The 54,660-nt window shown below is 67.3% G+C and carries 62 protein-coding genes, 1 tRNA gene and 1 pseudogene (2 of these 64 only partly in view); 51 read left to right on the top strand and 13 right to left on the bottom strand.

What is annotated here, in order from left to right:
• Window positions 1-119 carry the start of a pyridoxal phosphate-dependent aminotransferase gene (locus tag ACWD35_RS21800; RefSeq protein ID WP_451352947.1) on the bottom strand. The gene continues 1,108 nt to the left of window position 1, outside the view, so 119 of the gene's 1,227 nt are visible here — the first part of the coding sequence; the start codon lies at window positions 117-119; its stop codon lies beyond the left edge, outside the window.
• Between the two features lie 504 nt (window positions 120-623).
• Here ACWD35_RS21800 and ACWD35_RS21805 point away from each other — a divergent pair.
• From ACWD35_RS21805 to ACWD35_RS21855, 11 genes are all read left to right on the top strand, one after another.
• Window positions 624-696 (top strand) — tRNA-Trp (locus ACWD35_RS21805).
• Window positions 697-803: 107 nt separating this feature from the next.
• Window positions 804-1,091: a preprotein translocase subunit SecE gene (gene secE / locus ACWD35_RS21810; protein WP_451352948.1), complete on the top strand. Its 288-nt coding sequence runs from the start codon at window positions 804-806 to the stop codon at window positions 1,089-1,091.
• Window positions 1,092-1,171: 80 nt separating this feature from the next.
• Window positions 1,172-2,050, top strand: coding sequence for a transcription termination/antitermination protein NusG (nusG, locus tag ACWD35_RS21815; protein WP_451352949.1), 879 nt, complete (start codon window positions 1,172-1,174; stop codon window positions 2,048-2,050).
• Window positions 2,051-2,218: 168 nt separating this feature from the next.
• Window positions 2,219-2,653 (top strand): 50S ribosomal protein L11, encoded by a 435-nt coding sequence (rplK, locus tag ACWD35_RS21820; RefSeq protein WP_031167035.1) that lies wholly within the window; start codon window positions 2,219-2,221, stop codon window positions 2,651-2,653.
• Between the two features lie 81 nt (window positions 2,654-2,734).
• A complete protein-coding gene (gene rplA / locus ACWD35_RS21825; protein WP_023547414.1) occupies window positions 2,735-3,460 on the top strand; it encodes a 50S ribosomal protein L1 in 726 nt (241 codons plus the stop codon).
• A 158-nt stretch (window positions 3,461-3,618) separates the two neighbouring features.
• On the top strand, window positions 3,619-4,557 hold the full coding sequence (locus ACWD35_RS21830) for a hypothetical protein (protein WP_451352950.1): 939 nt from the start codon (window positions 3,619-3,621) through the stop codon (window positions 4,555-4,557).
• 107 nt (window positions 4,558-4,664) lie between these two features.
• On the top strand, window positions 4,665-5,546 hold the full coding sequence (locus ACWD35_RS21835; protein ID WP_451352951.1) for a hypothetical protein: 882 nt from the start codon (window positions 4,665-4,667) through the stop codon (window positions 5,544-5,546).
• Between the two features lie 302 nt (window positions 5,547-5,848).
• A complete protein-coding gene (rplJ, locus tag ACWD35_RS21840) occupies window positions 5,849-6,379 on the top strand; it encodes a 50S ribosomal protein L10 (protein ID WP_451352952.1) in 531 nt (176 codons plus the stop codon).
• Window positions 6,380-6,488: 109 nt separating this feature from the next.
• Complete coding sequence (rplL, locus tag ACWD35_RS21845) at window positions 6,489-6,869, top strand: 50S ribosomal protein L7/L12 (RefSeq protein ID WP_451352953.1); 381 nt, start codon at window positions 6,489-6,491, stop codon at window positions 6,867-6,869.
• A gap of 558 nt (window positions 6,870-7,427) precedes the next feature.
• The gene (gene rpoB / locus ACWD35_RS21850) at window positions 7,428-10,913 is read left to right on the top strand and encodes a DNA-directed RNA polymerase subunit beta (RefSeq protein WP_451352954.1); all 3,486 of its coding nucleotides are present in this window, start codon (window positions 7,428-7,430) and stop codon (window positions 10,911-10,913) included.
• A 99-nt stretch (window positions 10,914-11,012) separates the two neighbouring features.
• Window positions 11,013-14,909, top strand: a complete 3,897-nt coding sequence (locus tag ACWD35_RS21855) for a DNA-directed RNA polymerase subunit beta' (RefSeq protein WP_451352955.1) — start codon at window positions 11,013-11,015, stop codon at window positions 14,907-14,909.
• 64 nt (window positions 14,910-14,973) lie between these two features.
• Here the strand turns inward: ACWD35_RS21855 and ACWD35_RS21860 are convergent, their stop codons facing one another.
• The 6 genes from ACWD35_RS21860 to ACWD35_RS21885 all read right to left on the bottom strand — a co-directional run bounded on the left by ACWD35_RS21860 (window position 14,974) and on the right by ACWD35_RS21885 (window position 22,320).
• Window positions 14,974-16,230: a M48 family metalloprotease gene (locus ACWD35_RS21860; RefSeq protein WP_451352956.1), complete on the bottom strand. Its 1,257-nt coding sequence runs from the start codon at window positions 16,228-16,230 to the stop codon at window positions 14,974-14,976.
• 31 nt (window positions 16,231-16,261) lie between these two features.
• Complete coding sequence (locus ACWD35_RS21865; RefSeq protein ID WP_451352957.1) at window positions 16,262-16,810, bottom strand: Pycsar system effector family protein; 549 nt, start codon at window positions 16,808-16,810, stop codon at window positions 16,262-16,264.
• A complete protein-coding gene (locus tag ACWD35_RS21870) occupies window positions 16,807-18,288 on the bottom strand; it encodes a hypothetical protein (RefSeq protein WP_451352958.1) in 1,482 nt (493 codons plus the stop codon). The genes ACWD35_RS21865 and ACWD35_RS21870 overlap by 4 nt, the downstream gene beginning before the upstream one ends.
• 67 nt (window positions 18,289-18,355) lie before the next feature.
• Window positions 18,356-20,554, bottom strand: coding sequence for a hypothetical protein (locus tag ACWD35_RS21875; RefSeq protein WP_451352959.1), 2,199 nt, complete (start codon window positions 20,552-20,554; stop codon window positions 18,356-18,358).
• A complete protein-coding gene (locus tag ACWD35_RS21880) occupies window positions 20,551-21,414 on the bottom strand; it encodes a hypothetical protein (RefSeq protein ID WP_451352960.1) in 864 nt (287 codons plus the stop codon). Before ACWD35_RS21880 ends, ACWD35_RS21875 begins: the two co-directional genes overlap by 4 nt.
• Window positions 21,415-21,567: 153 nt before the next feature.
• On the bottom strand, window positions 21,568-22,320 hold the full coding sequence (locus ACWD35_RS21885) for a Crp/Fnr family transcriptional regulator (protein WP_451352961.1): 753 nt from the start codon (window positions 22,318-22,320) through the stop codon (window positions 21,568-21,570).
• A gap of 452 nt (window positions 22,321-22,772) precedes the next feature.
• Between ACWD35_RS21885 and rpsL the strand changes: the two genes are divergently transcribed.
• The 4 genes from rpsL to tuf all read left to right on the top strand — a co-directional run bounded on the left by rpsL (window position 22,773) and on the right by tuf (window position 27,133).
• Window positions 22,773-23,144, top strand: a complete 372-nt coding sequence (rpsL, locus tag ACWD35_RS21890) for a 30S ribosomal protein S12 (protein WP_003948652.1) — start codon at window positions 22,773-22,775, stop codon at window positions 23,142-23,144.
• A gap of 2 nt (window positions 23,145-23,146) precedes the next feature.
• On the top strand, window positions 23,147-23,617 hold the full coding sequence (gene rpsG / locus ACWD35_RS21895; RefSeq protein WP_005481264.1) for a 30S ribosomal protein S7: 471 nt from the start codon (window positions 23,147-23,149) through the stop codon (window positions 23,615-23,617).
• A gap of 39 nt (window positions 23,618-23,656) precedes the next feature.
• A complete protein-coding gene (gene fusA, locus ACWD35_RS21900) occupies window positions 23,657-25,783 on the top strand; it encodes an elongation factor G (protein ID WP_451352962.1) in 2,127 nt (708 codons plus the stop codon).
• 156 nt (window positions 25,784-25,939) lie between these two features.
• Window positions 25,940-27,133 carry an elongation factor Tu gene (gene tuf, locus ACWD35_RS21905; protein ID WP_451352963.1) on the top strand — a complete coding sequence of 398 codons (1,194 nt, stop codon included), beginning with the start codon at window positions 25,940-25,942 and terminating at the stop codon, window positions 27,131-27,133.
• Window positions 27,134-27,258: 125 nt separating this feature from the next.
• On the opposite strand, the gene ACWD35_RS21910 is transcribed toward tuf, so the two are convergent.
• Window positions 27,259-28,692, bottom strand: a complete 1,434-nt coding sequence (locus ACWD35_RS21910) for a cellulose binding domain-containing protein (RefSeq protein ID WP_451352964.1) — start codon at window positions 28,690-28,692, stop codon at window positions 27,259-27,261.
• Window positions 28,693-29,040: 348 nt separating this feature from the next.
• On the opposite strand from ACWD35_RS21910, the gene ACWD35_RS21915 reads away from it, so the two are divergent.
• Together ACWD35_RS21915 and ACWD35_RS21920 are read left to right on the top strand one after the other, a co-directional pair.
• Complete coding sequence (locus ACWD35_RS21915) at window positions 29,041-30,237, top strand: glycosyltransferase family 2 protein (RefSeq protein ID WP_451352965.1); 1,197 nt, start codon at window positions 29,041-29,043, stop codon at window positions 30,235-30,237.
• A 25-nt stretch (window positions 30,238-30,262) separates the two neighbouring features.
• Window positions 30,263-30,478, top strand: coding sequence for a hypothetical protein (locus tag ACWD35_RS21920; protein WP_451352966.1), 216 nt, complete (start codon window positions 30,263-30,265; stop codon window positions 30,476-30,478).
• A gap of 2 nt (window positions 30,479-30,480) precedes the next feature.
• Here ACWD35_RS21920 and ACWD35_RS21925 read toward each other — a convergent pair whose 3' ends face one another.
• The 5 genes from ACWD35_RS21925 to ACWD35_RS21945 all read right to left on the bottom strand — a co-directional run bounded on the left by ACWD35_RS21925 (window position 30,481) and on the right by ACWD35_RS21945 (window position 35,301).
• Window positions 30,481-31,497 (bottom strand): hypothetical protein, encoded by a 1,017-nt coding sequence (locus ACWD35_RS21925; protein WP_451352967.1) that lies wholly within the window; start codon window positions 31,495-31,497, stop codon window positions 30,481-30,483.
• Window positions 31,498-31,724: 227 nt separating this feature from the next.
• Complete coding sequence (locus ACWD35_RS21930) at window positions 31,725-32,600, bottom strand: hypothetical protein (RefSeq protein ID WP_451352968.1); 876 nt, start codon at window positions 32,598-32,600, stop codon at window positions 31,725-31,727.
• Window positions 32,601-32,645: 45 nt separating this feature from the next.
• Window positions 32,646-33,428, bottom strand: coding sequence for a hypothetical protein (locus ACWD35_RS21935; RefSeq protein WP_451352969.1), 783 nt, complete (start codon window positions 33,426-33,428; stop codon window positions 32,646-32,648).
• 165 nt (window positions 33,429-33,593) lie between these two features.
• Window positions 33,594-34,499 carry a helix-turn-helix domain-containing protein gene (locus ACWD35_RS21940; RefSeq protein WP_451352970.1) on the bottom strand — a complete coding sequence of 302 codons (906 nt, stop codon included), beginning with the start codon at window positions 34,497-34,499 and terminating at the stop codon, window positions 33,594-33,596.
• A gap of 367 nt (window positions 34,500-34,866) precedes the next feature.
• Window positions 34,867-35,301: an ATP-binding protein gene (locus tag ACWD35_RS21945; protein WP_451352971.1), complete on the bottom strand. Its 435-nt coding sequence runs from the start codon at window positions 35,299-35,301 to the stop codon at window positions 34,867-34,869.
• A gap of 140 nt (window positions 35,302-35,441) precedes the next feature.
• On the opposite strand from ACWD35_RS21945, the gene ACWD35_RS21950 reads away from it, so the two are divergent.
• From ACWD35_RS21950 to ACWD35_RS22115, 34 genes and pseudogenes are all read left to right on the top strand, one after another.
• The gene (locus ACWD35_RS21950) at window positions 35,442-36,290 is read left to right on the top strand and encodes a helix-turn-helix domain-containing protein (RefSeq protein ID WP_451352972.1); all 849 of its coding nucleotides are present in this window, start codon (window positions 35,442-35,444) and stop codon (window positions 36,288-36,290) included.
• The gene (locus tag ACWD35_RS21955; protein WP_451352973.1) at window positions 36,287-36,487 is read left to right on the top strand and encodes a DUF397 domain-containing protein; all 201 of its coding nucleotides are present in this window, start codon (window positions 36,287-36,289) and stop codon (window positions 36,485-36,487) included. The genes ACWD35_RS21950 and ACWD35_RS21955 overlap by 4 nt, the downstream gene beginning before the upstream one ends.
• A gap of 260 nt (window positions 36,488-36,747) precedes the next feature.
• On the top strand, window positions 36,748-37,191 hold the full coding sequence (locus ACWD35_RS21960) for a hypothetical protein (protein WP_451352974.1): 444 nt from the start codon (window positions 36,748-36,750) through the stop codon (window positions 37,189-37,191).
• A 100-nt stretch (window positions 37,192-37,291) separates the two neighbouring features.
• Window positions 37,292-38,596: a hypothetical protein gene (locus tag ACWD35_RS21965; protein WP_451352975.1), complete on the top strand. Its 1,305-nt coding sequence runs from the start codon at window positions 37,292-37,294 to the stop codon at window positions 38,594-38,596.
• A 28-nt stretch (window positions 38,597-38,624) separates the two neighbouring features.
• The gene (locus ACWD35_RS21970) at window positions 38,625-39,167 is read left to right on the top strand and encodes a hypothetical protein (RefSeq protein ID WP_451352976.1); all 543 of its coding nucleotides are present in this window, start codon (window positions 38,625-38,627) and stop codon (window positions 39,165-39,167) included.
• Window positions 39,121-39,636: a hypothetical protein gene (locus ACWD35_RS21975; RefSeq protein WP_451352977.1), complete on the top strand. Its 516-nt coding sequence runs from the start codon at window positions 39,121-39,123 to the stop codon at window positions 39,634-39,636. The genes ACWD35_RS21970 and ACWD35_RS21975 overlap by 47 nt, the downstream gene beginning before the upstream one ends.
• A gap of 123 nt (window positions 39,637-39,759) precedes the next feature.
• Window positions 39,760-40,562 (top strand): annotated as a pseudogene (locus ACWD35_RS21980) (transposase family protein).
• A gap of 134 nt (window positions 40,563-40,696) precedes the next feature.
• Entirely contained in the window at window positions 40,697-40,888 is a 192-nt protein-coding gene (locus ACWD35_RS21985; RefSeq protein ID WP_451352978.1) for a hypothetical protein, read from the top strand.
• A gap of 12 nt (window positions 40,889-40,900) precedes the next feature.
• Complete coding sequence (locus ACWD35_RS21990) at window positions 40,901-41,185, top strand: hypothetical protein (RefSeq protein WP_451352979.1); 285 nt, start codon at window positions 40,901-40,903, stop codon at window positions 41,183-41,185.
• Window positions 41,186-41,301: 116 nt separating this feature from the next.
• Window positions 41,302-41,976, top strand: a complete 675-nt coding sequence (locus ACWD35_RS21995) for a serine/arginine repetitive matrix protein 2 (protein ID WP_451352980.1) — start codon at window positions 41,302-41,304, stop codon at window positions 41,974-41,976.
• Window positions 41,977-42,153: 177 nt separating this feature from the next.
• Window positions 42,154-42,441 carry a hypothetical protein gene (locus ACWD35_RS22000; protein ID WP_451352981.1) on the top strand — a complete coding sequence of 96 codons (288 nt, stop codon included), beginning with the start codon at window positions 42,154-42,156 and terminating at the stop codon, window positions 42,439-42,441.
• A gap of 451 nt (window positions 42,442-42,892) precedes the next feature.
• Entirely contained in the window at window positions 42,893-43,201 is a 309-nt protein-coding gene (gene rpsJ, locus ACWD35_RS22005) for a 30S ribosomal protein S10 (RefSeq protein ID WP_003948644.1), read from the top strand.
• Between the two features lie 18 nt (window positions 43,202-43,219).
• A complete protein-coding gene (gene rplC, locus ACWD35_RS22010) occupies window positions 43,220-43,864 on the top strand; it encodes a 50S ribosomal protein L3 (protein ID WP_062706771.1) in 645 nt (214 codons plus the stop codon).
• 8 nt (window positions 43,865-43,872) lie between these two features.
• Window positions 43,873-44,529: a 50S ribosomal protein L4 gene (rplD, locus tag ACWD35_RS22015; protein WP_451352982.1), complete on the top strand. Its 657-nt coding sequence runs from the start codon at window positions 43,873-43,875 to the stop codon at window positions 44,527-44,529.
• Window positions 44,529-44,948, top strand: coding sequence for a 50S ribosomal protein L23 (gene rplW, locus ACWD35_RS22020; RefSeq protein ID WP_132857209.1), 420 nt, complete (start codon window positions 44,529-44,531; stop codon window positions 44,946-44,948). Before rplD ends, rplW begins: the two co-directional genes overlap by 1 nt.
• A gap of 40 nt (window positions 44,949-44,988) precedes the next feature.
• Window positions 44,989-45,825: a 50S ribosomal protein L2 gene (gene rplB, locus ACWD35_RS22025; protein WP_094215513.1), complete on the top strand. Its 837-nt coding sequence runs from the start codon at window positions 44,989-44,991 to the stop codon at window positions 45,823-45,825.
• Between the two features lie 12 nt (window positions 45,826-45,837).
• Window positions 45,838-46,119, top strand: a complete 282-nt coding sequence (rpsS, locus tag ACWD35_RS22030; RefSeq protein ID WP_003948639.1) for a 30S ribosomal protein S19 — start codon at window positions 45,838-45,840, stop codon at window positions 46,117-46,119.
• A gap of 44 nt (window positions 46,120-46,163) precedes the next feature.
• Window positions 46,164-46,511, top strand: coding sequence for a 50S ribosomal protein L22 (rplV, locus tag ACWD35_RS22035; protein WP_019329637.1), 348 nt, complete (start codon window positions 46,164-46,166; stop codon window positions 46,509-46,511).
• On the top strand, window positions 46,511-47,329 hold the full coding sequence (rpsC, locus tag ACWD35_RS22040; RefSeq protein WP_399178220.1) for a 30S ribosomal protein S3: 819 nt from the start codon (window positions 46,511-46,513) through the stop codon (window positions 47,327-47,329). Before rplV ends, rpsC begins: the two co-directional genes overlap by 1 nt.
• Window positions 47,330-47,334: 5 nt before the next feature.
• The gene (rplP, locus tag ACWD35_RS22045) at window positions 47,335-47,754 is read left to right on the top strand and encodes a 50S ribosomal protein L16 (protein ID WP_004927269.1); all 420 of its coding nucleotides are present in this window, start codon (window positions 47,335-47,337) and stop codon (window positions 47,752-47,754) included.
• A complete protein-coding gene (rpmC, locus tag ACWD35_RS22050) occupies window positions 47,754-47,978 on the top strand; it encodes a 50S ribosomal protein L29 (RefSeq protein ID WP_030174543.1) in 225 nt (74 codons plus the stop codon). Before rplP ends, rpmC begins: the two co-directional genes overlap by 1 nt.
• Window positions 47,978-48,262, top strand: coding sequence for a 30S ribosomal protein S17 (gene rpsQ, locus ACWD35_RS22055; protein ID WP_014674375.1), 285 nt, complete (start codon window positions 47,978-47,980; stop codon window positions 48,260-48,262). Before rpmC ends, rpsQ begins: the two co-directional genes overlap by 1 nt.
• A 100-nt stretch (window positions 48,263-48,362) precedes the next feature.
• Entirely contained in the window at window positions 48,363-48,731 is a 369-nt protein-coding gene (gene rplN, locus ACWD35_RS22060) for a 50S ribosomal protein L14 (RefSeq protein ID WP_003998823.1), read from the top strand.
• Between the two features lie 2 nt (window positions 48,732-48,733).
• Window positions 48,734-49,057, top strand: coding sequence for a 50S ribosomal protein L24 (gene rplX, locus ACWD35_RS22065; protein WP_402631495.1), 324 nt, complete (start codon window positions 48,734-48,736; stop codon window positions 49,055-49,057).
• Window positions 49,057-49,614, top strand: a complete 558-nt coding sequence (rplE, locus tag ACWD35_RS22070) for a 50S ribosomal protein L5 (RefSeq protein ID WP_152888007.1) — start codon at window positions 49,057-49,059, stop codon at window positions 49,612-49,614. The genes rplX and rplE overlap by 1 nt, the downstream gene beginning before the upstream one ends.
• A gap of 5 nt (window positions 49,615-49,619) precedes the next feature.
• Window positions 49,620-49,805 carry a type Z 30S ribosomal protein S14 gene (locus ACWD35_RS22075; protein WP_003948630.1) on the top strand — a complete coding sequence of 62 codons (186 nt, stop codon included), beginning with the start codon at window positions 49,620-49,622 and terminating at the stop codon, window positions 49,803-49,805.
• Window positions 49,806-50,017: 212 nt separating this feature from the next.
• Entirely contained in the window at window positions 50,018-50,416 is a 399-nt protein-coding gene (rpsH, locus tag ACWD35_RS22080; RefSeq protein ID WP_007384075.1) for a 30S ribosomal protein S8, read from the top strand.
• A gap of 24 nt (window positions 50,417-50,440) precedes the next feature.
• Entirely contained in the window at window positions 50,441-50,980 is a 540-nt protein-coding gene (gene rplF, locus ACWD35_RS22085) for a 50S ribosomal protein L6 (protein ID WP_451352983.1), read from the top strand.
• Between the two features lie 3 nt (window positions 50,981-50,983).
• Window positions 50,984-51,367, top strand: a complete 384-nt coding sequence (gene rplR / locus ACWD35_RS22090) for a 50S ribosomal protein L18 (protein ID WP_020941679.1) — start codon at window positions 50,984-50,986, stop codon at window positions 51,365-51,367.
• Window positions 51,368-51,408: 41 nt separating this feature from the next.
• Window positions 51,409-52,014 (top strand): 30S ribosomal protein S5, encoded by a 606-nt coding sequence (gene rpsE / locus ACWD35_RS22095; RefSeq protein WP_007494753.1) that lies wholly within the window; start codon window positions 51,409-51,411, stop codon window positions 52,012-52,014.
• Window positions 52,014-52,193 (top strand): 50S ribosomal protein L30, encoded by a 180-nt coding sequence (gene rpmD, locus ACWD35_RS22100; protein WP_052580766.1) that lies wholly within the window; start codon window positions 52,014-52,016, stop codon window positions 52,191-52,193. The genes rpsE and rpmD overlap by 1 nt, the downstream gene beginning before the upstream one ends.
• Window positions 52,194-52,195: 2 nt before the next feature.
• Window positions 52,196-52,651, top strand: coding sequence for a 50S ribosomal protein L15 (gene rplO / locus ACWD35_RS22105; RefSeq protein ID WP_451352984.1), 456 nt, complete (start codon window positions 52,196-52,198; stop codon window positions 52,649-52,651).
• Between the two features lie 203 nt (window positions 52,652-52,854).
• Window positions 52,855-54,168, top strand: coding sequence for a preprotein translocase subunit SecY (gene secY, locus ACWD35_RS22110; protein WP_451352985.1), 1,314 nt, complete (start codon window positions 52,855-52,857; stop codon window positions 54,166-54,168).
• Window positions 54,168-54,660, top strand: partial view of an adenylate kinase gene (locus ACWD35_RS22115; RefSeq protein WP_451352986.1) — the 5' portion only. 170 nt of this gene lie beyond the right edge of the window; the window shows 493 of its 663 coding nt (coding positions 1-493); its start codon is at window positions 54,168-54,170; its stop codon lies off the right edge, out of view. The genes secY and ACWD35_RS22115 overlap by 1 nt, the downstream gene beginning before the upstream one ends.

Raw genomic sequence — 54,660 nt, forward strand, 5'->3', positions numbered from 1 at the left:
GGACGCCCGGCGGCCTTGAGGGCCTTGGCCTTGGCGTCCACGGCGAGGGTGGCGGACTCGGAGATCGCGCCGATTCGGGCGGAGACCCGGCGCTCGGTGGGAGGGGTTGCAGCGCTCATGGGGCCCATCGTTTCAGACCGGAAACCCCCACGGCACGCCCGTTTCACTTGTTGGCCGATGTAGCCGGTCCGGGAGCCCTTGAAGGCACGAACCCGCTCGCCCGGGGACACGGTCGTGGTCGGCGCCGAGCAGGCCGGCGTCACCGGGTTTTCCGGTGTCGGGCCTGGCCTTCGGTCCCGCGCCCATCAGGGCGGATGCGACCTCGACGCCGCAGCCGGCAGTGGCGCGGAGCGCGACGAAGTGTGATCTGCCGAGCGTGCTGCTCGGTCGTTCACGGCTGAGAAGGCGGCAGACCGAACAGCAGGGGTTGGGGCGTGAACAGGGATCCGAATCCGGCCCCCGGCCAGGACGATCTTCGGTCTGGCGACTCCGGACAGGCACTTTCTGTTCGACGCCGGGCCGCGGACCACGTACACTCTCACCTCGTTGGCCTTCAGCAGCCGCAACCGCAACCGGTGCACTCCGAGCATCCGGCCGGATGCGGTACGTTGGGGGACACGCAAAGGGTCGTAGCTCAATTGGTAGAGCACCGGTCTCCAAAACCGGCGGTTGGGGGTTCAAGTCCCTCCGGCCCTGCTACACACACCGCCAGGATGTGTGCGCATGTACGTACAGCAATGCACCGCCGTGCGGCTCCAGAACCGGGCGCGGCACGGCCACGACCCGGGATCAGGTGAGGAAGAATGACGGACGCCGTGGGCTCCATCGACACGCCTGATGCGCAGGACGAGGTGCAGGAGTCCAAGAAGAAGGCCCGCAAGGGCGGCAAGCGCGCCAAGAAGGGCCCGCTGAAGCGCCTCGCCATCTTCTACCGCCAGGTCATCGCGGAACTCCGCAAGGTCGTCTGGCCGACGCGCAACCAGATGACGTCGTACACCACCGTGGTGATCTTCTTCGTTGCGATCATGATCGGCCTGGTGACCGTGATTGACTATGGGCTCAACCACGCGGCCAAGTACGTCTTCGGCTGAGCCAAGAGCGAAGGGCGCCGTGGTACCGGCGCCCGTTTTCGCATGTTCCACCCCTATGTATCCAGGAAGAAGCAGCCATCGTGTCTGACCCGAACCTGAACGACGCCATCGAGCCGGAAAAGTCGGTGGATGACGAGCTCGACATCGTCGAGGGCGCGGACGAGACGGACGAGTTCGAGGCTGCCGAGGCCGAGGCGGGGGAGGCGGCCGAGGAAGCCGCTCTGCACGTTGAGGACGAGGACGCCGAAGAGGCCCCTGTCGCCGAGGCCGAGGAAGCCACCGAGGCCGAGGAAGCCACCGAGGTCGAGGAAGTCGCCGAGGCCGAGGAGGAGGCCGCGCCGGTCGACCCGGTCCAGGCCCTGCGCGAGGAACTGCGCACCCTCCCCGGCGAGTGGTACGTCATCCACACCTACGCCGGTTACGAGAACCGCGTGAAGACCAACCTGGAGCAGCGCGCCGTCTCGCTGAACGTCGAGGACTACATCTTCCAGGCCGAGGTGCCGCAGGAAGAGGTCGTCCAGATCAAGAACGGCGACCGCAAGACGATCAAGCAGAACAAGCTGCCGGGTTACGTCCTGGTCCGCATGGACCTGACCAACGAGTCCTGGGGCGTCGTCCGCAACACCCCGGGCGTCACCGGCTTCGTCGGCAACGCCTACGACCCGTACCCGCTGACCCTGGACGAGATCGTCAAGATGCTCGCCCCGGAGGCCGAGGAGAAGGCCGCCCGCGAGGCCGCCGAGGCCGAGGGCAAGCCCGCTCCGCAGCGCAAGGTCGAGGTCCAGGTGCTCGACTTCGAGGTCGGCGACTCGGTCACCGTCACGGACGGCCCGTTCGCCACGCTCCAGGCGACCATCAACGAGATCAACCCCGACTCGAAGAAGGTCAAGGGCCTGGTCGAGATCTTCGGCCGCGAGACCCCGGTCGAGCTGTCCTTCGACCAGATCCAGAAGAACTGACGCCTTCGGCGACTTAAGCCACCGGACAGGTCAGGCGGGCTATCGCAGCCCGTCTGACCTGCTCGGTTTTTGGCCGCGCATCCATACCCGTTATCGTTGTGCGGTATGCCTGTGTCCGGGTGGTCCCGGAAGCGGGCATAGGACCCGAATGAAAGGACCCGGAGAGTAATGCCTCCCAAGAAGAAGAAGGTCACGGGGCTCATCAAGCTCCAGATCAACGCCGGTGCGGCGAACCCGGCCCCGCCGGTCGGCCCCGCGCTGGGTCAGCACGGCGTCAACATCATGGAGTTCTGCAAGGCGTACAACGCCGCGACCGAGTCGCAGCGTGGCTGGGTGATCCCGGTGGAGATCACGGTCTACGAGGACCGTTCCTTCACCTTCGTCACCAAGACGCCGCCGGCCGCGAAGATGATCCTCAAGGCCGCTGGTGTCGAGAAGGGCTCCGGCGAGCCGCACAAGACCAAGGTCGCCAAGATCACCGAGGCGCAGGTCCGCGAGATCGCCCAGACCAAGATGCCCGACCTCAACGCCAACGACCTGGACGCCGCGTCGAAGATCATCGCCGGCACCGCCCGTTCCATGGGCATCACGGTCGAGGGCTGAACCCCACCTTCGTAGAACCACCGTGGTAGGGCCTGCTCGGCCCGTACACCACGACTCCTCTCAGAACACACAGGAGCAGTTGTGAGCAAGCGCAGCAAGGCTCTCCGCGCTGCGGACGCCAAGGTCGACCGGGAGAAGCTGTACGCCCCGCTCGAGGCCGTCCGTCTCGCCAAGGAGACCTCCACGACCAAGTTCGACGGCACCGTCGAGGTCGCCTTCCGCCTGGGTGTCGACCCGCGCAAGGCCGACCAGATGGTCCGTGGCACCGTGAACCTTCCGCACGGCACCGGTAAGACCGCCCGGGTCCTGGTCTTCGCGACCGGTGACCGTGCCGAGGCCGCGCGTGCCGCGGGCGCCGACATCGTCGGTGCCGACGAGCTGATCGACGAGGTGGCGAAGGGCCGTCTGGACTTCGACGCCGTCGTCGCCACCCCGGACCTCATGGGCAAGGTCGGCCGCCTCGGCCGCGTCCTCGGCCCGCGTGGTCTGATGCCGAACCCGAAGACCGGCACCGTGACCCCGGACACCGCCAAGGCTGTGACCGAGATCAAGGGCGGCAAGATCGAGTTCCGCGTCGACAAGCACTCGAACCTGCACTTCATCATCGGCAAGGCGTCCTTCGACGACGCCAAGCTGGTGGAGAACTACGGCGCCGCGCTGGAGGAGATCCTCCGTCTGAAGCCGTCCGCCGCCAAGGGTCGCTACATCAAGAAGGCCGCCATCACCACCACGATGGGCCCCGGCATCCCGGTCGACCCGAACCGCACCCGCAACCTCCTCGTCGAGGAGGACCCGGCCGCCGTCTGAGCCCCGCGCTCACCCGGTAGCCGCGTCACGGACGCGTAAGCAAAGGGCGGGCCCTGCAACCTTCGAGGTGCGGGGCCCGTCCTTCTTTTTGACGTACGACTGTCAGAGGCCTGGGTTACCGTGCAGGCACAGGACTCGCATTAGGGGTGGGACGAGAAATGAAGAGCACGACCGTGCGCCGGACGGCCCTTTCCATCGCCATGGTGGCCGCGCTGACCGGAGTGGCCGCCTGCGGCGGTTCCGACTCCGGCAAGGGTGACAAGGGCGACAAGGCCGCCGGCGGGACCCCGATCCACGTCGACCCCATCGCCGCCCTGCGCTCCGCCGAGAAGTCCACCCAGAACGCCGACTCGGCGAAGGTCCAGGGCACCACCTCCATCGGCACGATGATGACGATGGACGCCTCCGGCGCCCTCACCTGGGGCCACGGCCTCAAGGGCAGCCTCACCATGACGTACACCGGCGGCCAGATGGGCGAGGCCATGCGCAAGGCCGGCTCCGCGTCGATGGAGGCGCGCTACCTGCCGGACGCCTACTACGTGAAGATGAGCGACAAGTTCGCCCAGCGCATGGGCGGCAAGCACTGGCTCCGGTACGGCTACGACGACCTCGCCAAGCTCGGCGGCGGCTCTGGTGCCTACGTGAAGGACCAGATGCAGAACTCCTCGCCGAACCAGTCGGTGAAGATGCTGCTGGCCTCCGGCGACGTGAAGAAGGCCGGCGAGGAGACCGTTGCCGGCCAGCACACCACGCACTACGCGGGCACGGTGAACATCGCCGACCTCGCCGACCGGTCGAACCACAACCTCACCGCCTCCCAGCTGGCGGACATGAAGGCGCAGCTCACCAAGGCGGGCATCACCACGGAGCACGTGGACCTCTGGATCAACGACCAGAACCTCCTGGTCAAGAAGATCGAGAAGGCCGACATGAAGAACGGCCCCATGGTCAGCACCGCCACCTACAGCGACTACGGCGTGAAGGTCACGGCAGTGGCGCCGCCGACCAGTGACACCAAGGACTTCGGGGACCTGCTGAAGTCCGGCGGCGCCGCGTCGGGCAGCAGCACCGGCAGCGGCACGGGCACCATGTCCTGACTCCGGGAGAACCGAATCCGGGGGAACTCCGGGAACCCCTGAGGTACGCTCGCGATCTTGCTGCGCGCCGACCACGCGCAGGCTGAGCGTTCCTCGGGGGTTTTTCCATGAAGTCGCCGCTGTCGTCGCTGCCGTCGAAGTCGTCGAAGTCGTCCATACGCGTGCCGCTCGTCGCCCTGGCCGCCCTCCTCACCGCAGGCCTGGCCGGCTGCACGACGGCGGCCGACGGCGAGAAGGCCTCCGGCGGGCCGGAGGCGACGGCCGTCGACAAGGCCGTACGCAGGACCGAGGCCGCCAGCTCGCTGCACTACCGCACCACCGGCCGGATACCCGGACAGCGGCTGGCCGTCGAGGCCGCGACCGGCACCAGGCCCGCCGCCGCCCAGGTGAGGATCAGCTACCTCGACGGCGCCGACGCGAGCATGCTCGTCGAGTTCCGCCTGGTCGACGACCACCTCTACGAGAGCATGAGCGAGCACGGCGTCGTCAAGAAGATCCAGGGCAAGCACTGGGCCGACTTCGGCACCACCCCCCACTTCCGCGCTGGCGGCGGCCTGCGGATGGACATGAGCGGAATGCGCGACACGGCCGCGCAGAACCCCGTCCGCGAGGCCGCCTTCCTCACCGCCGCCGAGGACATCCGCCGTACCGGCACCGAGACCGTCGACAAGGCCCGCACCAGCCACTACACGGGCACGGTCACCGTCCACGACCTGCGCAGCTGGCTGAAGGGCCAGGAGGGCCCCGCCCGCGCCGGACAGAAGCGGAGCCTGGACACGTACGCGCAGCTGGGCGTCGACGAGCTGACCCTGGACGTGTGGATCGACGGCCAGGACCACGTGCGCCGCCAGCGCGTCCGCGGCTTCGGCCGGCACGGCGAACTCGACCTGACCGTCACCTTCCGCGACTACGGCAAGCGGGTGAGCGTGGCGAAGCCCCCCGCCGGGGACACCGTGGTCGTCCCCGCGCGTGCGAAGAAGGCCCACTGAGCGTCGTACACCCCGGTCAGGGCCCGATTTGCTTGACGGCGACCGGGTCCCGTACTCTCTTGCAGAAGCCAAAGACCGCTGGTCGTTGCCGTGCGCTCGTGTGAGGGTGCGGTGGCCGAAGGATCCGCTGCAAAGTGGACGACCCGCGCAGGTGTCAGTGGAAGAACTCCCGGAGGATACGCGCTCAAGGCGTGTGCAGCCGGTCGAGTCCGCCCCGTGCGCCTGCGCCGGGGCGTTTCGTTTTCCCCAGTCCTCCTTCGGGTCCGCGCGGTCCGAATCACCCGGAAGGAGGCCGAGGCTCTATGGCGAGGCCCGACAAGGCTGCCGCGGTTGCGGAGCTGACGGACAAGTTCCGCAGCTCCAATGCCGCCGTGCTGACCGAGTACCGCGGTCTCACCGTGGCGCAGCTCAAGACGCTGCGCCGGTCGCTCGGTGAGAACGCCCAGTACGCCGTGGTGAAGAACACGCTGACCAAGATTGCGGCCGACGAGGCCGGGATCACGCTGCCGGGCGAGCTTTTCGCTGGCCCGACGGCTGTTGCCTTCGTCACCGGTGACCCGGTGGAGTCGGCGAAGGGTCTCCGTGACTTCGCCAAGGAAAACCCGAATCTCATCATCAAGGGCGGTGTCCTTGAAGGTAAGGCGCTGACCGCCGATGAGATCAAGAAGCTTGCGGACCTCGAGTCCCGCGAGGTTCTGCTCGCCAAGCTGGCGGGCGCCATGAAGGGCAAGCAGTCCCAGGCTGCCTCGCTCTTCCAGGCGCTCCCGTCGAAGCTCGTCCGCACCGTGGACGCGCTTCGCGCCAAGCAGGCCGAGCAGGGCGGTGCCGAGTAATTCGGCTCGCATCATGACCGCCGCCTGAGGCAGCGGTCGTAGCGGGCCAACGTACGCCCGCCAGTCATGTACATCCGGCACCAGCCGATTTAGTGGAAGGAAAGCCATCATGGCTCTCACCCAGGACGAACTGCTCGCCGAGTTCGAGTCGATGACCCTCATCCAGCTCTCCGAGTTCGTGAAGGCGTTCGAGGAGAAGTTCGACGTCACCGCCGCCGCCGCCGCTCCGGTCATGATGGCCGGCCCGGGCGCCCCGGCCGCCGAGGCCGAGGAGGAGAAGGACGAGTTCGACGTCATCCTCACCGGCGCCGGCGAGAAGAAGATCCAGGTCATCAAGGTCGTGCGCGAGCTCACCTCCCTGGGCCTGAAGGAGGCCAAGGACCTGGTCGACGGCACCCCGAAGCCGGTTCTCGAGAAGGTCAACAAGGAAGCCGCCGACAAGGCCGCCGAGGCCCTCAAGGGTGCCGGCGCCTCCGTCGAGGTCAAGTAAGACCTTCCGGGGTTCCTCGAACCTCACTGCACGCTGACTACAGCCCCGTAGGGCTGTAACGCGGACGCACCGAAGAGCGATCATCCATCCGGGTGGTCGCTCTTCGGCATGTTCGGAGGCCTGACCACGGTTACCTTGCACTCGGGTCGGCGAGGGGTATGGTGATCTTCGTTGTGTCTCCGGACGGCCCCGTTCGGGCTGGGGGGCCTTGACGAACCGCACGCAGCGCGCAATTCTCAGGACGCGTCGTCACAAGGATCCGAATCCGAGGCATGGATCGACGACGAAGAGGGCAGTATCAACGTGCGTTGAGGGCAGGCAGGCCGAAGGCGTTGAGAACAACGAGGGTCTCGCAAAACCCGCACTGGACATCAGTGTGCCAAGTGGCTACACTGACCCTTTGCGCTGCCTGTTAGCTGTCCCCTGCCCGTCACCAGGGGTCTGCCCTCACTCGAGCACCGATGACAAAAGCTCCCCTGACCTGGGGTTTCTGTCTCTGTGTATGGGAGAGGGACCGGTACGCGCGTAGTGAGTCCGAGCCCTCGGAAGGACCCCCTCTTGGCCGCCTCGCGCACTGCCTCGAACGCGAATACGAACAACGGCGCCAGCACCGCCCCGCTGCGCATCTCCTTTGCAAAGATCAAGGAGCCCCTCGAGGTTCCGAACCTGCTCGCGCTGCAGACCGAGAGCTTCGACTGGCTGCTCGGCAACACCGCCTGGCAGAGTCGGGTCGAGGAGGCTCTTGAGAACGGTCAGGACGTCCCCACCAAGTCCGGTCTGGAGGAGATCTTCGAGGAGATCTCCCCGATCGAGGACTTCTCCGGGTCGATGTCCCTGACGTTCCGGGACCACCGCTTCGAGCCGCCGAAGAACTCCATCGACGAGTGCAAGGAGCGCGACTTCACGTACGCTGCCCCGCTCTTCGTCACGGCTGAGTTCACCAACAACGAGACCGGCGAGATCAAGTCCCAGACGGTCTTCATGGGCGACTTCCCGCTCATGACGAACAAGGGCACCTTCGTCATCAACGGCACCGAGCGTGTCGTGGTGTCTCAGCTGGTCCGTTCCCCTGGTGTCTACTTCGACTCCAGCATCGACAAGACGTCCGACAAGGACATCTTCTCCGCCAAGATCATCCCGTCCCGGGGTGCCTGGCTGGAGATGGAGATCGACAAGCGCGACATGGTCGGTGTCCGTATCGACCGCAAGCGCAAGCAGTCGGTCACCGTGCTGCTCAAGGCTCTCGGCTGGACGACCGAGCAGATCCTCGAGGAGTTCGGCGACTACGAGTCGATGCGCGCCACCCTGGAGAAGGACCACACCCAGGGCCAGGACGACGCGCTGCTCGACATCTACCGCAAGCTGCGTCCGGGCGAGCCCCCCACGCGTGAGGCCGCGCAGACGCTGCTGGAGAACCTGTACTTCAACCCGAAGCGCTACGACCTCGCCAAGGTCGGCCGCTACAAGGTCAACAAGAAGCTGGGTGCGGACGCTCCGCTCGACGCGGGCATCCTGACCGTCGAGGACATCATCTCGACGATCAAGTACCTGGTGCAGCTGCACGCCGGCGAGACCGAGACCACCGGTGACAACGGCGGCACGATCGTTGTCGAGACGGACGACATCGACCACTTCGGCAACCGTCGTCTGCGCAGCGTCGGCGAGCTGATCCAGAACCAGGTCCGTACGGGTCTCGCCCGTATGGAGCGTGTCGTGCGCGAGCGCATGACCACTCAGGACGTCGAGGCGATCACGCCGCAGACCCTGATCAACATCCGGCCGGTCGTCGCCTCCATCAAGGAGTTCTTCGGCACCAGCCAGCTGTCCCAGTTCATGGACCAGAACAACCCGCTGTCCGGTCTTACGCACAAGCGTCGTCTCTCGGCGCTCGGCCCCGGTGGTCTGTCCCGTGAGCGGGCCGGCTTCGAGGTCCGTGACGTGCACCCCTCGCACTACGGCCGCATGTGCCCGATCGAGACCCCTGAAGGCCCGAACATCGGTCTGATCGGCTCGCTCGCCTCCTACGGCCGGGTCAACGCGTTCGGTTTCGTCGAGACCCCGTACCGCAAGGTGAACGACGGCCAGGTCACCGACGAGGTCGACTACCTGACCGCCGACGAGGAGGACCGCTTCGTCATCGCGCAGGCCAACGCCACGCTGAACGACGACCTCCGGTTCGCCGAGGCGCGTGTCCTGGTCCGCCGCCGTGGCGGTGAGGTCGACTACGTCAGCCCCGAGGACGTCGACTACATGGACGTCTCGCCGCGCCAGATGGTGTCGGTCGCGACGGCCATGATCCCGTTCCTCGAGCACGACGACGCCAACCGTGCCCTCATGGGCGCGAACATGATGCGCCAGGCCGTTCCGCTGATTAAGTCGGAGGCCCCGCTCGTCGGCACCGGCATGGAGTACCGCTCCGCCGTCGACGCCGGCGACGTGGTCAAGGCCGAGAAGGCGGGTGTGGTCCAGGAGGTCTCCGCGGACTACATCACCACCGCCAACGACGACGGCACGTACATCACGTACCGCCTGCACAAGTTCGCCCGGTCCAACCAGGGCACCTCGGTGAACCAGAAGGTCGTCGTCAACGAGGGCGACCGGATCATCGAGGGCCAGGTCCTCGCCGACGGTCCGGCCACCGAGAACGGTGAGATGGCCCTCGGCAAGAACCTGCTCGTGGCGTTCATGCCGTGGGAGGGTCACAACTACGAGGACGCGATCATCCTGTCGCAGCGCCTCGTGCAGGACGACGTCCTCTCCTCGATCCACATCGAGGAGCACGAGGTCGACGCCCGTGACACCAAGCTCGGCCCCGAGGAGATCACCCGGGACATCCCGAACGTCTCCGAGGAGGTCCTCGCGGACCTCGACGAGCGCGGCATCATCCGTATCGGTGCCGAGGTCATCGCCGGCGACATCCTCGTCGGCAAGGTGACCCCGAAGGGTGAGACCGAGCTGACCCCCGAGGAGCGCCTGCTCCGCGCGATCTTCGGTGAGAAGGCCCGTGAGGTCCGTGACACCTCGCTGAAGGTGCCGCACGGTGAGACCGGCAAGGTCATCGGCGTGCGCGTCTTCGACCGCGAGGAGGGCGACGAGCTGCCGCCGGGCGTGAACCAGCTGGTCCGCGTCTACGTCGCGCAGAAGCGCAAGATCACCGACGGTGACAAGCTGGCCGGCCGTCACGGCAACAAGGGTGTCATCTCGAAGATCCTGCCCATCGAGGACATGCCGTTCCTCGAGGACGGAACTCCGGTCGACATCATCCTCAACCCGCTGGGTGTCCCGTCCCGAATGAACCCGGGACAGGTCCTGGAGATCCACCTCGGCTGGCTCGCCAGCCGCGGCTGGGACGTCTCCGGCCTCGCGGACGAGTGGGCGCAGCGCCTGCAGGCCATCGGCGCCGACCAGGTCGCCCCCGGCACCAACGTCGCCACCCCGGTGTTCGACGGTGCCCGTGAGGACGAGCTGGCGGGTCTGCTGCAGCACACCATCCCGAACCGCGACGGCGAGCGCATGGTGCTCCCGACCGGTAAGGCGCGGCTGTTCGACGGCCGTAGCGGTGAGCCGTTCCCGGACCCGATCTCGGTCGGCTACATGTACATCCTGAAGCTGCACCACCTGGTCGACGACAAGCTGCACGCCCGTTCGACCGGTCCGTACTCGATGATCACCCAGCAGCCGCTGGGTGGTAAGGCGCAGTTCGGTGGCCAGCGCTTCGGTGAGATGGAGGTGTGGGCCCTCGAGGCCTACGGCGCCGCGTACGCCCTCCAGGAGCTGCTGACCATCAAGTCCGACGACGTCACCGGCCGCGTGAAGGTCTACGAGGCCATCGTCAAGGGCGAGAACATCCCCGAGCCCGGCATCCCCGAGTCCTTCAAGGTGCTCATCAAGGAGATGCAGTCGCTCTGCCTGAACGTGGAGGTGCTGTCCAGCGACGGTATGTCCATCGAGATGCGTGACACCGACGAGGATGTCTTCCGCGCTGCGGAGGAGCTCGGCATCGACCTGTCCCGGCGCGAGCCGAGCAGCGTCGAAGAGGTCTGACGGGAGTCCGGCGGGGCCCTCACCCTTAAAGGGCCCCGCCGACCCCCAGGCCCCCGTTTCAGACCACAGACTTACGACCCTGAGAGGGATTGACGCATAGTGCTCGACGTCAACTTCTTCGACGAGCTCCGGATCGGCCTGGCCACCGCTGACGACATCCGTCAGTGGAGCCACGGCGAGGTCAAGAAGCCCGAGACCATCAACTACCGCACCCTCAAGCCCGAAAAGGACGGACTCTTCTGCGAGAAGATCTTCGGTCCGACCCGGGACTGGGAGTGCTACTGCGGTAAGTACAAGCGCGTCCGCTTCAAGGGCATCATCTGCGAGCGCTGTGGCGTCGAGGTCACGCGCGCGAAGGTTCGTCGTGAGCGGATGGGCCACATCGAGCTGGCCGCTCCCGTCACGCACATCTGGTACTTCAAGGGTGTTCCGTCGCGGCTGGGCTACCTGCTCGACCTCGCCCCGAAGGACCTGGAGAAGGTCATCTACTTCGCGGCGTACATGATCACGTACGTCGACGAGGAGCGCCGCACGCGCGACCTGCCCTCCCTGGAGGCGCACGTCTCCGTGGAGCGCCAGCAGATCGAGAACCGTCGCGACGCCGACCTTGAGGCCCGCGCCAAGAAGCTCGAGACCGACCTGGCCGAGCTCGAGGCCGAGGGTGCCAAGGCCGACGTGCGCCGCAAGGTGCGCGAGGGTGCCGAGCGCGAGATGAAGCAGCTGCGCGACCGTGCGCAGCGCGAGATCGACCGCCTCGACGAGGTGTGGAACCGCTTCAAGAACCTCAAGGTCCAGGACCTGGAGGGCGACGAGCTGCTCTACCGCGAGCTGCGTGACCGCTTCGGCACGTACTTCGACGGCTCGATGGGTGCCGCGGCGCTGCAGAAGCGCCTGGAGTCCTTCGACCTCGAGGAGGAGGCCGAGAGGCTCCGCGAGATCATCCGCACCGGCAAGGGCCAGAAGAAGACCCGCGCCCTCAAGCGCCTGAAGGTCGTCTCCGCGTTCCTGCAGACGTCCAACAGCCCCAAGGGCATGGTCCTGGACTGCGTCCCGGTCATCCCGCCGGACCTGCGTCCGATGGTGCAGCTGGACGGTGGCCGCTTCGCGACCTCCGACCTGAACGACCTGTACCGCCGTGTGATCAACCGCAACAACCGCCTGAAGCGCCTTCTCGACCTCGGTGCGCCCGAGATCATCGTGAACAACGAGAAGCGCATGCTCCAGGAGGCCGTCGACGCGCTCTTCGACAACGGCCGTCGTGGTCGCCCGGTCACGGGCCCCGGCAACCGCCCGCTGAAGTCCCTCAGCGACATGCTGAAGGGTAAGCAGGGTCGATTCCGTCAGAACCTGCTCGGTAAGCGTGTGGACTACTCCGCGCGTTCCGTGATCGTCGTCGGCCCGCAGCTGAAGCTTCACCAGTGCGGTCTGCCGAAGGCGATGGCGCTGGAGCTGTTCAAGCCGTTCGTGATGAAGCGCCTGGTCGACCTGAACCACGCGCAGAACATCAAGTCGGCCAAGCGCATGGTCGAGCGCGGTCGCACCGTGGTGTACGACGTCCTCGAAGAGGTCATCGCCGAGCACCCGGTGCTGCTGAACCGTGCGCCCACCCTGCACCGCCTCGGCATCCAGGCCTTCGAGCCGCAGCTGGTCGAGGGCAAGGCCATCCAGATCCACCCGCTCGTCTGCACCGCGTTCAACGCGGACTTCGACGGTGACCAGATGGCCGTGCACCTGCCGCTGTCCGCGGAGGCGCAGGCCGAGGCCCGCATCCTGATGCTGTCCTCGAACAACATCCTCAAGCCGGCCGACGGCCGTCCGGTGACGATGCCGACCCAGGACATGGTCCTCGGTCTGTTCTTCCTCACCACCGACGGCGAGCTGCGTGACACCAAGGGCGAGGGCCGCGCGTTCGGCTCCACGGCCGAGGCGATCATGGCGTTCGACGCCGGCGAGCTCGCGCTGCAGTCGTCGATCGACATCCGCTTCCCGGTGGGCACCATCCCGCCGCGCGGCTGGATGCCGCCGGCGCGCGAGGAGGGCGAGCCCGAGTGGCAGCAGGGTGACTCGTTCCGCCTGCGCACGACCCTGGGCCGCGCGCTCTTCAACGAGCTGCTGCCCGAGGACTACCCGTTCGTCGACTACTCGGTGGGCAAGAAGCAGCTCTCCGAGATCGTCAACGACCTGGCCGAGCGCTACCCCAAGGTCATCGTGGCGGCGACGCTCGACAACCTGAAGGCGTCCGGCTTCTACTGGGCGACCCGTTCCGGTGTCACCGTGGCCATCTCCGACGTCGTCGTTCCCGAGGCGAAGAAGGAGATCGTCCGCGGCTACGAGGCGCAGGACGAGAAGGTCCAGAAGCAGTACGAGCGCGGTCTGATCACCAAGGAAGAGCGCACTCAGGAGCTCATCGCGATCTGGACCAAGGCGACCAACGAGGTTGCCGAGGCGATGAACGAGAACTTCCCCAAGACGAACCCCATCTTCATGATGGTTGACTCGGGTGCCCGAGGAAACATGATGCAGATGCGGCAGATCGCCGGTATGCGTGGTCTGGTGTCGAACGCGAAGAACGAGACCATCCCGCGTCCGATCAAGGCGTCCTTCCGTGAGGGCCTGTCCGTGCTGGAGTACTTCATCTCCACGCACGGTGCCCGTAAGGGTCTGGCGGACACCGCTCTGCGTACCGCCGACTCGGGTTACCTCACCCGTCGTCTGGTCGACGTCTCCCAGGACGTCATCATCCGCGAGGAGGACTGCGGCACCGAGCGTGGCCTCAAGCTGGCGATCGCCGAGCGCGAGGACGGTGTCCTGCGCAAGACGGGCAACGTCGAGACGTCCGTGTACGCGCGCTGCCTCGCCGAGGACATCGTGGTCGACGGCCAGGTGCTGGCCCCGGCCGGCACCGACCTGGGCGACGTCCTCATCGAGGAGCTCGTGGCCCGCGGCATCGAGGAGGTCAAGACCCGCTCGGTCCTGACCTGCGAGTCCGCCGTCGGTACCTGCGCGATGTGCTACGGCCGTTCGCTGGCCACCGGCAAGCTGGTCGACATCGGTGAGGCGGTCGGCATCATCGCCGCCCAGTCCATCGGTGAGCCCGGTACCCAGCTGACGATGCGTACCTTCCACACCGGTGGTGTGGCCGGTGACGACATCACCCAGGGTCTGCCCCGTGTCGTCGAGCTTTTCGAAGCCCGTACGCCGAAGGGTGTCGCCCCGATCTCCGAGGCCAACGGCCGCATCCGGATCGAGGAGACCGAGAAGACCAAGAAGATCGTCGTCACCCCGGACGACGGCAGCGACGAGACGGCGTTCCCGATCTCGAAGCGTGCCAAGGTCCTGGTCCGCGAGGGCGACCACGTCGAGGTGGGCCAGCAGCTCACCGTGGGTGCCACCAACCCGCACGACGTGCTGCGCATCCTGGGTCAGCGTGCCGTTCAGGTCCACCTGGTCGGCGAGGTCCAGAAGGTCTACAACTCGCAGGGTGTGTCGATCCACGACAAGCACATCGAGATCATCATCCGGCAGATGCTCCGCCGCGTGACGATCATCGAGTCCGGCGACGCCGAGCTGCTGCCCGGCGAGCTGGTCGAGCGCTCGAAGTTCGAGACCGAGAACCGTCGTGTGGTCCAGGAGGGCGGTCACCCCGCCTCCGGTCGTCCGCAGCTGATGGGTATCACCAAGGCCTCGCTGGCGACGGAGTCCTGGCTGTCGGCCGCCTCCTTCCAGGAGACGACCCGAGTCCTGACGGATGCGGCGATCAACGCCAAGTCCGACAGCCTCATCGGCCTCAAGGAGAACGTCATCATCGGTAAGCTCATCCCGGCCGGTACGGGCCTGTCCCGCTACCGCAACATCCGGGTCGAGCCGACCGAGGAGGCCAAGGCCGCGATGTACTCGGCCGTCGGCTACGACGACATCGACTACTCGCCGTTCGGCACGGGCTCCGGCCAGGCCGTTCCGCTGGAGGACTACGACTACGGTCCGTACAACCAGTAAGCGAGCTGCATGAAGGGCGGCCACTCCCGTTGGGGGTGGCCGCCCTTCGGCATGTCCGCACGGCTCAGTGCGGCTGCTGCGGCGGGAGGTACGGCTGCAGGTGGTGCAGCCGGGTGTAGTAGTCAGGGTGGGAGGAGAGCAGCTTCGTCAGGGCGCTCTCCGGGACGGGCACCCCGCCGTTCTGAGCGGTGAGCGCGGCCTGCTGGTACTGCTCCTGCTGGTGCAGTTTGTGGAGTACGGCAGCGAGCATCGGCGCGAAACCGAGCGCCGCCGCGTGCTCGTCGGCGCGCAGCTCGGCGCGGCGGCCGACGGCGGCGAGCGCGTACGGCACGCCCAGGACCAGCAGGGGCAGGCCGTAGAGCGAGCTGACGGTCGCCAGGGCGAGCCCGCCGACGGCCAGGACGACGAAGCCGATGCCGAAGCAGCCGAAGGCACGCGAGACCCTGTACGCGACGCCGGCGACGCTCCTCAGGACCCGCCAGGCGATCCGGCCGGGGAGCGCGTACCAGTAGCCGAGCAGTCCGGACCAGGCGTGACCGCCGACGTGGTGGCCCAGCTCGTGGGCCATGACGGCGGCCAGCTCGCCGTTGGGGAGCTGGTTCATGGCGAAGCTGGTGACGCCGACGATGTGTCCGGCCGCGGCGACGGCGTTCAGGCCGTCGCTGTCCTCGACCCACAGCTCGTAGTTGCGGCCCTCGATGCCCGCCCGGGCGGTGACCTCGCGCCACACCGGTTCGAGTTTGGCGAGTTCTGGCGGCGTGGGGTAGCGCAGACGGAGCAGATGGCGCGCGAGGGCGCGTTCGGCCGGCCGGTAGAAGACGAGTGCGCCGCTGGCGAGCCAGGCCAGGACCACCACGAAGCCGAGGGCGCCGAAGAAGGCGGAGACCAGGCCGACGACGAAGAGGCTGCACAGGAAGTTCGGCAGGTGGAGGAGCAGGTTGCCGACGGCGGTGGCGTCGGTGCGGCGCTGGTCCTTGGAGATGTGCACGCGACGGGCGCCGGTGCTGATGTGGTGGGGGTGCGCCGGGTCGTCGGGGGAGAGGGGCGCGGTGGGCGGCGGCGCCGGTGCCTGCGGCGGCTGCGGGTACGGGTACGGGGGCGGGACCGTGCCGCTGTGCGGGTACGGCGGTGCGGTCGGGGGCTGGGGGGACTGCGGGTAGGCGGGAGGCTGCTGGGGGTACTGCGGCGGCTGCTGGGGATGGTGCGGGGATTGCTGGGGGTACTGCGGCGGCTGTCCGGGGTACTGCGGAGGTTGCTCGGGGTACTGAGGCGGCTGTTGCGGGTATTGGGGTGGCTGCTGAGGGTGGGCGGGATGGGTCATCGGTGGTTCGTTCCTTCATGAGCGGGTGTGGTCAGCCGAGGAACAGGGACGCGGGCAGCAGGACCGTGCCGGTGCAGAAGGCGACGAGGCCGGCGCGGATCCACTGGTGCTTGCGCGCGGCGATCCGGCTCGTCTCGCCCAGGGCCCTGATCAGACCGGCCGTACGGTGGGTCTCCGTATCGGTGAGCGCGGCCTCCAGGTGCCCCTGCCGGACGGCCTGGTGGATGTCGCCGAAGTACGACAGCGGCTGGCCCGGGGACCAGGTCCCCGGGCGGTAGCGGGGGAGTACGGCGAGCAGCAGCGCGAACAGCGAGAACGCCAGCGAGGCGGTCCCCGCCCACCACAGCACCGTGCCGGTCCCGGACAGCTCGGCCGGACTCCAGTCCCGCCCGGCGAGCAGCCCGCTGATGACCCCCGCGCTCAGACCGAGCGCGGCAACCAGTACGGCGGCCTTGCTGTCGGCCCGCGCGATCTCGCCGCGCAACTCACGGAGGAGCTGCTCGCAGAGCTGGGCGCGTGTGTCGGGGGCGGCAGGGGGACCGGCGTTGAGGGGTGCGGGCGCCGGGCCGATGGCCGTCATGGGGCGTTCCCCTGGTCACCGTCGGCCGCGCCGCCGTCTTCGGCCTTCTTGCCGGTGGGTTCGGAGGGTGCCGCCGGGCCGGCGTGCTGGTCGGGCAGGGTTGGCGTGGTGCCGTAGCCCGGCGGGGGCTGCCAGGACGGGGGCGGCGGGACCGTTGGCGGGGCGGTCGGCGGGAGCGGTGCCTGCCAGCCGGGGAGCGCGAGTCCCGGCGGGGCGGCGGGAGGCGGCGGCGTCGGCGCGCTCGCGGGCATCGGCGGGTGGGCGTACGCGGTGCCGCCTCCGTACGCGTCGCCGGCGCCGTTCTGATCGGGTCCGGTGGGCAAGGGCTCTGCCGGGGGCGTCGGTTGAGGCGCCGTCGGATAGGCCGGGCCGGGTGGGGTGGGGAGTTGGGGTGGGGTCGAGGGGACGCCCGGGAGGCGTTGGTTGAGTATGTCGCTGACGGTGCGCAGGGCCAGTTGCTTGGGGCCCTCCAGTTCGTAGTTCTCCGCCGTGTCGCCGCTCAGCAGCTGCTTCACCAGATCCATCTGCGCCTGGATCATCCGGAGTTGGTCCTCGCGCATGCTGGTCATGACGAGCTGGGAGTCCTCCGGATGCTGGGCGAGGTGGAGCGCCCAGGCGTGCACGCCGCCCTGCTGGAGGTGCCACTGGTAGAACTCGGTCTTCTGCGCCTCGAGCTGCTGCAGTTCCAGGTCCTGCTGCCCCCGCAGCATGGCCTGCGCGTGCTGCCACTGCTGCTGTCGCAGGAGCAGTTCGTGCTGTTGGGTGCCGTACGCCAGCGCCCGGTCGACCTGCAGGGAGTCCTGCTGCCGCAGCCGGCGGTCCACCTCGACGTCGACCTCCATGCCCCGCTGGGCCGCGTGCACCTGCTCGGCGGCGGAGTGCTCGATGGCCTGCAGCCGCTGCTGGTGCTCGATGTTCGCCTGGTCGCGCTTGAGCCGCAGCGTCCAGGTGACCTGGAGCCCCGCGGGCGCGCCGAGCGGCCCCAGCACGGTGACGGCCTGCAGCAGTTCCCGCTCGGCCGCCGCGCTGTCGGCGATGGCGAAGCGGCGGGTCACCGGCCGGGCCGCCTGCTGGAGTTCACCGATCAGCATCCCCGGCACGTCCCGGTGCCCGCCGGCCACGAACCGGGCCGGGTCGAGGACCTGCCAGGCCAGCTCTATCTGGGCCGTGAACTCGAACGCGTCGTTGTTGCTGGGCAGGGTGAGGTCGGCGGTGTACGGGTGCACGCCCATGTCCACCTCGTACACGGCGGTGTACCGCCTGGCCACGACCTCCGGACGCGTGGGGCGCCGCGGCGGCAGGTACGGCTCGTAGGTGCCGTCCGGGGTGGAGAAGACGAGCGCGTGGTCGATGCGGAGGAACCACTTGAGGTTGAAGTCGAAGCGTGACAGCTGCCGGACGGTGAGGACCGGGTCGATCAGCTGCGTGTGCCGGTCCGCCGGTTGCTGCCACTCGGGCTGGCGGTAGAAGCGGGACATCGTGCGTGGGTCTCCTTGGGACGACGTGCGAACGACGTGCGAACGACGTACGGGCGTGCCGTACGGGTCAGCGGGTGGGAAGCGTGGTCAGCAGGCGGGCCGCGACCGGCGGCGGGGGAGCGCCGTCCTCGCCGGACATGGTCCGCAGCAGATGGCTCAGCCGCTGGTGCTCGGCGGGCGTGGTGACGAGCGTGGGCAGCAGCGCGGCCAGCGCCCATTCGGCGGCCGTGGACCGGGCGGCGATCAGCACCCAGTCGCGCAGCGCGTCGAGCGCGTGCCGGGTGGTGCGCGGATCGCCGAGCGCGGCCCGCCACAGGAACGGGATGCCCTGGGCGGCCGGGCCGCTCTCGCCGACGGCACGGGCGTACCAGCCGAGGACGAGCGGGGTGCCGTACCGCTCGTCGTCCTCGGTGCGCGTGCAGGCGGCGACGAAACCGCCGAGCGCGAGGTCGCTCACCGCCCGGTCGTCGTCCAGGTGCGCGCGCAGCTCGGCGAGGACCGGGTCGCTCGCGGAGGAGAGCAGCAGCAGTTCCACGGCCTGGGCGAGTTCAGCCGCCAGCTCGCCGCCGGTGTCGTCGGGCGCCTCCTCGTACAGGCGGCGTACGGCAGCGCGGAGCGCGGCCAGGGCCTGTTCCGGACGCTCCGGCCCGATCAGTCCGTACGCCCGCACCGCCGCCCAGCGCAGCTTCCGGTCCTCGCCCGTGCACCAGGTGTCGAGGATGCGCGGGATGTTGGGCGTGTCGACGAGGTGGGCGAGGGTGAGCGCGTTGACGGCGACGAGCCGCTGCCGGAACCGGTTCGAGGTCGCCCACGGCTCGATGACGAGCGCCATCGCGGACGGCAGGTCGGTGCGGGCGAGGACGGCGACGGTGGCGGCGGCCCGGGTGCGGACCAGGGGGCGGCCGTCCTCGGCGAGCCCGCGCAGCCAGCCGATCAGGGCGGGCCGGGCGGACGGATGGCCCGTCCACACCTCGCGCAGCAGAACGAGGGAGGCCCGCTCGTCGCGGAACGCGGCCTTCTGCTGGGTGACGGGGCCCCACTCGGTGTGCTCGTCCTCCAAGTAGGTGTGGGCGCGAGCCAGTTGGAGCCGCTTGCCGACGTGTGTGCCGAAGACGGGCACCTCGGGGACGCGGGCCGGGTTCTCGGTCTCCTGGAGGAAGCGGTAGAGCAGGTCGCTGAGTTCGGCGGTGAGGGCGTAGGGGCCGCCGTCGAAGGCGGCGAGGGCGACGAGGAACGCCTTGTCCCGCAGGTGGAGGGTGGCCTCGTCCTCCTCGAACCACTCCTGGACCTGGTTCTCCAGGGACACCAGCGAGAACCGCGCGAGGGTGTCCTCGTCGGCCTCCCCGGCGGCGTACCGGCCGAGCAGCCGCGCGAACGCCGCGACCTCGCGCAGCTGGTGGCCGCGGCTCAGGAATTCGGTCACGGCCGGGAGTTGGAGCAGCCGGTCGGCGGTCTCTTCGTCGGTGCCGGTGCGCAGGTGCGCGGCCAGCACCCGGGCCGCCGCCGGTGGCCGCCACTCCTCTACGGCCACGTCCTCCAGTACGGCGGTGGGGCCGACGGTGACGACCAGATAGGCGTCCTGTTCGGCGAGGCGGTCGCGGGCGGCCAGCAGATGGGGTTCGCGCAGCGGGCTGTCGCGGCGGGTGGACAGGTCGCACAGGACGTGCCCGCGGGCCTGGTTCTCGCCGGTCACCTGCTCGGCGAGGGCGCTCGGGCCGGTGTCGCGGTCCAGGGTGCGGACCGGGAGGGCGCCGAGCCGGTGCAGGAGCATCAGGGCGGCCGTACGGCGCCCGGTGAACCGTCCGCCGGACAGGACGAGCACCCGGTCGCGGCTCAGCCGGTCCAGCAGGCGGGCCATGAGGTCCTCGTCGGCGACGAAGTGACCGGCCAGCCGCTCCAGGGTGGTGTGCGGGACCTCGCCGGAGGCGGCAGCGGCCCCACCGAGGCCCGGGACGGCGAGCTGGTAGATCTCCGTCTTGCTGCCCAGGAAGACGTCGCCGGAGAAGTGCCCGCCGCTGATGCCGCCGTGCTGGTCGCCGCCGAGAAGGCCGCCGCTGAAGCGGGCCCGGGCACCGACGTTCATGGTCCGCGGGCTGTGGTCGACCAGGTCGCGCCGGGCCGACCAGGCGTTCTGCGGCTGGTCCCGTTCCTCGGCGGCGCCGTCCTCGCCGTGTCCGGTGTCCTCCGCGCTCTGCGCGTCGGCCGGCGGCTGCTCCGGCCCGGGACCGGCGGGCTGTACGGGCGCCTCCGCCTCGGGCGTACTCATGAGCGCTCACCCCGCCCGCGGTCACCGAAGCTCACGTCGCCGGAGAAGTGCCCGCCGCTGATGCCACCGTGCTGGTCACCACCGATCACACCACCGCTGAACGTGCCGCCGTGGATGGTGATCACAGAGCCTGACGCCTGGGCTCCCGGTGATCCGCCCGGTGCCGGGCTGCCCTCGGGGCGGTCGGCGCTCGGGGGTGCGGCCGGTGCCGGGCGGTCCCCCAGACCGCCCGGCACCTCCCCTTCCCCCGTGCCACGGTGGTTCTCATGGGTGCCCCCGGCCTGGCCGCCGGGCACCGGCCCGTGCAGCCATGCCGTCAAGGGACCGTTCTTGCTCTCCAGGGTCACCGGGTGAAAGTCGGCGGCCGGGATGCCGACGTGGTCGTGGCGGACGACGCCGCCGTACAGGGCCTCGGACACGCACAGCGCGAAGTCGTCGGCCCGCTCCCGCAGGGCCTCGCGCAGCAGGCGGGCGTCGAGCAGCCGGCAGGCGTGGTTGAGGTCGGAGCCGACCCAGCCGCCCTGCTCGTCGACGGCGACGTAACCGGTGGCGACGACGCCGCGCAGCCGGATCTGCGCCGAGCGGGACGCCATGCGGTTGACCGCCCGCAGCTGTGCCGGCACCTCCGTGAGCAGGGCCCGCAGCAGTGCCGTGACGGGGGCGCCGGCGTCGATCAGTTCCATCACGGAGTCACCGCGGTCGGCCCGCAGCCGCCGGGTCTCGTCGATGCCGGCGCGCTCCAGGGTGCGGTCGGTGATGTCGTAGAGCATGCGGCGCAGATACGCCTGCTCCACGTCGTCCCGGTCGCTGTACCGCTCGATGTCCAGCAACAGGATGGTCCGGCTCACGGGGTCGCTCATGGTCGCCTTCCGATGGGTCCGCAGTGCCGGGCAGCAGCGTGGCCCTGCGGGGCCTTGGGCGGTGAGGACGGATGACCCACTCGGAGTGTGACCGTGTACACAGAGCGGTGCACGGGGCGGCGGGGGTGGGGGCGCCGCATGGTGCGGCGACCGTCAGCCTTCCATCGGACCGTCAGCCTTCCACTGCTCCCGCCCGCTCGACGCGATCCTGCGCAGGATGTCCGGCCGCCGGATCAGCAGCGTGCGGCGGCCCGTGACGACCGCCTCCTTGTCGCGCAGTTCCTTCAGGAGGCGCTGCACCATCTCGCGGGAGGCGCCCACGGAGCCCGCCAGTTCCTGTTTGCTCAGCGGGACGGACAGCTCGATGCCCTCGGGGGTGCGGCGGCCGTGGGTGCGGGCGAGGTCGAGGAGCAGGACGGCGAAGCGCTCCCGGACGCTCAGGGAGGCGAACTCCAGCCGGCGCCGGTCGGCCGCCCGGGTGCGGTCCGCGGTCAGACCCAGCAGGGCGAAGGAGACGGCGGGGGAGCCGCCCAGCAGGTCCCTGAACCGCTCGTGCTCGACGGCCACCGCCCGCACCGGCTCCAGCGCGGTCACCGTCGCCGAGCGGGGTCGCCCGGTGAGGGCCGCCGACTCGCCCACGACGTCACCGGGGCCGCGCAGCGCGAGCAGTGCTTCGTAGCCGTTGGCCGCGGAGGCGGTGACCTTGGTCCAGCCGTGCACCAGGAAGAGGACGTGGGAGGAGGGCTCATGCTGGTGGATCAGGACCATCCGGGGAGTGAAGGTCAGCTCACGGCCGAGTGACAGAAGCGCCGCGCGGTCCTCGGTCTCCAGCCGGGCCAGGAACGGAACCCGGTCGTCCAGCCCACCGTCGTCGGCCGCGTACGGCACCGTTCCTGTCGCTGTCATGCGCACCCCGATCTCCGTGCCCTCCCGCGGGCGGATCAACGTACTGAATGCGCAAGACCGCCGGTTGTGAAACGCTGGGATCCGGCCATGGTCCCCCCGCGCCCCGCGGGCACGCCCCCGACCTGGTGCTTTGCCGAGCGTTCCGACCGTACGGGCGGTCCCCGGGGCGGGAGGCGTAATGCAGGTGAGCAGGGGAGAAGTCCGGCGTGTCGGGCCGCGCTCCATTTGTTTTGACCGAACTCGGTGAGGTAGGTACGCTCAGACCTTGTGCCTGGGGTGTGCCCTGGCTCTCGTGCGTGCCTTCAAACCGCATGGCGAGCCGCGACTGGCCACCGTAATCTGCGCCCTTTTCGCCTTGCGGCGAAGGTCTGCGGGATTCGACACACCCGACCGCGTGGGTCGGCGAAGTTCCAGGTTAGCTTTACGTTCGGCACACAGAAACCGGAGAAGTAGTGCCTACGATCCAGCAGCTGGTCCGGAAGGGCCGGCAGGACAAGGTCGAGAAGAACAAGACGCCCGCACTCGAGGGTTCCCCTCAGCGTCGTGGCGTCTGCACGCGTGTGTTCACGACCACCCCGAAGAAGCCGAACTCGGCCCTGCGTAAGGTCGCGCGTGTGCGTCTGACCAGCGGGATCGAGGTCACCGCTTACATTCCGGGTGAGGGACACAACCTGCAGGAGCACTCCATCGTGCTCGTGCGCGGCGGCCGTGTGAAGGACCTGCCCGGTGTTCGCTACAAGATCATCCGCGGTTCGCTCGACACCCAGGGTGTCAAGAACCGCAAGCAGGCCCGCAGCCGCTACGGCGCCAAGAAGGAGAAGTAAGAATGCCTCGTAAGGGCCCCGCCCCGAAGCGCCCGGTCATCATCGACCCGGTCTACGGTTCTCCTCTGGTCACCTCCCTCATCAACAAGGTGCTGCTGAACGGCAAGCGCTCCACCGCCGAGCGCATCGTGTACGGCGCCATGGAGGGCCTGCGCGAGAAGACCAGCAACGACCCGGTCATCACGCTGAAGCGCGCGCTGGAGAACATCAAGCCGACCCTCGAGGTCAAGTCCCGCCGTGTCGGTGGTGCGACGTACCAGGTTCCGATCGAGGTCAAGCCCGGTCGCGCCAACACGCTCGCGCTGCGCTGGCTGGTCGGTTACTCCCGCGCCCGTCGCGAGAAGACCATGACCGAGCGTCTGCTCAACGAGCTTCTCGACGCTTCGAACGGCCTCGGTGCGGCCGTCAAGAAGCGCGAGGACACGCACAAGATGGCCGAGTCCAACAAGGCCTTCGCGCACTACCGCTGGTAGTCGCTACCCACATCGAGACCGAGAGAAGACTGAAGCCTTATGGCTACCACTTCACTTGACCTGGCCAAGGTCCGCAACATTGGGATCATGGCCCACATCGACGCGGGCAAGACGACCACCACCGAGCGGATCCTGTTCTACACCGGTGTGTCTTACAAGATCGGTGAGGTCCACGACGGCGCTGCCACCATGGACTGGATGGAGCAGGAGCAGGAGCGTGGCATCACGATCACCTCTGCTGCCACCACCTGCCACTGGCCGCTGGAAGACGTCGACCACACCATCAACATCATCGACACCCCGGGCCACGTCGACTTCACCGTCGAGGTGGAGCGCTCCCTGCGCGTGCTCGACGGTGCCGTGACGGTGTTCGACGGCGTCGCCGGTGTTGAGCCCCAGTCCGAGACGGTGTGGCGTCAGGCGGACCGCTACGGCGTTCCGCGTATCTGCTTCGTCAACAAGCTCGACCGGACCGGTGCCGAGTTCCACCGCTGCGTCGACATGATCTCTGACCGCCTGGGCGCTCAGCCGATCGTCATGCAGCTGCCGATCGGTGCCGAGGCCGACTTCAAGGGCGTCGTCGACCTGGTCACGATGAGGGCGTTCGTGTGGTCCGCCGAGGCCACCAAGGGCGAGATGTACGACGTCGTCGACATCCCGGCCACGCACACCGAGGCTGCCGAGGAGTACCGCGGCAAGCTGATCGAGGCCGTCGCCGAGAACGACGAAGAGATCATGGAGCTGTACCTGGAGGGCGAAGAGCCTTCCGTGGAGCAGCTGTACGCCGCGATCCGTCGTATCACCATCGCGTCCGGCAAGAGCAAGGGCACCACGGTCACCCCGGTGTTCTGTGGCACCGCGTTCAAGAACAAGGGCGTCCAGCCCCTGCTCGACGCGGTCGTGCGCTACCTGCCTTCCCCGGTTGACATCGAGGCCATCGAGGGCCACGACGTCAAGGACCCGGAGACGGTCGTCAAGCGCAAGCCGTCCGACGACGAGCCGCTGTCCGCGCTGGCGTTCAAGATCATGAGCGACCCGCACCTCGGCAAGCTCACCTTCGTCCGGGTTTACTCGGGCCGCCTGGAGTCCGGCACGGCCGTGCTGAACTCCGTCAAGGGCCGCAAGGAGCGCATCGGCAAGATCTACCGTATGCACGCGAACAAGCGTGAGGAGATCGAGTCGGTGGGCGCCGGCGACATCGTCGCCGTGATGGGTCTGAAGCAGACCACGACCGGTGAGACGCTGTGCGACGACAAGGCCCCGGTCATCCTGGAGTCCATGGACTTCCCGGCGCCGGTCATCCAGGTCGCCATCGAGCCCAAGTCGAAGGGCGACCAGGAGAAGCTGGGCATCGCGATCCAGCGCCTGGCCGAGGAGGACCCGTCCTTCCAGGTCCACTCGGACGAGGAGACCGGCCAGACCATCATCGGTGGTATGGGCGAGCTGCACCTCGAGGTGCTGGTCGACCGTATGCGCCGTGAGTTCAAGGTCGAGGCCAACGTCGGCAAGCCGCAGGTGGCCTACCGCGAGACGATCCGCAAGGCCGTCGAGCGCGTCGACTACACCCACAAGAAGCAGACCGGTGGTACCGGTCAGTTCGCCAAGGTGCAGATCGCGATCGAGCCGATCGAGGGCGGCGACGCCTCGTACGAGTTCGTGAACAAGGTCACCGGTGGTCGTATCCCGAAGGAGTACATCCCTTCGGTCGACGCCGGTGCGCAGGAAGCCATGCAGTTCGGCATCCTCGCCGGCTACGAGATGACCGGTGTCCGCGTCATCCTCATCGACGGTGGCTACCACGAGGTCGACTCCTCCGAGCTCGCCTTCAAGATCGCCGGTTCGCAGGCCTTCAAGGAGGCCGCGCGCAAGGCCAGCCCCGTGCTGCTCGAGCCGATGATGGCCGTTGAGGTCACCACGCCCGAGGACTACATGGGTGAGGTCATCGGCGACATCAACTCCCGCCGTGGCCAGATCCAGGCCATGGAGGAGCGGGCCGGTGCCCGCGTCGTCAAGGGCCTCGTGCCCCTGTCGGAGATGTTCGGCTACGTCGGCGACCTCCGCAGCAAGACGTCGGGTCGCGCAAGCTACTCGATGCAGTTCGACTCCTACGCCGAGGTTCCGCGGAACGTCGCCGAGGAGATCATCGCGAAGGCCAAGGGCGAGTAACGCACCGCGTTCACACGCTTTAGGCTTGACTCCGGAGCCTCGTGGGGCAAACAACCGCAAACACGGATGTTTGCCCCGGGTTCCGGGCTTTAACAGCAAAGATCACCTGGCGCCGATGAAGTAAGGCGTACAGAACCACTCCACAGGAGGACCCCAGTGGCGAAGGCGAAGTTCGAGCGGACTAAGCCGCACGTCAACATCGGCACCATCGGTCACATCGACCACGGTAAGACGACCCTCACGGCCGCCATTACCAAGGTGCTGCACGACGCGTACCCGGACCTGAACGAGGCCACCCCGTTCGACAACATCGACAAGGCGCCCGAAGAGCGTCAGCGTGGTATCACCATCTCCATCGCGCACGTCGAGTACCAGACCGAGGCGCGTCACTACGCCCACGTCGACTGCCCGGGTCACGCGGACTACATCAAGAACATGATCACCGGTGCCGCGCAGATGGACGGCGCGATCCTCGTGGTCGCCGCCACCGACGGCCCGATGCCGCAGACCAAGGAGCACGTGCTCCTGGCCCGCCAGGTCGGCGTTCCGTACATCGTCGTCGCCCTGAACAAGGCCGACATGGTGGACGACGAGGAGATCCTGGAGCTCGTCGAGCTCGAGGTCCGTGAGCTCCTCTCCGAGTACGAGTTCCCGGGCGACGACGTTCCGGTCGTCAAGGTCTCCGCTCTGAAGGCCCTTGAGGGCGAGAAGGAGTGGGTGGACTCCGTCCTCAACCTGATGAACGCCGTCGACGAGGCCATCCCGCAGCCGGAGCGCGAGGTCGACAAGCCGTTCCTGATGCCGATCGAGGACGTCTTCACGATCACCGGTCGTGGCACCGTCGTCACCGGTCGTATCGAGCGCGGTATGCTCAAGGTCAACGAGACCGTCGACATCATCGGCATCAAGCCGGAGAAGACCACCACCACGGTCACCGGCATCGAGATGTTCCGCAAGCTGCTCGACGAGGGCCAGGCCGGTGAGAACGTCGGTCTGCTGCTCCGCGGCATCAAGCGCGAGGACGTCGAGCGCGGCCAGGTCATCATCAAGCCGGGCTCGGTCACCCCGCACACCGAGTTCGAGGCGCAGGCCTACATCCTGTCCAAGGACGAGGGTGGCCGCCACACGCCGTTCTTCAACAACTACCGTCCGCAGTTCTACTTCCGTACGACTGACGTGACCGGTGTTGTGACCCTCCCCGAGGGCACCGAGATGGTCATGCCGGGTGACAACACCGAGATGTCGGTGCAGCTCATCCAGCCCATCGCCATGGAAGAGGGCCTGAAGTTCGCCATCCGTGAGGGTGGCCGCACCGTGGGCGCCGGCCAGGTCGTCAAGATCGTCAAGTAAGTTCCGCTTGCTTGAGGGTCATCTGACCTGAGGTCTCCGACCTGAGGTATCTGACCTGAGGAGAGGCCCGTACGACTTCGGTCGTACGGGCCTCTTCGGCGTTCGGCGGCTGTCCTGCGCGCCGCTCAGGACTTGGGCAGGGTGTTGACGTAGCCGGTGCCGGCGGCGGCAAGAGCGGACGCGGCCTGCTCGGCCGTCTTCGTGGAGACGGCCTTTTCGGACTGGTAGTAGACCCAGTCGACCTGCATGTCCCAGGTGCGAGGTGCACCCTGGAAGGGGAGGTCGATGAGCCACGCGCTGAAGTTGATGCTCATGCGCTCGCGCGGCACGTAGCCGCTGCCGTTGGTGAACAGCTTCTGGCCGTCGACGGAGTAGCTGGTCGCGCCGTCCGCCGAGGTGATCGCCAGGGTGTGCCAGCCGCCGAGCTTCGTCGCGCGGGAACTCGTGACCCGGTCTCCCAGGACGCTGCTGCGCCAGCTCGTGGTGTCCAGACGGGGGCCGAACCTGCCCCATCCGCCGTTCGGCATGTACTCGTAGTCGAGTTCGCTGTACTTCTTCGACGCGTGGTCGGGGGAGATGGTGAAGAAGGACTCGGCGATGTGGCCGCCGTCGCCGCCGCTCGTCGGCTCGTCGCTGAAGCGCACCCGGGCGACGAGCGTGCCGCTGAGCACAGTGCCCTCGGTACGGCGGAACTCGGACTGCTGGGTGCCCCCCGCGGTTCCGTCCGTACGGGCGCGCAGCTGAAGGGCCTGGCCGCCCGCGCGGTCCTGCCCGGCGGGGAAGCTGATCCCGGCCCGCGACCAGGAGTCCTTGACGCCGGGTCCGCCTTCGCCGCTGCGGGCCTCCCAGCCGTTGGCGGCGAGCGCGGGGTCCTCGGGGCCGGTGTAGTCGAAGTCGTCGAAGAGGACCCCGGGGCCGGTCCCCGGCGCCCTGGACGAGACAGAGGAGCCGTCCCGCACGGGGACCGGAGTGCTGCTCTCGTACGGCTCCTCGCCCCAGACGCGGGTGCCGCGGACGTACGCGGTCACGAGCTTCGACGGCGTGTACGTGGTGTCCCCGGCGTCGTACGAGCGGTCGTTCGCCTGGTCCAGCTTCCCGTGGTCGACGCGGTAGAGCTGAAGGCCGATGCCCTGGCTGCTCCTGCCCGGCGCCAGGCTGCCCGCTGCCGCGGTGAAGCCGACCTGGAGGTAGTGGTCCGCATTCCGGGCAGGGCTGCCGGTCTTCCCCGTCTTCAGGGTGAGGTTCGAGCAGCGGAGTGAGGTCTGGACGCAGTTGGCGCCGTAGGCGGTGGCGCCGTCGGCCGTGTAGTAGTACCTCAGCGTCACACCGCTCAGGTCCACCGTCTTCCCCGACGTGTTGACGACCTCCAGCCACGGCTTGGCCACGGCACCCTTCACCGGAGCGCCGGCGCGGTAGCGCACGGTCAGAACCGGGTCCTCGTGATCGGCCGACTTCCACAGGTACGCAGCGGCGCCGCCGGCGGCCAGGATGCCCACGGAGAGCAGAGGTACGAGTGCTTGACGAGTGCGGCGGGCGGGTTCGTGGCGACGTCGGCTCACGAGGCGTCCCGGAATCTATGGCTGATCATTGTCAAGCAGGGTAGTCACACACCCCCGGACGCTCCATGGCCGGGATCGGTTCGACCTCAACCGTGTGATTTTCCTCACGCATGTCACTGTCGCCCCACGGGGCCTATTGCCCCCAGTGTCCATGTTTGTCGCTCCTTTATCGGGCAAACGGGATCTCGGCGTTGGTCTGCAGTTCAACTGCACGCTCACCGGGGCAGCCGTGGGCGCGGACTGGGCGTGAGTGGACGCCGTGCGGGTGCGCTAATTTTCCGCCGGGGTTGTCTTTCAATCATGTGGGCGCGGCTGTTGGGGCGTTGCGCCAGGGGTGGGGATCGTTCAGTGAGCGGTACGACGGCGCGCGGTGCGCGCGTTGAATCGCGGCGCGCGCCGCGCAGCAGCAGACACAGACGGGGCCGCACCTCGTACGCCCCGGACGTCGCGTCGCCGAGCGGTGTCGTCTACGACAACGTCGTCCTCGTACCGGCCCGGAACGAGGAGGTCGGCGTCCTCACCTCGCTGGACTCCCTTGCCGCGCAGACCCTACGGCCGGACCTCATCGTCGTGGTCGTCAACAACTCGACCGACCGCACCGAGGAGTACGCGCGTCAGTTCGCCGACGACCCGAACACGCCACTGACCGTCGTCCTGACCTTCGACAACAACCCGCACAAGAAGGCGGGTGCCCTCAACTACGGCCTCCGCTGGCTGCGGGAGGCCGTCGGCGGGCGGTTGAACAACCGGGTCGGGCACGTCCTCGTCATGGACGCCGACACCGAACTGCACACGAGGTTCATCGAACGGGCGCGTAACGTCATCGCGTCCGACCCGGAACTCGGCGGCGTCAGTGCCGCCTGCCTCGGCCGCACCGACCTGTGGCGCAATCCCTGGCAGCGCTTCCTGCTCGGCATGCAGATCATCGAGTACGGCCGGGCCGCCAACGCGCGCTACCGCCGCGACGTCCACACCATGTCGGGCGCCGGCTCCTACTACCGGGCCGAGGCCCTCCAGGGGCTGATCGACTGGCGGGGCGAGGTCTTCTGGGAGGACCACCGGAACCTGGTCGAGGACTACGAGACCACGCTGGCCCTCAAGGAGTCCGGCTGGAAGGTCACGGCCAACCAGCTCTGCATCGCCTACACGGACCTCATGCCCACCCTGCGCGAGCTGATCCAGCAGCGCGAACGGTGGAGCCGCGGCACCGTGGACACGCTGCGCCGACGCGGCTGGACGAAGTTCACCTGGCACTCCATCACCACCATGATCATGGGCCTGGCCGGCTTCGTCTACATCATGGGGTGGGGAGCCCGGCAGCTCGCACTCGTCGCGGAACACGGCCTCCACCAGGCGCCGTTCCTCTGGGCGCTCTTCGGGTTCTGGATCGTCTATCCCGCGCTCCGCGTACGCAACCTCGGCTGGAAGGCGATGCTCGTCGAGGCGCTGCTGATCCCCGAGCTGGTCTACACGGTGGTGCGCGCCTACTGGCTCGTCTCGTCCATCGTGAAGTCCTACGTGACCCGCGTCTCCGCGTGGAAGTAAGTACCGGAACCAGAGCAGGAGAGAGATGAACACGCTCAGAGGCCTGGGCGCGTGCGCGCTGCTGGCGGGCATCGCCTATGCCGTGACCAGGGTGGCGACCGTCGATCAGATGGTGCTCGGCATCACCGTGTCGATCGTCGCCGTCTCCATCGCCACGTACGTCGCCTCCATACGCCGCCGCCGCATGGACCGCCGCGCGGCGGGTGGCCGCGTCCGGTCCGGCCGTGCCGCCAACGGCTGACGTCACTGCATGTTCTGCACCGGCGGATGCGCGTACGACGCCTCGCACACGTACACCTGGAGGCTGTAGCTGCGCCCGATGGTGATCTGGGTGTCGAGCGCCGGCCCGAGGAAGTGGTACCCGCTGTACCCGGCATCCTCCACCGGCCGCCAGCTGCGGCTGCCGCCGTCCCACTCGGTGCCGTCGATGGTGATGAGCGGCCGTACGCCACTGCCGCACTCGGCGCAGGCCATGGGGAAGGGGTCGGAGAAGCTCCAGGGGGCGTGTCCGCCGAGCTTCCACCCAGGGGCGACGGCGAGGTCGAGCTGATAGCAGATCGCCGACTCCCCGTCCTCCTCCTCCCTCGCCTCATCCCACTCCTCGATCCGGTCCGCCAGCTCCTCCGGCAGCTCGTGCGGGGCCGGGTACTCGATGACGGTCTCGGGGTGCAGCACGCACGGCGCGGGCAGGTAGTCGTCACTGCCGATCACCGCGGGCCGCGGGGGAGTGGCGAGCGGGTCGACGACATCGGCAGCCCTGCGCCAGCGCAGCGCGACCCTGGGCACGTAGTGGTCCTCGGGATGGTCGAAGGCGCACCACAGCACCTGGAGCAGGTCCATGCCCTCGGGCCAGGGCAGGTCCGGCACATCGGCGGCGCGTATCTGCGCCACCGGCACCATCGGCACGGGTCCGTCCTGCGCTATCCGGCGGTCCTTCGTGCCGAGGTCGACCAGCCTGCGTTCCTCCTCGGTCAGCAGGTCGGCCCCTTCGGCACGGGGCCGGGCCCAGGCCTCGCGCAGCACGCGCCGCCCGACATGGACGTCGTCGGGCGCGACCCCCCGATGCCATGGCCCGGCATGCTCCGGGCAGGTGGGCCACGGCTCGTCGGCCGGCCACAGCAGCGACCCCCCGACAGAACTGTCCGCCACGCCCGGCACCCCGGCGCGCGGATGCAGCCGCACGGCGGACCGGGCGAGGGGCGCCAACTCGGGGAAGTGGGCTGTGATGTCAAGGGGGCGAGGTGGTGTGGTGCGGGTCATGCGGGGAGGGTACTGGGCGCCACTGACGGTCCCGGTGGCTAGTCGTCTTCGAAGATCTCTTCGGCGGACGTGACCGGCGTGGTGTCCCTCCCCGAGGGCACCGAGATGGTCATGCCGGGTGACAACACCGAGGGTGGCCGCACCGTGGTCTCCGGCGTTCGGCTGGGCTGGGCTTCGAAAGTATTCGCCGCCTTGGCCACCGGCCCCTGTATCAGGCGGTCACTCGGTCACTCGGTCTCGGCGAAGACCTCCGAGGCTGAAGTGGCCTTGATCGCCCGGTCGAACCAGACACCGAGAAGATCCAGGTCGCGGCACGTCATGACGCGTTCGCGAGTCTCGTCGGGGACTTCTACGCCATTCGTGTCGAGGATGCGCAGTACGTCTTCCGCCTTGCCCTGGGCTCGGCCTTCCGCTCGGCCTTCCTGGTAGACGGGCGTCTCCTTGATTTTCAGGTCCGAGACCACCAGTTCCCTCCAGATCTCTGCTGCGGGCAGCGTGTCAAGTCCTTCGAAGATGAGATTGACGCTGTTGATCTTGTCGGCCTCCGACACATCCTGGAGTGCCGCCGCCATCGTCTTCAGTATGCCTTCGATGTCCGGGCTCTTGCCGTGGACGATCGTGGACAGGATGGCCAGGGGGCGGTCTTCGAGGACCTTGGCCGGGTCGGTGATCACCGGGATGCTGTCCGGTCCGACGACGATGGGCCGTACGGTCAGCGCGGGCCATGAGCCGTACCCGATGGGGTCGGGCCGGGCCGCCCACTTGGCGGTGGCGCGGTCCTGGCAGACCACGAAGAGCAGCGTCGGGAGGCGGTACTTGCAGCGCAGGTACGCGAGGTAGTAGGCCCAGCTGGCCGCTTTCTCCGGGTCCTTCCTCTTCTGAGCCTCGATCGCCAGCAGAAAGGGCTTGTCGTCCTCGGTTTCGATGCGCAGCAGGGTGTCGATCCGCCGCTCGACAGGCTTGGTCTCGGTGACGTCGGTGGGCCCCGGTTTGACCGAGACGGACGGCGGTAACCGGATGCCGAGCACTTCAGAGACGCTGGAGAAGAGCGTCGGGTGATCCTGGAAGATCTGGTGCATCACCTCGTGAGACGCGGTGACCATCTGTGTCCTTTCGTTGTGCGGGGGTGTTGTGCGGCCCTGTGCCCGTCACTCGTCCTCGAAGATCTCCTCGGCGCAGGACGCGGTGGCGACGCGGGCGAGCCAGTCCAAGATGATCTCGGGGTCGTTGCAGCGCATGACGCGTGCGCGCATGTCCGGGGAGAGGAGAAGCCCCCGCGTCCCCAGAACGCGCAGGAGGCCTTCCCTGAGAGACTCCGCACGGGCTTTCGTCTGTTCCCTCTCCCTGATGGCCGGCTTCATCAGTTCACGCCAGACGCGCTGGGCCGGGTGGGGGTCGAGACCGTGGTCGGTGAGGGCAGCGATCGGGTAGACGTCCACGTTCGGGAGGTCCCGCAAAGCAGTGGACAACGCTTTCAGCGTGCCGCCGATGCCCCGATCGGCCGGATGCATGATGGCCGACAGCGCGGCCAGCGCCGGTTGGGCGTGGATCTCGTCCGGGTCAGTGACCAGCGGCAGGTTGTGCGGCCCCGCCACGAATGGATGGAGGGTGAGGGCGGGTGGTTGGACGGGTCCACTGGACACCGGCTGCTCGGCCCACCGAGCCGTGTCCTGGTTGCGGCACATGATCAGCAAGGCGGTGGGCAGCTGGCGCTCGGCCCACAGGTACGAGACGTGGCGTGCCCAGTGCGTCGACCTGACGGGGTCCCTTCGGTCCTGCGCCTCGATCAACAACTGGAAGGTCTCTCCCTCGGCTGTTTCCAGGCACAGCTGTGTGTTCGATCGACATCCGGCGATTCCGGGCGTGTCGATCGAGAGCAGCGTCGTGGCCTCGACGAGCGCGGGAACGGCGATCCCGAGTATCGGTGCCACGCGGAGGAAAAGTCCGGGATGGTACCAGAAAATTCGGTACATCGCGTCGCAGGGTGGGTTGTTCTCGGTGAGCATGGTGTTCCTCGGAAAGGTGTGACTTCGGGTTTTCCGTGGTTTCAGGCGGGTGTGGCGACTGCTCGGCAGCCGGCGCGGAGACCTGGTGACTCAGGCCGCCGTGGCGGTATCCAGGCCTGCCTCGCGGCAGTCGCGGCAGTAGGCGACGGGCGCGGGTGTTCGGATGGCGCGCTCGCAGCCCTCGCAGCTGTGGAGCGGGAGCCGGGGAGGGGGAGTGTGGGTCCCGCCGGTCGGTGGTGCTGCGGGCGGTGCCTGGGGCGGTAGCGACTCGGCGAGGCGGTAGGCGATCAGGCTCGCGGTGGAGTGGGGCTTGCTCGGGAGGTTCGACGTCAGGGTGTGGCGTACGGCATCGGGGTACACACCGCGTTCGAGCCAGGCGGCCACGGCGGGGGCGAGGCGGTGTACATCGCGTTCGGAGAGGACGAGGCGGCGGTCGTGGTGGTGGAGCGTGGCGAGGAGGGCGATGGCCGTGCGGTGGCGTTCGAGGTCGGGGGTTTGGGGTTCGGGGAGTGGGGGCTTGGGGGTGGGGGCGGGATTGGCTTTTTCGGGCTCGGGTTCGGGCTCGGGTTCGGGCTCGGCCGGCTGCGGCGGGGGTGCGTCTCGCGGGAGCCGTGAGGGAGCGGCGGGCGGCTTCGGCTCGGTCGCGGCCAAGGGCTGGTTGTACGACACCGTGTGCGTGACGATCCGGCCACTGGGGAGGCGTTCGCGGATGCGCGCCAGGTAGCCGTGCTCCTCCAGTTCGCGCAGGGTGGCGGCGATACGGGTCTCGCCCTCGGGGAAGCGGGAGGCGAGGGTCTTGATGTCGACGCGGGCGCCGGAGGGCAGCGACTGGATGTGGCAGGCCAGGCCGATCGCTGTGAGGGACAGCTCGCGGTGCTGGGTGAGGTGATTGCCGACGACGGTGAAGCGGGTCGTGTGCTTGGTGTTGATGTGGGTGATGCCGCGCGGATTCAGCGGCTGGGCGCACGAAGGCGCGCTAGAGTGCTGGGTATCCATCGGGAAGCCCTTTACTTCCTCGGTGGTCAGGCCCTCGATCGGGATCGTGACTCCCGGCCGGGGGCCGTCGCATGTCTGCGGTTGGTCGCCGCGAGCATATGCCAGCGAACTGGGCGTAAATCCAGCCGAGTTGGGAAATGCCACTCTTCCGGGTGATGGGTGCCGTGGGGAGGTAGGTGGGGTTGGTTGGTCCGGTATTTACCCCCGGTCATGGAAAAGCTTTGACCACGCGTCGGGCCGGGCTGTCGGTCGCCGGGACGGGACGGGCCGCGATCCGGTGGGGCCGGTCTTCACCTCTGCCCGGACGGCCTTACGCGGAGTCTGGCCCGGCGAGGAACGGACGATGGCGTGACGAGATTGCCTTCTTTCAGCCTGGCGCCGGGACGGTGATCTCGGCCCACACGGTCTTGCGCGGAGTCCGGCCCGGCGAGACACCCCAGCGGTCGGCCAGCGCCTCCACCAGGACCAGTCCCCGGCCCGAGTCGCTCTCGGCAGAAGGGTGTTGGATCCGGGGAAGTCGGTCACCGTGCGTGTCGGTCACCTCGATGCGGAGCTTGTCGCCGACGACGTAGAGCGTGAGGCGGAAGTTCCTCCCGGGCACCCTGTCGTGGGTCGCGGCGTTGGCCGCCAGCTCGGCCACGATGTGCGGGGCCGACTCCAACGGGAGCCCCCAGTTGCGGAGTTGTTCGGTGGCGAGCAGGCGGGCGAGGCGGGCTCCGCGAGGCGTGGGGGACAGCAGCACGGTGAAGTTGGGGATGGGGCTGGTGAGTTCGGCCGGGGGCTCGGCGGTTTCTTGATTCATGTCACTCAGCGTGGCCGAGCGTGCTTGTGTTGAGGTGCCATGACGCCTGTGCGTATGGGGACTGTCCCGTCGTTGTCCCGTTCTGTCTCGGCTGTCCGGGGTGCCGTACGGGTACGGCTGCGCGTTGGAGGTGGGTGACCGTGAGCGAAGAGGGTGTGGACGAGGCCGGGTGGAATATCGAACCCGGCGATGAGAGCGCGCCGTTGGTGGAGGCGGTGGGGCGCCTGGTCAGGCACTGCCGGGAGGCGACGGGGATGCGGGTGGCCGACCTGGCGGAGGCCCTCGGGTACGGCGAGGACCTGGTCCGGAAGGTGGAGCGCGGGGTACGGATTCCCCGGCCGGAGTTCCTGGACAGGGCGGACGAGATCCTGAACGCGGGCGGGCTTCTCAAGGCCTTCAAGGAGGACATGGAGAAGGCGCGGTACCCGAAGAAGGTGCGCGAGCTGAAGATGCTGGAGGACCGGGCGGTCGAGCTGCTGCTGTACAGCAACCACAACATCCATGGCCTGTTGCAGACGGAGGAGTACGCGCGGGCGCTGTTTGAGATGCAGCAGCCCCCATATTCCACAGACGTGATCGAGAGGGGCGTTGCTGGGCGGATGGCCCGTAAGTCGATCTTCGAGCGCGAGCCCGCCCCTGCACTCAGCTTCGTCCAGGAACAGGTGACGCTGGAGCGCCCGCTCGGAGGGAAAATGGTCCTGCGCCGTCAGCTCGAACACCTTCTGAAGGTAGGGCAGTTGCGGAACGTCTCGATTCAGGTCATGCCGACCGACCGCGAGGAGCACTCTGGAACGGATGGCTTGATCGAAGTGCTGAAGTTCGCCGATGGCACCGCGATCGGGCGCTCCGATGGCGCGTTCAACAGCCGCCCGGTCTCGAACCCTCGGGACCTGCGGATCCTTGAACTGCGGTATGGCATGATCCGGGCCCAGGCTCTTACGCCCAGAGAGTCGCTGGCCTTCATCGAGCAAGCGCTGGGAGAGACGTGATCCACGAACTGAAGTGGTTCAAGAGCAGTTACAGCAGCAGCAGCGACGTGAACGACTGCGTCGAGGTAGCCGTAGCCCCCGCCGCCATCCACATCCGTGACTCCAAGACAACCGAAGGCACCCAACTCGCCGTCACCCCTACGGCTTGGGGCAACTTCCTGACGTATGCGATCAATTACACCCCGTCGATGAAATAGACACGGTTGCTGCTTTGGTTCCGCGAACGGTGACCGACCCAAAGCCGTTGCCTGTGCCGCCGCTGTCCAGGCGGGCGACAACACGGTAGTGACGCGATGCTTAGCTCAATGTTGTGCTGTCGCGATCCATCAAGGTTGACTCAACAGCGTGCCATGTGATGTCAAAGACATGCGGTCAGGTGCTGCTCAACTCCCCGACCATGGAACCAACGTTGCTAGCGTGAAGTGGATGTGTCAGGGACCTGACGGGGGTAAAGGGCATGGGAGAGAGCACGCAAGGCGAGCACCACTTACCTGAAGCCGGGCAGCCCGTGAGCATGCGGCTGAACCAGTTACCGGCCGATCCTGGCGGAGGTGGAGCCACGAGCGCTCGGCCGGATCTGGCGTCCTCGCCGGCCGAGAAGCAGGCAGCGGCCAACGCTATCGATCAGCATATTGCGCCTGACACGAAGGCAGCGGGGGCCTACGCGGACGCAGACAGCTTGTCGACCATCAGGGATTTCGACGCGAAGGTCCAGGATCCCTGGCAACTCGCAACGGGTCTGAAGCGAGCCCTCGCAAAGTGGCAGGAGCAGACGGACTACCTGCGAGAACGGCTGACTTCGGAGAGCAACGCGTTGCGCGCCGATGGCAACGGGATCCAGACGATGGACATCGCTGTGGGTACTGAAGTCCGGCGTGCCTCCCCGCTGGATCTGTTCTGATGCACGCATCGAATCGGACGCCCATCCATGCCTGCGCGACCGGGCGCGGATGCGACCGGTTCCGTCCGAGGTGGCCCATCAGCACTCCGTTGGGGGAGGAATGCCGTCCTATTTCGACATCATAAACGCTGACCTGTCCAGCCTTACCGCCGCCGCCACCGCCTGGGAGGGCATGGCTGGCGAGTTCAGGAGGCAGGAAGAGGCGTATCGGCGAGACGTGTACAGCGTCACCATGGGTGACAACTGGGCTGGGTTGGCCGCCTTCGTGGCCAACGCACGCTTCGCACTCACGCTCCAGGAGTTCCAGAACGCGCAGACGGAAGCCAAGGCGGTTGCGTCGCTGTTGCGCGAAGCAGTGGTCAGGATTGCCAAACTCGTCGGTAAGGTTTTGTCGGTGCGACAGGATGCCATCGACGCGGGCATGAAGGTCTCGGAACAGGGCATCGTCTCCTGGGATGAGAGTGGGCAGAGGGATGTTTTCGGACGCCCTGTAAAGCACGATGGCCTGGTCTCCATGGCGGTCGTACAAGAGTGGCAGGACAGCATTGATGGTGCCGTGAAGGCCGTCCGCGACGCCGATACCAGTGTGCAGGTCGCGCTGGAAAAGGTCGTGATCGACTCAAGTAGTCCCGCGGGCGGTCGGGGGTTCAACGGCGAGGCCGTGGGTGACATCGACAAATACAACGCCAAGAAGTCCGACGGGTGGGTCGCAAAGGGCAAGGTCACGAGAACCGCATTCGATAGTGGCACTTCCTTCTCCGGTCCGGGCGATGGCTACGAGTTCTTTGCCAAGGCGTATTTCGATCTCGCCCATGTGAAGGCGGAAGGAACCCTGACCCATGGCGATTTGCAACTGGCCGGGACGGCCGACCTCAACTCGGAAGCCAGAGTCAGTGCGAACGCTGCATTGACGAAAAACTCTGCTTCCATCGGCGCCGAGGTATCCGCAGCAGAACGAGCGAAGCTCAAGGGGTCCATTGAGGACAACGGTGTCGGTGTCTACGGGCGGGCCACCGGATTCGCCGGCTTCGAGGCCGGAGTCAAGGGCAAGGTCAGCCAGGAGGGTCTCACTCTCAGCGCGAAGGAGTTCACGGGGTACAAGGCTGGTGTGGCTGGCGGTGTGGAGGCTGGCGGGGTCACCGCCGGCTTCACCGCCGATGGTGAGGCCGGAGAGGGCGCGGAGGCCAAATTGACCTTCGGTAAACAGGATGATGGGAAATGGGAGTTCGGTGCTGAGGTGGGGGTTTGTCCCGGCCTCGGTGGCGACGTGGGCTTTGAGGTCACCGTTGATCCGAGTGAGGTGTCCCATACGCTGGGAGGTGCGGCAGACGCCGTGGGAGATGGGCTTCACAAGGTTGGTAACGTCGCTGGCTCGGCCATGCACGGAATTACCAGCATATTCTGACTCGCTGCCCGCGAAAGGACAGGCCGAGATGCCCAAGACAATGCCGGTTTCGGTGGAATATCGACTGCCACCGGGCTGGCACGCGGTTCCTCCAGACCAGACCGGTGCTCCGGGCGTGGCCTTCATGGCGCTCCGTTCGCAGCAGGACGACGGATTCGCCGCCAACATCACCATGGACGGCGAACTTCGATCGGACGCCGCGACGCTGGCCGAGATCGCCGACGTGTCGGTGCAGCGAATGGGTGAACTCGTCGGGTCGGTAGTGGTGACCGACCGCCGCGAGGTTGGTTCTGCGGCCGTACCCGGCCTGACGCAGAACCTGGCTTTCTCGGTGATCGTCAACGCCGTACGGCACGAACTCGTTCAATCCCAGGTGTATCTGTCGCTGCCTGACGCCACCGACCCTCGTAAGTGTGCCGTAGTAAAGATGGCCTTGACCGCCACCACTGCGCAACACAACGCCCTCCTAGGAGACTTCCAGGAGTTCGTGCGCATGGTTCGCCCGAAACCGAAGGAGCAGGCTGATGGGCTTTTTCAGCAGACCGCAGGATACGAAGTACCCCAGCAATGAGGTCGTAACGCGTTCCTGCGAGGAGCTCCGGTTCGCGCTGCTGAGGCTCAACCAGCCGGGCGTGCCCTACGTCGTGCGCCCCGGCACTCCAGAGGAGGGGGCCGACCTGGTGGCGGAATACCGGGTTATGGAGCCAGCTTGGCGGACATTCTTCGCTAAGTCCCAACTGGATCGACTCTATCGGATTCGGATGCGCTTCGTTCCTGCATCCCGCGAGGTCCGTGTCAGCGAGGAGCAGCGGGAGGTTACGTGGGTCGGGGATTCACTCAGGATGCTGGCGTCGGCGTCATGGCATCGTGGGCCGGTGAAGAAGGTTTCCCGACGATGGGCAATCGAACGGGGAGACAAGGGCGGCTTCAAATTGACGGAGACTTTCCGCTTTGACAGCTCGGAGATGAGGGATCCCGTGCAGGGCACTGTCCTCGGGGCAGGATGGACCTGGTGTGGAGTGCATACCCGCCACCTCTGACCGGCGTTGGCGCATACGGTGATGCCCTGTCTGGCTCAGTGAACCCTTCTCATCCTGTGGTTCGAGGCTGATGACGAGGGGTTGGTGGGGGTTCGTGACGCGGCAGGGCTCCTGGCCGTTCGGTTGGTGATCTCACTCATCAACGCCCTGACACAGGAGCCCTGTTGGTCCCATATCGTGCCATGCTCGACGTCCCGCATGAGGTGGTTGAGTACGTCTCCTGGCTCATCTACGCCCGAAGGCGTGAACTGCGCTCGCGCTGGCGACGGCTGAGCTGTTTCCAGCAGGCCCTCCTCGTACTGGTGCACCTGCGCAAGAACGAGACGTTGCAGCAGGTGGGGGCCGGGTTCGGCGTCTCGACCGTGACGGCCAGCCGGCATGTGACCGAGGCCGTCGACATCCTGGCCGACCACGCTCCCACCCTGCTCGACGCGCTGCAAAACCGTGATCCGAACGAGTTCCTCATCCTGGACGGCACCCTGATCAGAACGGACCGGGTGGCTGCCGACGAGCCGTATTACTCGCAAAAGCACCGCCACCACGGGATGAATGTCGCGGTCCTGGCCCGCCCGGACGGCACTGCGCTGTGGTACTCACGCGCTCTGCCCGGGCGGACCCACGACCTTACGGCCGCTCGCGCTCACGGAGTGATCCAAGCGTGCCTGACCAGGCAGATCCTGGTACTCGCCGACCGCGCCTATCGCGGAGCCGGCGCCACGGTCCGTACCCCCTATTACGGCCGCGAGCTACCCGAGAAGTACGCCCAGTACAACCGGGACCACGCCCAGCTGCGGGCGCCTGGCGAGCGAGCCTTCGCCCGGCTCAAGCAGTGGCGGATCTTCCGCAAGGCCCGCTGCAGCCCGAACCGGATCAGCCGGACCGTCGCCGCCGTTCACGCCATCGAGATCGCCTGGCGATCAGGATGAGAAGGCTTCAGTGAGTGCGACAGCGGCGACTTCCTCATCGAGGCGACCGCCGATGCCAGCTCCGTGGCCGTCGTGTCCCATTCGGTGACCGGGGCCATGAGCGGCCACGCAGTCACTTCCCGAGAAGGATCCTCATGCCCTCGCTCTCCTCCCGTCGTAAGCGGATTGCGGTGCTGGCCGCCGGCGCTGTCGTGCTGGCCGGTGCCGGGGTCGGGACCTGGGCCTGGGCAGCGCTCCCCGGAGACGTCGTGTCCAAGTGCCAGGAGAGCGGGGACCGCGAATACCAGGAGACACTCACGCTGCTGAAGAAGGGCAGTGGGGCATGACCACCCGCCTCGGTGCCGCATCGCGAGCGGTTCTTCACGCAGGCGATGGAGCAGGCTTCCACACCACCTTCCTGCGAAAGGGACCCGGTCGGGCACCTTGTCGGTACGTGGTGGAGCACCCTGCGCAAGGGCGGGCTCAAGAACAGCTCGGATGTCCTTGAGCAGCAGAGCGCCGACATGGTGGATGCCTGGGGCAAGGGGTCGGGACTCACCACCAAGGTCCAGAACTCACTCCATGAAAATGCCCTGAACGACACATTCCACGCACGCTCCGACGCGCTCCGTGACCTTCCCTGACGTGCCGCGCGAGCTGGAGCCTCAGGTCCAGAGGAGAGTCCGGCCGTGGCAACCACCGCACGGCCATCACCAATTCACCGCCACCGCTACATGCGATCCCCCTACCATGCGGGGTTGTGGCAATACACACCCCCTGGGGAGCACCGTACGGTGGCCCGCCGCCTCCGCCGCCGAACATCCCGGCAAAGGACCTGCGGCCTCGGCGCATCTGGTACCTGGTAGCTGCACTGCTGGGGCTCGTACTGGCCGGTGTCGGTACCGCCTTCATCGTGGTGACGGTGAAGAACACGGTGAACTCGGTCGACACTGCCCGGAGCTTCTCCAGCGGCGGCTCGCAGACGTTCAGCTTCGTCCAGGGGAAGACCAAGGCGATCTACGTCTCCCAGTCCGGGAAGGGCCAGGTCAAGTGCCGTATCCCTGGGATGCGGTCCGGGGCGATGACCCAGCCGGACAGTACCTTCCGCATCACTCTCGGGTCCCGCACCTGGGAGCGCGTCTTCGAGGTGAAGCCCGGCAGCAGCGGCGACTACACGCTCACCTGCATCTCAGAGCGGCCGGCCGAGTTCGCGCTAGGAGACAAGCCCGAGGTGGGGGCCACGATCGGCGGTATCGCCGCGGGGGTCGGTTGCTTCCTTGCCGCGTTGGCCGCAGTCGTGACCCTCTGCGTCGTGACCGCCGTCCGACGCAGCCGCCACCGCCGACGGCTCGCCGCCGCGTGGGCGCCTCCGCCGCAGTGGGGCCCACCGCCCTACGGTCCCGCCCCGTGGCCCCCGCCTGGCCCGCCGGCGTAGTGCATCGACAGCCCCGAGGCCTACGCCACGGTCCGTGACGCCGCCACCCGGCGGATCGCCGCCGATCTCGCCGCGACCCCCGCCACGACCGGAAAGGAGACGCTCACTCTGCGTGCAAAGCTCAGCGGGCGGGTCCTCGGCTCCCTGGACGGAGCGGCGGAAAAGGTGACGGGGAGCATGGGGCAGACCGAGGCGCACAAGTGGGGCGAGGACGTCGCCGCTCGTCTGTCGGCGCACGCGCCCGCCCCGCCCGCCTACAGCCAGGACCCCGCCGGCCATCTGATCGACTCGTGGAAGCAGGAGCTGAAGGGCACCGACGCCACGAACGCGCTCGCGCAGCTGGAAGCCCAGAGCATGGACTTGAGCCGCATCTGGGGCAAGGCGCTCGGTGTCGACAGAGGGCTGCAGGACGCACTGGCGTACGGCTCCCGGGACACCGGCCTCCGCCCGCAGCGACGCTCTTGACAAGCTTCGGTGACCGCGGAAGTCGGGAGACCGGCGCTCCGGTTTGATCTCCGTCACCCCCGGGGTATTCTCTCCGGCCCGATTGGCGGAGCACCCGCCCCATGTGGCAGACTGTCCGAGTTGCTCGGTCGAGTGTTGATGTCGCGCGCCTCCCGCCGGGAGGACTGGAAGCGAGTCCCACAGTACTCGTCGTCCTAACTGCCACCACGGCAGCACTGGGACGGACGTACGGGAATCTTCCGGGAAGCGTAGGCGCGGCACCGGCCAGGCACCCGGTGGGCCTTCCGTCCCCGGCTTGCGGTTCCGGAAGGGCCGTGTGCATTCCCCGCAGGGATGTTCGAACAAGGGGCATCCATGTCAGCGGGAGCGCGACACGCCCGACCGCGTGGGTCGGAGAAGGAAGTCAGGAACACCGGGTTCCGGAGCGAAGAGACAGGACTACTGAGTAGCCATGGCGGGACAGAAGATCCGCATCCGGCTCAAGGCCTACGACCACGAGGTCATCGACTCCTCGGCGAAGAAGATCGTCGAGACGGTGACCCGCACTGGTGCGTCGGTCGCGGGCCCGGTGCCGCTGCCCACTGAGAAGAACGTGTACTGCGTCATCAAGTCGCCGCACAAGTACAAGGACTCGCGCGAGCACTTCGAGATGCGCACGCACAAGCGCCTGATCGACATCCTCGACCCGACGCCCAAGACCGTTGACTCTCTGATGCGACTCGACCTCCCGGCCGGTGTCGACATCGAGATCAAGCTCTGAAGGCCGGTGATCTGAGAGATGGCTAAGCAGATCAAGGGCATCCTGGGCGAGAAGCTCGGCATGACGCAGGTGTGGGACGAGAACAACCGTGTTGTTCCGGTCACCGTCGTCAAGGCCGGCCCCAACGTCGTGACCCAGGTTCGCACCAACGACGTCGACGGCTACGAGTCGGTCCAGATCGCCTTCGGCGAGATCGACCCGCGCAAGGTGAACAAGCCCCTCAAGGGCCACTTCGCCAAGGCCGACGTCACCCCCCGTCGTCACCTCGTCGAGATCCGTACCGCGGACGCCTCCGAGTACACGCTCGGCCAGGAAGTCACCGCTGAGGTCTTCGAGGCCGGCGTGAAGGTCGACGTCACCGGCAAGAGCAAGGGCAAGGGCTTCGCCGGTGTCATGAAGCGTCACAACTTCAAGGGCCTCGGCGCCGGTCACGGCACCCAGCGCAAGCACCGCTCGCCCGGTTCCATCGGTGGCTGCGCCACCCCGGGCCGCGTGTTCAAGGGCCTCCGCATGGCGGGTCGCATGGGCAACGAGCGGGTCACCACCCAGAACCTGACCGTCCACGCCGTTGACGCGGAGAAGGGTCTGCTGCTCATCAAGGGCGCGGTTCCTGGTCCGAACGGCGGCCTCGTCCTGGTCCGCACCGCGGCCAAGGGGGCCTGAGGTAACCGATGAGCACTGTTGACATCCTTTCGCCGGCGGGCGACAAGGCCGGTACCGTCGAGCTCCCCGCGGAGATCTTCGACGTAGAGAAGATCAGCGTTCCGCTGCTTCACCAGGTCGTCGTCGCACAGCTGGCCGCTGCCCGTCAGGGCACGCACAAGACGAAGACCCGTGGCGAGGTCCGTGGTGGTGGCAAGAAGCCGTACCGCCAGAAGGGCACCGGTCGCGCCCGTCAGGGTTCGACCCGCGCGCCGCAGTTCGCCGGTGGTGGCGTCGTCCACGGCCCGCAGCCGCGTGACTACTCGCAGCGCACCCCGAAGAAGATGAAGGCCGCGGCCCTGCGCCACGCCCTCACCGACCGGGCCCGCCACAACCGCATCCACGTCGTCTCCGGCGTGATCGAGGGCGAGAACCCGTCCACGAAGGCCGCCAAGAGCCTGTTCGGCAAGATCTCGGAGCGCAAGAACCTGCTCCTGATCGTCGAGCGTGCCGACGAGGCCGCGTGGCTGTCCGCCCGCAACCTGCCCCAGGTCCACATCCTGGAGCCGGGCCAGCTGAACACGTACGACGTTCTCGTCTCGGACGACGTGGTCTTCACCCAGGCCGCTTTCGAGTCCTTCGTGTCTGGCCCCAAGGCCGCTGACACCGAAGGGAGCGAGGCCTGATGGCTACGCGTCACCCGAGCATTGCCTCGAAGGCCGCCAAGGCCGCCAAGGCCGCGCGCCTCGCCAAGGCGAAGCGCCACGCCACCGAGGGCAAGAACACCGTCGAGACCCCGCTGAGCAAGTCGTACACGGACCCCCGTGACGTCCTGCTCAAGCCGGTCGTCTCCGAGAAGAGCTACGCGCTCCTCGACGAGAACAAGTACACGTTCATCGTCGACCCGAACGCCAACAAGACCCAGATCAAGCAGGCCGTCCAGGCGGTCTTCTCGGTCAAGGTCACCGGGGTCAACACGATCAACCGCCAGGGCAAGCGCAAGCGCACGAAGACCGGTTTCGGTCAGCGTGCCGGCAGCAAGCGCGCGATCGTGACCCTCGCCGAGGGCGACCGTATCGACATCTTCGGCGGTCCGACCGCCTAAGGGCGGTCCGGATCGTCCGATATCGGACGAGGACTGAGAAATGGGAATCCGCAAGTACAAGCCGACTACGCCGGGCCGTCGTGGCGCCAGCGTCGCCGACTTCGTCGAGGTCACGCGGTCCACGCCGGAGAAGTCGCTGGTCCGCCCCCTGCACAGCAAGGGCGGCCGTAACAACGCCGGTCGTGTGACCGTTCGCCACCAGGGTGGCGGACACAAGCGCGCCTACCGCGTGATCGACTTCCGTCGTCACGACAAGGACGGCGTGCCGGCGAAGGTCGCGCACATCGAGTACGACCCCAACCGCACCGCGCGCATCGCGCTGCTGCACTACGCCGACGGCGAGAAGCGCTACATCCTCGCCCCGCGCAACCTGCAGCAGGGTGACCGCATCGAGAACGGTCCCGGGGCCGACATCAAGCCGGGCAACAACCTGGCCCTCCGCAACATCCCGGTCGGTACCACGATCCACGCGATCGAGCTCCGTCCCGGTGGCGGTGCCAAGTTCGCCCGCTCCGCCGGTGCCTCCGTGCAGCTGCTCGCGAAGGAGGGCACCTACGCCCACCTGCGCATGCCGTCCGGCGAGGTCCGCCTGGTCGACGTCCGCTGCCGCGCGACCATCGGTGAGGTCGGCAACGCCGAGCAGAGCAACATCAACTGGGGTAAGGCCGGCCGTAAGCGGTGGCTGGGCGTTCGCCCGACCGTCCGTGGTGTCGTGATGAACCCGGTTGACCACCCGCACGGTGGTGGTGAGGGCCGGACCTCCGGTGGTCGCCACCCTGTGTCCCCGTGGGGCAAGAAGGAAGGCCGTACTCGTTCGCCCAAGAAGGCGTCGAACAAGTACATCGTCCGCCGCCGCAAGACGAACAAGAAGCGCTAAGGACGGGTTGAGATGCCTCGTAGCTTGAAGAAGGGGCCCTTCGTCGACGACCACCTGATCAAGAAGGTGGATGTCCAGAACGAAGCCGGCACCAAGAACGTCATCAAGACCTGGTCCCGTCGCTCGATGATCGTCCCGGCCATGCTCGGCCACACGATCGCGGTGCACAACGGCAAGACCCACATCCCGGTGTTCGTCACCGAGTCGATGGTCGGCCACAAGCTCGGCGAGTTCTCGCCGACCCGCACCTTCCGGGGCCACGTCAAGGACGACCGGAAGTCGAAGCGCCGCTAGTAGCGGATCGCATTCAGACACGTAAGTAACTGAGAGGGACAACCATGGAAGCCAGGGCCCAGGCGCGGTACATCCGCGTCACGCCCATGAAGGCCCGCCGCGTGGTGGACCTGATCCGTGGCATGGATGCCACGGAGGCTCAGGCTGTTCTGCGATTCGCTCCGCAGGCAGCCTCCGTGCCGGTCGGCAAGGTGCTCGACAGCGCCATTGCCAACGCCGCGCACAACTACGACCACACCGACGCCGACAGCCTCTACATCTCCGAGGCGTACGTCGACGAGGGTCCGACCCTGAAGCGGTTCCGTCCGCGCGCCCAGGGCCGTGCCTACCGGATCCGCAAGCGGACCAGCCACATCACTGTGGTCGTCAGCAGCAAGGAAGGAACCCGGTAATGGGCCAGAAGGTAAACCCGCATGGGTTCCGGCTCGGTATCACGACCGACTTCAAGTCGCGTTGGTACGCCGACAAGCTGTACAAGGACTACGTCAAGGAAGACGTCGCCATCCGTCGGATGATGACGTCCGGCATGGAGCGCGCCGGTATCTCGAAGGTTGAGATCGAGCGCACCCGTGACCGCGTGCGGGTGGACATCCACACCGCTCGTCCGGGCATCGTCATCGGCCGCCGTGGCGCCGAGGCCGACCGCATCCGCGGCGACCTCGAGAAGCTCACGGGCAAGCAGGTCCAGCTGAACATCCTCGAGGTCAAGAACCCCGAGACCGACGCTCAGCTGGTTGCCCAGGCCGTCGCCGAGCAGCTCTCCTCCCGCGTCTCCTTCCGTCGGGCCATGCGTAAGAGCATGCAGTCCGCCATGAAGGCCGGCGCCAAGGGCATCAAGATCCAGTGCGGTGGCCGTCTCGGCGGCGCCGAGATGTCCCGCTCGGAGTTCTACCGCGAGGGCCGTGTGCCCCTGCACACGCTCCGTGCGAACGTGGACTACGGCTTCTTCGAGGCCAAGACGACCTTCGGCCGCATCGGTGTGAAGGTCTGGATCTACAAGGGCGACGTCAAGAACATCGCCGAGGTCCGCGCCGAGAACGCTGCGGCCCGTGCGGGTAACCGCCCGGCCCGTGGTGGCGCCGACCGCCCGGCCCGTGGTGGCCGTGGTGGCGAGCGGCGCGGTCGCAAGCCGCAGCAGGCTGCCGGCGCCGAGGCCCCCAAGGCCGAGGCCCCCGCCGCTCCGGCTGAGAGCACCGGAACGGAGGCCTGACCGACATGCTGATCCCCCGTAGGGTCAAGCACCGCAAGCAGCACCACCCGAAGCGCCGCGGTCAGGCCAAGGGTGGTACGACGGTCGCGTTCGGCGAGTACGGCATCCAGGCCCTCACGCCGGCGTACGTGACCAACCGCCAGATCGAGGCGGCTCGTATCGCGATGACCCGCCACATCAAGCGTGGCGGCAAGGTCTGGATCAACATCTACCCGGACCGTCCGCTGACCAAGAAGCCTGCCGAGACCCGCATGGGTTCCGGTAAGGGTTCTCCGGAGTGGTGGATCGCGAACGTGCACCCGGGTCGGGTCATGTTCGAGCTGTCCTACCCCAACGAGAAGATCGCCCGTGAGGCCCTGACTCGCGCAGCCCACAAGCTGCCGATGAAGTGCCGGATCGTCAAGCGCGAGGCAGGTGAAGCGTGATGTCGGCCGGTACCAAGGCGTCCGAGCTGCGCGAGCTGGGCAACGAGGAGCTTCTGGGGAAGCTCCGCGAGGCCAAGGAAGAGCTGTTCAACCTCCGCTTCCAGGCGGCGACGGGTCAGCTCGAGAACCACGGTCGGCTCAAGGCCGTCCGTAAGGACATCGCGCGGATCTACACCCTGATGCGTGAGCGCGAGCTGGGCATCGAGACGGTGGAGAGCGCCTGATGAGCGAGAGCAACGTGACTGAGAACACCGAGGCGCGCGGTTTCCGCAAGACCCGTGAGGGTCTCGTCGTCAGCGACAAGATGGACAAGACCGTCGTCGTCGCCGTCGAGGACCGCGTCAAGCACGCGCTGTACGGCAAGGTCATCCGCCGTACGAACAAGCTCAAGGCGCACGACGAGCAGAACGCCGCGGGCGTCGGCGACCGCGTCCTCCTCATGGAGACCCGGCCGCTGTCCGCGACGAAGCGCTGGCGCGTCGTCGAGATCCTCGAGAAGGCCAAGTAATTCTCCTGCGAGGCACCCCTCGCAGGACAGTTCCGCCAGGCTCCACCGGGGCTGAGCAATCAGCCCCGGTGGGGAACCGGCAGACAAACAGGAGATAGACGTGATCCAGCAGGAGTCGCGACTGCGCGTCGCCGACAACACTGGTGCGAAGGAAATCCTTTGCATCCGTGTGCTCGGTGGCTCCGGTCGCCGCTACGCGGGCATCGGTGACGTCATCGTCGCCACCGTCAAGGACGCGATCCCCGGTGGCAACGTGAAGAAGGGTGACGTCGTCAAGGCGGTCATCGTTCGCACCGTCAAGGAGCGCCGCCGTCCGGACGGCTCGTACATCCGCTTCGACGAGAACGCCGCCGTCATTCTGAAGAACGACGGCGACCCTCGCGGCACCCGCATCTTCGGCCCGGTCGGCCGTGAGCTGCGCGAGAAGAAGTTCATGAAGATCATCTCGCTCGCGCCGGAGGTGCTGTAAGCATGAAGATCAAGAAGGGCGACCTGGTCCAGGTCATCACCGGTAAGGACAAGGGCAAGCAGGGCAAGGTCATCGCGGCCTTCCCCCGCGAGGACCGCGTCCTGGTCGAGGGTGTCAACCGGGTCAAGAAGCACACCAAGGCCGGCCCGACCGCCAGCGGTTCCCAGGCCGGCGGCATCGTGACCACCGAGGCCCCGATTCACGTGAGCAACGTTCAGCTCGTCGTGGAGAAGGACGGCAACAAGGTCGTCACGCGTGTCGGTTACCGCTTCGACGAAGAGGGCAACAAGATCCGCGTTGCCAAGCGGACGGGTGAGGACATCTGATGGCTACCACCACCACTCCGCGTCTGAAGACGAAGTACCGCGAGGAGATCGCGGGCAAGCTGCGTGACGAGTTCAAGTACGAGAACGTCATGCAGATCCCCGGCCTCGTCAAGATCGTGGTCAACATGGGTGTGGGCGACGCCGCCCGCGACTCCAAGCTGATCGATGGCGCCATCCGCGACCTCACCACGATCACCGGCCAGAAGCCGCAGGTCACCAAGGCCCGCAAGTCCATCGCGCAGTTCAAGCTGCGTGAGGGCCAGCCGATCGGTGCCCACGTCACGCTCCGTGGCGACCGCATGTGGGAGTTCCTGGACCGCACCCTGTCGCTCGCGCTGCCGCGCATCCGCGACTTCCGCGGCCTGTCCCCCAAGCAGTTCGACGGCCGTGGCAACTACACCTTCGGTCTCACGGAGCAGGTCATGTTCCACGAGATCGACCAGGACAAGATCGACCGCACCCGGGGTATGGACATCACCGTGGTGACCACGGCGACCAACGACGCTGAGGGCCGCGCGCTCCTTCGTCACCTCGGCTTCCCCTTCAAGGAGGCGTGAGCGAGATGGCGAAGAAGGCTCTGATCGCGAAGGCTGCTCGCAAGCCCAAGTTCGGCGTGCGTGGCTACACGCGCTGCCAGCGCTGCGGCCGTCCCCACTCCGTGTACCGCAAGTTCGGCCTCTGCCGCGTGTGCCTTCGTGAGATGGCTCACCGTGGCGAGCTGCCGGGCGTGACCAAGAGCTCCTGGTAATCCCTGCTTTTAGGGATTCCTGAAGCTCTCGGTAAGCATCTGGGTCGGCAGGGGCCCTTCTCCGCATGCCGTAGGCTTGCGGGGTTGGGCGTCTGCCGCGCCCGTACGACTTACTACGCCGTAGGTCCACCGCGCCGCACCCGCCCCGTCTCGGATCGGGGAGAGGGATGGCGCACCAGGAAACCCCGGCGAGAGAGGCCGAAGGCCAATTCATGACCATGACTGATCCGATCGCAGACATGCTTACGCGTCTGCGGAACGCGAACTCGGCATACCACGACTCCGTGACGATGCCGGCATCGAAGATCAAGTCTCACATCGCGGAGATCCTCCAGCAGGAGGGCTTCATCACGGGCTGGAAGGTCGAGGACGCCGAGGTCGGCAAGAACCTCGTTCTCGAGCTGAAGTTCGGCCCGAACCGTGAGCGCTCCATCGCGGGCATCAAGCGGATCTCCAAGCCCGGTCTCCGGGTTTACGCGAAGTCCACCAACCTGCCGAAGGTGCTCGGCGGCCTCGGCGTGGCGATCATCTCCACGTCCCACGGGCTCCTCACCGACAAGCAGGCCGGCAAGAAGGGCGTGGGTGGGGAAGTCCTCGCCTACGTCTGGTAGCGGAAGGGAACGGAGGAAACAGCTATGTCGCGTATTGGCAAGCTCCCCATCACGGTTCCCGCCGGCGTGGACGTCACCATCGACGGCCGTACGGTCGAGGTCAAGGGCCCCAAGGGCACGCTGACCCACACCGTCGTGGCGCCGATCGACATCGCCAAGGGCGAGGACGGCACCCTGCAGGTGTCCCGCCCCAACGACGAGCGTCAGAACAAGGCCCTGCACGGCCTGTCCCGCACGCTGGTGGCGAACATGATCACCGGCGTGACCCAGGGTTACGTGAAGAAGCTCGAGATCAGCGGTGTCGGTTACCGCGTTACGGCCAAGGGCTCGAACCTCGAGTTCGCGCTCGGCTACAGCCACCCGATCACCGTCGAGGCGCCCGAGGGCATCACCTTCAAGGTGGAGACCCCGACCCGCTTCCAGGTCGAGGGCATCGACAAGCAGAAGGTCGGCGAGGTTGCGGCCAACATCCGCAAGCTGCGCAAGCCCGACCCGTACAAGGCCAAGGGCGTCAAGTACGAGGGCGAAGTCATCCGCCGCAAGGTCGGAAAGGCGGGTAAGTAAGCCATGGCATACGGACAGAAGATCCTCAAGGGCGACGCCTACAAGCGCGCCGCGATCAAGCGCCGCCACATCCGGATTCGCAAGAACATCTCCGGTACGGCGGAGCGTCCGCGTCTGGTCGTGACCCGCTCCAACCGCCACATCGTGGCGCAGGTGATCGACGACCTCAAGGGCCACACCCTGGCTTCCGCGTCCACCCTGGACGCGTCGGTCCGTGGCGGCGAGGGCGACAAGTCCGCGCAGGCCAAGCAGGTCGGCGCCCTGGTCGCCGAGCGTGCCAAGGCCGCCGGTGTCGAGGCTGTCGTGTTCGACCGTGGTGGCAACCAGTACGCCGGGCGCATCGCCGCCCTGGCGGACGCCGCCCGCGAAGCCGGCCTGAAGTTCTGAGCCGGTTCCGTAGCTAGCGGAAACAGAGAGAGGTAATTCCAATGGCTGGACCCCAGCGCCGCGGTGGCGGTGCCGGTGGCGGCGAGCGGCGGGACCGGAAGGGCCGTGACGGCGGCGCTGCTGCCGCCGAGAAGACCGCGTACGTTGAGCGCGTTGTCGCGATCAACCGCGTCGCCAAGGTTGTGAAGGGTGGTCGTCGCTTCAGCTTCACCGCGCTGGTCGTGGTGGGCGACGGTGACGGCACCGTGGGTGTCGGTTACGGCAAGGCCAAGGAGGTGCCGGCCGCCATCGCCAAGGGCGTTGAGGAGGCCAAGAAGCACTTCTTCAAGGTCCCCCGTATCCAGGGCACCATCCCGCACCCGATCCAGGGTGAGAAGGCTGCCGGCGTCGTGCTGCTCAAGCCCGCGTCCCCGGGTACCGGTGTTATCGCCGGTGGTCCGGTGCGTGCCGTGCTCGAGTGCGCCGGTATCCACGACATCCTGTCGAAGTCGCTCGGCTCCGACAACGCGATCAACATCGTGCACGCGACCGTGGCGGCCCTGAAGGGCCTGCAGCGTCCGGAGGAGGTCGCGGCCCGCCGCGGTCTGCCGCTCGAGGACGTCGCCCCCGCGGCCCTGCTGCGTGCGCGTGCCGGGGCTGGTGCGTAATGGCTCAGCTCAAGATCACGCAGGTTAAGTCGTACATCGGCAGCAAGCAGAACCACCGTGACACCCTGCGCTCCCTTGGTCTCAAGGGCATCAACACGCAGGTCGTCAAGGAGGACCGCCCCGAGTTCCGCGGCATGGTGCACACCGTCCGCCACCTCGTGACGGTTGAGGAGGTCTGATCATGGCGGAGCAGAACCCGCTGAAGATCCACAACCTCCGTCCCGCCCCGGGCGCCAAGACCGCCAAGACCCGTGTCGGTCGTGGTGAGGCGTCGAAGGGTAAGACGGCCGGTCGTGGTACCAAGGGTACGAAGGCCCGTTACCAGGTTCCGGAGCGCTTTGAGGGTGGCCAGATGCCGCTGCACATGCGCCTCCCGAAGCTGAAGGGCTTCAAGAACCCGTTCAAGACGGAGTACCAGGTCGTGAACCTGGACAAGCTCTCCGCCCTCTACCCCGAGGGTGGCGAGGTCACCGTGGCCGACCTGGTCGCCAAGGGTGCCGTCCGCAAGAACAGCCTCGTCAAGGTCCTCGGCCAGGGCGAGATCTCCGTGGCGCTGCAGGTGACGGTGGACGCCGTCTCCGGCTCCGCCAAGGAGAAGATTGCCGCCGCCGGCGGCACGGTCACCGAGCTGGTCTGAGTCCCTCAGGGCGACGCTCGATGACGTAGACGATCCCGACCGGGGATACCCCACAATGGGGTATCCCCGGTTGGTCGTTCCTAGGGAGGCAGTGTCGCCGGTAAGGTGGCCTGCACTGTTCCATTTCTGTATCCGTTTCTGTATCCGTCGAACTTCAAGACCGTCACCCTTGACGCAGTTGCGCGGGGGTCGCAGGAGGCACCGTGCTCACCGCGTTCGCCCGGGCGTTCAGGACGCCCGACCTGCGCAAGAAGCTGCTCTTCACGCTGGGCATCATCGTGGCCTACCGGGTCGGTACCCACATCCCGATCCCCGGCGTCAACTACAAGGCCGTCCAGCAGTGTGTGACCGAGTCGGGTGCCAACCAGGGCCTGTTCGGCCTCGTGAACATGTTCAGTGGTGGCGCGCTGCTCCAGATCACGATCTTCGCGCTCGGGATCATGCCGTACATCACGGCGAGCATCATCCTTCAGCTGCTGACCGTGGTCATCCCGCGCCTGGAGGCCCTGAAGAAGGAGGGCCAGGCCGGCACCGCGAAGATCACGCAGTACACGCGTTACCTGACCGTGGCGCTCGCCATCCTGCAGGGCACCGGCCTCGTCGCCACCGCCCGCAGCGGCGCCCTCTTCAACGGCTGCTCGGTCGCCGGGAACATCGTTCCGGACCAGGCGATCTTCACCACGATCACGATGGTCGTCTGCATGACCGCCGGTACGTGCGTCGTCATGTGGCTCGGTGAGCTGATCACCGACCGCGGCATCGGCAACGGCATGTCGATCCTGATGTTCATCTCGATCGCCGCGACCTTCCCCTCCGCCCTGTGGGCGATCAAGAAGCAGGGCTCCCTGGCCGGCGGCTGGATCGAGTTCAGCACCGTCATCCTCGTCGGCCTGGTCATGGTCGCGCTCGTCGTCTTCGTCGAGCAGGCCCAGCGCCGCATCCCGGTGCAGTACGCGAAGCGCATGATCGGCCGCCGGTCCTACGGCGGTACGTCCACGTACATCCCGCTCAAGGTGAACCAGGCGGGTGTGATTCCCGTCATCTTCGCCTCGTCGCTGCTCTACATCCCGGCGCTGGTGGCGCAGTTCGAAGGGAGCAAATCGGGCTGGGCCATCTGGGTCAAGAACAACCTGACCAAGGGCGACCACCCGATTTACATCACTTCGTACTTCTTGCTCATCGTTTTCTTCGCGTTCTTCTATGTCGCTATCTCCTTCAACCCCGAGGAAGTAGCCGACAACATGAAGAAGTATGGTGGCTTCATCCCGGGCATCCGGGCTGGCCGACCGACCGCTGAGTACCTCAGCTACGTGCTCAACCGGATCACCTGGCCGGGTTCGCTGTATCTGGGTCTGATTGCTCTCGTGCCAACAATGGCGTTGGTCGGGTTCGGGGCGACGAACAACTTCCCGTTCGGCGGGACCAGCATCCTGATCATCGTGGGTGTGGGTCTTGAGACGGTGAAGCAGATCGAGAGCCAGCTCCAGCAGCGCAATTACGAAGGGTTCCTCCGCTGATGCGTATCGTCCTCGTCGGGCCGCCGGGTGCCGGTAAGGGAACGCAAGCCGTCCGACTCGCTGAGAAGCTGACCATCCCGCACATCTCCACGGGCGACCTCTTCCGGGCCAACATCAGCCAGCAGACCGAGCTGGGCAAGCTCGCGAAGTCCTACATGGACGCCGGCAACCTCGTCCCGGACGAGGTGACCATCGCGATGGCCAAGGACCGCATGGAGCAGCCGGACGCCGAGAAGGGCTTCCTGCTGGACGGCTTCCCGCGCAACGTCAAGCAGGCCGAGGCGCTGGACGCACTGCTGGAGACCGAGGGCATCAAGCTGGACGCCGTCCTGGACCTGGAGGTCCCGGAGGACGAGGTCGTGAAGCGGATCGCCGGCCGGCGCATCTGCCGTAACGACTCCTCGCACGTCTTCCACGTGACGTACAGCAAGCCGAAGAAGGACGGCGTCTGCGACGTCTGCGGCGGCGAGCTGTACCAGCGCGACGACGACC

It is taken from the genome of Streptomyces sp. NPDC002671 (genome assembly GCF_053592475.1).

Excerpts from the sequence above, each read along its gene's own strand:
- ACWD35_RS21985 (WP_451352978.1), top strand. The coding sequence starts at position 40,697 with ATGCCCTCGCTCTCCTCCCGTCGTAAGCGGATTGCGGTGCTGGCCGCC.
- ACWD35_RS21870 (WP_451352958.1), bottom strand. The coding sequence starts at position 18,288 with ATGTCCCGCTTCTACCGCCAGCCCGAGTGGCAGCAACCGGCGGACCGG.
- ACWD35_RS21945 (WP_451352971.1), bottom strand. The coding sequence starts at position 35,301 with ATGAATCAAGAAACCGCCGAGCCCCCGGCCGAACTCACCAGCCCCATC.
- ACWD35_RS22000 (WP_451352981.1), top strand. The coding sequence starts at position 42,154 with ATGGGGCAGACCGAGGCGCACAAGTGGGGCGAGGACGTCGCCGCTCGT.
- rplK (WP_031167035.1), top strand. The coding sequence starts at position 2,219 with ATGCCTCCCAAGAAGAAGAAGGTCACGGGGCTCATCAAGCTCCAGATC.
- ACWD35_RS21940 (WP_451352970.1), bottom strand. The coding sequence starts at position 34,499 with ATGGATACCCAGCACTCTAGCGCGCCTTCGTGCGCCCAGCCGCTGAAT.
- ACWD35_RS21875 (WP_451352959.1), bottom strand. The coding sequence starts at position 20,554 with ATGAGTACGCCCGAGGCGGAGGCGCCCGTACAGCCCGCCGGTCCCGGG.
- fusA (WP_451352962.1), top strand. The coding sequence starts at position 23,657 with ATGGCTACCACTTCACTTGACCTGGCCAAGGTCCGCAACATTGGGATC.
- ACWD35_RS21860 (WP_451352956.1), bottom strand. The coding sequence starts at position 16,230 with ATGACCCATCCCGCCCACCCTCAGCAGCCACCCCAATACCCGCAACAG.
- rpsG (WP_005481264.1), top strand. The coding sequence starts at position 23,147 with ATGCCTCGTAAGGGCCCCGCCCCGAAGCGCCCGGTCATCATCGACCCG.
- rplO (WP_451352984.1), top strand. The coding sequence starts at position 52,196 with ATGGCGGAGCAGAACCCGCTGAAGATCCACAACCTCCGTCCCGCCCCG.
- ACWD35_RS21865 (WP_451352957.1), bottom strand. The coding sequence starts at position 16,810 with ATGACGGCCATCGGCCCGGCGCCCGCACCCCTCAACGCCGGTCCCCCT.
- ACWD35_RS21885 (WP_451352961.1), bottom strand. The coding sequence starts at position 22,320 with ATGACAGCGACAGGAACGGTGCCGTACGCGGCCGACGACGGTGGGCTG.
- ACWD35_RS21960 (WP_451352974.1), top strand. The coding sequence starts at position 36,748 with ATGGGAGAGAGCACGCAAGGCGAGCACCACTTACCTGAAGCCGGGCAG.
- ACWD35_RS22075 (WP_003948630.1), top strand. The coding sequence starts at position 49,620 with ATGGCGAAGAAGGCTCTGATCGCGAAGGCTGCTCGCAAGCCCAAGTTC.
- rpsE (WP_007494753.1), top strand. The coding sequence starts at position 51,409 with ATGGCTGGACCCCAGCGCCGCGGTGGCGGTGCCGGTGGCGGCGAGCGG.
- secE (WP_451352948.1), top strand. The coding sequence starts at position 804 with ATGACGGACGCCGTGGGCTCCATCGACACGCCTGATGCGCAGGACGAG.
- ACWD35_RS21830 (WP_451352950.1), top strand. The coding sequence starts at position 3,619 with ATGAAGAGCACGACCGTGCGCCGGACGGCCCTTTCCATCGCCATGGTG.
- ACWD35_RS21970 (WP_451352976.1), top strand. The coding sequence starts at position 38,625 with ATGCCCAAGACAATGCCGGTTTCGGTGGAATATCGACTGCCACCGGGC.
- rplV (WP_019329637.1), top strand. The coding sequence starts at position 46,164 with ATGGAAGCCAGGGCCCAGGCGCGGTACATCCGCGTCACGCCCATGAAG.
- ACWD35_RS21930 (WP_451352968.1), bottom strand. The coding sequence starts at position 32,600 with ATGGTCACCGCGTCTCACGAGGTGATGCACCAGATCTTCCAGGATCAC.
- rplE (WP_152888007.1), top strand. The coding sequence starts at position 49,057 with ATGGCTACCACCACCACTCCGCGTCTGAAGACGAAGTACCGCGAGGAG.
- rpmC (WP_030174543.1), top strand. The coding sequence starts at position 47,754 with ATGTCGGCCGGTACCAAGGCGTCCGAGCTGCGCGAGCTGGGCAACGAG.
- rplF (WP_451352983.1), top strand. The coding sequence starts at position 50,441 with ATGTCGCGTATTGGCAAGCTCCCCATCACGGTTCCCGCCGGCGTGGAC.
- ACWD35_RS21975 (WP_451352977.1), top strand. The coding sequence starts at position 39,121 with ATGGGCTTTTTCAGCAGACCGCAGGATACGAAGTACCCCAGCAATGAG.
- ACWD35_RS21835 (WP_451352951.1), top strand. The coding sequence starts at position 4,665 with ATGAAGTCGCCGCTGTCGTCGCTGCCGTCGAAGTCGTCGAAGTCGTCC.
- rplC (WP_062706771.1), top strand. The coding sequence starts at position 43,220 with ATGGCTAAGCAGATCAAGGGCATCCTGGGCGAGAAGCTCGGCATGACG.
- ACWD35_RS21925 (WP_451352967.1), bottom strand. The coding sequence starts at position 31,497 with ATGACCCGCACCACACCACCTCGCCCCCTTGACATCACAGCCCACTTC.
- rpsS (WP_003948639.1), top strand. The coding sequence starts at position 45,838 with ATGCCTCGTAGCTTGAAGAAGGGGCCCTTCGTCGACGACCACCTGATC.
- ACWD35_RS21880 (WP_451352960.1), bottom strand. The coding sequence starts at position 21,414 with ATGAGCGACCCCGTGAGCCGGACCATCCTGTTGCTGGACATCGAGCGG.
- rplR (WP_020941679.1), top strand. The coding sequence starts at position 50,984 with ATGGCATACGGACAGAAGATCCTCAAGGGCGACGCCTACAAGCGCGCC.
- ACWD35_RS21965 (WP_451352975.1), top strand. The coding sequence starts at position 37,292 with ATGCCGTCCTATTTCGACATCATAAACGCTGACCTGTCCAGCCTTACC.
- rplX (WP_402631495.1), top strand. The coding sequence starts at position 48,734 with ATGAAGATCAAGAAGGGCGACCTGGTCCAGGTCATCACCGGTAAGGAC.
- rpsQ (WP_014674375.1), top strand. The coding sequence starts at position 47,978 with ATGAGCGAGAGCAACGTGACTGAGAACACCGAGGCGCGCGGTTTCCGC.
- rpsC (WP_399178220.1), top strand. The coding sequence starts at position 46,511 with ATGGGCCAGAAGGTAAACCCGCATGGGTTCCGGCTCGGTATCACGACC.
- ACWD35_RS21920 (WP_451352966.1), top strand. The coding sequence starts at position 30,263 with ATGAACACGCTCAGAGGCCTGGGCGCGTGCGCGCTGCTGGCGGGCATC.
- rplD (WP_451352982.1), top strand. The coding sequence starts at position 43,873 with ATGAGCACTGTTGACATCCTTTCGCCGGCGGGCGACAAGGCCGGTACC.
- rplP (WP_004927269.1), top strand. The coding sequence starts at position 47,335 with ATGCTGATCCCCCGTAGGGTCAAGCACCGCAAGCAGCACCACCCGAAG.
- rplL (WP_451352953.1), top strand. The coding sequence starts at position 6,489 with ATGGCTCTCACCCAGGACGAACTGCTCGCCGAGTTCGAGTCGATGACC.
- rpsH (WP_007384075.1), top strand. The coding sequence starts at position 50,018 with ATGACCATGACTGATCCGATCGCAGACATGCTTACGCGTCTGCGGAAC.
- rpmD (WP_052580766.1), top strand. The coding sequence starts at position 52,014 with ATGGCTCAGCTCAAGATCACGCAGGTTAAGTCGTACATCGGCAGCAAG.
- rplB (WP_094215513.1), top strand. The coding sequence starts at position 44,989 with ATGGGAATCCGCAAGTACAAGCCGACTACGCCGGGCCGTCGTGGCGCC.
- rplJ (WP_451352952.1), top strand. The coding sequence starts at position 5,849 with ATGGCGAGGCCCGACAAGGCTGCCGCGGTTGCGGAGCTGACGGACAAG.
- rplW (WP_132857209.1), top strand. The coding sequence starts at position 44,529 with ATGGCTACGCGTCACCCGAGCATTGCCTCGAAGGCCGCCAAGGCCGCC.
- rpsJ (WP_003948644.1), top strand. The coding sequence starts at position 42,893 with ATGGCGGGACAGAAGATCCGCATCCGGCTCAAGGCCTACGACCACGAG.